General features: G+C 56.0%; 56 protein-coding genes (2 of these 56 running past the window's edge). 37 read left to right on the forward strand and 19 right to left on the reverse strand.

Features of this window, described 5'->3' with window-relative positions:
• The 15 genes from EKM04_RS21415 to EKM04_RS21485 all read left to right on the forward strand — a co-directional run.
• On the forward strand, window positions 1-740 hold the 3' portion of the coding sequence (locus EKM04_RS21415; protein WP_183893383.1) for an NAD-dependent epimerase/dehydratase family protein. 154 nt of this gene lie to the left of the window's left edge; only the last 740 of its 894 coding nucleotides appear in the window; the start codon falls outside the window, past its left edge; its stop codon occupies window positions 738-740.
• A gap of 292 nt (window positions 741-1,032) precedes the next feature.
• A complete protein-coding gene (locus tag EKM04_RS21420) occupies window positions 1,033-1,710 on the forward strand; it encodes an isochorismatase family protein (protein WP_174155392.1) in 678 nt (225 codons plus the stop codon).
• Between the two features lies 1 nt (window position 1,711).
• Window positions 1,712-2,659, forward strand: a complete 948-nt coding sequence (locus EKM04_RS21425; RefSeq protein WP_210290004.1) for a polysaccharide deacetylase family protein — start codon at window positions 1,712-1,714, stop codon at window positions 2,657-2,659.
• Window positions 2,659-3,582, forward strand: a complete 924-nt coding sequence (locus tag EKM04_RS21430; protein ID WP_183893385.1) for a polysaccharide deacetylase family protein — start codon at window positions 2,659-2,661, stop codon at window positions 3,580-3,582. The genes EKM04_RS21425 and EKM04_RS21430 overlap by 1 nt, the downstream gene beginning before the upstream one ends.
• 36 nt (window positions 3,583-3,618) lie before the next feature.
• The gene (gene leuC / locus EKM04_RS21435) at window positions 3,619-5,025 is read left to right on the forward strand and encodes a 3-isopropylmalate dehydratase large subunit (protein ID WP_183893387.1); all 1,407 of its coding nucleotides are present in this window, start codon (window positions 3,619-3,621) and stop codon (window positions 5,023-5,025) included.
• Window positions 5,026-5,035: 10 nt separating this feature from the next.
• Window positions 5,036-5,650 (forward strand): 3-isopropylmalate dehydratase small subunit, encoded by a 615-nt coding sequence (leuD, locus tag EKM04_RS21440; protein ID WP_183893389.1) that lies wholly within the window; start codon window positions 5,036-5,038, stop codon window positions 5,648-5,650.
• A gap of 55 nt (window positions 5,651-5,705) precedes the next feature.
• Complete coding sequence (locus EKM04_RS21445; protein WP_183893391.1) at window positions 5,706-6,923, forward strand: ABC transporter substrate-binding protein; 1,218 nt, start codon at window positions 5,706-5,708, stop codon at window positions 6,921-6,923.
• A 69-nt stretch (window positions 6,924-6,992) separates the two neighbouring features.
• On the forward strand, window positions 6,993-7,862 hold the full coding sequence (locus EKM04_RS21450) for a branched-chain amino acid ABC transporter permease (protein WP_183893393.1): 870 nt from the start codon (window positions 6,993-6,995) through the stop codon (window positions 7,860-7,862).
• On the forward strand, window positions 7,859-8,836 hold the full coding sequence (locus EKM04_RS21455) for a branched-chain amino acid ABC transporter permease (RefSeq protein ID WP_183893395.1): 978 nt from the start codon (window positions 7,859-7,861) through the stop codon (window positions 8,834-8,836). The genes EKM04_RS21450 and EKM04_RS21455 overlap by 4 nt, the downstream gene beginning before the upstream one ends.
• Complete coding sequence (locus tag EKM04_RS21460; RefSeq protein WP_183893397.1) at window positions 8,829-9,569, forward strand: ABC transporter ATP-binding protein; 741 nt, start codon at window positions 8,829-8,831, stop codon at window positions 9,567-9,569. Before EKM04_RS21455 ends, EKM04_RS21460 begins: the two co-directional genes overlap by 8 nt.
• Window positions 9,562-10,263: an ABC transporter ATP-binding protein gene (locus tag EKM04_RS21465; protein ID WP_183893399.1), complete on the forward strand. Its 702-nt coding sequence runs from the start codon at window positions 9,562-9,564 to the stop codon at window positions 10,261-10,263. The genes EKM04_RS21460 and EKM04_RS21465 overlap by 8 nt, the downstream gene beginning before the upstream one ends.
• Before the next feature lie 56 nt (window positions 10,264-10,319).
• Complete coding sequence (locus EKM04_RS21470) at window positions 10,320-11,213, forward strand: isocitrate lyase/PEP mutase family protein (protein WP_210290005.1); 894 nt, start codon at window positions 10,320-10,322, stop codon at window positions 11,211-11,213.
• 16 nt (window positions 11,214-11,229) lie between these two features.
• The gene (locus EKM04_RS21475) at window positions 11,230-12,630 is read left to right on the forward strand and encodes an FAD-dependent oxidoreductase (protein WP_174155001.1); all 1,401 of its coding nucleotides are present in this window, start codon (window positions 11,230-11,232) and stop codon (window positions 12,628-12,630) included.
• A 17-nt stretch (window positions 12,631-12,647) separates the two neighbouring features.
• Complete coding sequence (locus EKM04_RS21480; protein WP_174154999.1) at window positions 12,648-13,421, forward strand: aspartate/glutamate racemase family protein; 774 nt, start codon at window positions 12,648-12,650, stop codon at window positions 13,419-13,421.
• A complete protein-coding gene (locus tag EKM04_RS21485) occupies window positions 13,418-14,188 on the forward strand; it encodes an aspartate/glutamate racemase family protein (protein WP_183893402.1) in 771 nt (256 codons plus the stop codon). The genes EKM04_RS21480 and EKM04_RS21485 overlap by 4 nt, the downstream gene beginning before the upstream one ends.
• A 28-nt stretch (window positions 14,189-14,216) precedes the next feature.
• On the opposite strand, the gene EKM04_RS21490 is transcribed toward EKM04_RS21485, so the two are convergent.
• Window positions 14,217-14,984, reverse strand: coding sequence for a GntR family transcriptional regulator (locus EKM04_RS21490; RefSeq protein WP_183893404.1), 768 nt, complete (start codon window positions 14,982-14,984; stop codon window positions 14,217-14,219).
• Window positions 14,985-15,283: 299 nt separating this feature from the next.
• Between EKM04_RS21490 and EKM04_RS21495 the strand changes: the two genes are divergently transcribed.
• The gene (locus EKM04_RS21495; RefSeq protein ID WP_183893406.1) at window positions 15,284-16,279 is read left to right on the forward strand and encodes a glycosyltransferase family 2 protein; all 996 of its coding nucleotides are present in this window, start codon (window positions 15,284-15,286) and stop codon (window positions 16,277-16,279) included.
• Window positions 16,276-18,456, forward strand: coding sequence for a glycoside hydrolase (locus EKM04_RS21500; protein WP_183893408.1), 2,181 nt, complete (start codon window positions 16,276-16,278; stop codon window positions 18,454-18,456). Before EKM04_RS21495 ends, EKM04_RS21500 begins: the two co-directional genes overlap by 4 nt.
• Here EKM04_RS21500 and EKM04_RS21505 read toward each other — a convergent pair.
• Together EKM04_RS21505 and EKM04_RS21510 are read right to left on the reverse strand one after the other, a co-directional pair.
• A complete protein-coding gene (locus EKM04_RS21505; protein ID WP_183893410.1) occupies window positions 18,450-19,538 on the reverse strand; it encodes a hypothetical protein in 1,089 nt (362 codons plus the stop codon). The genes EKM04_RS21500 and EKM04_RS21505 overlap by 7 nt on opposite strands.
• Window positions 19,535-20,824, reverse strand: a complete 1,290-nt coding sequence (locus EKM04_RS21510; RefSeq protein WP_183893412.1) for a lipopolysaccharide biosynthesis protein — start codon at window positions 20,822-20,824, stop codon at window positions 19,535-19,537. The genes EKM04_RS21505 and EKM04_RS21510 overlap by 4 nt, the downstream gene beginning before the upstream one ends.
• A gap of 126 nt (window positions 20,825-20,950) precedes the next feature.
• On the opposite strand from EKM04_RS21510, the gene EKM04_RS21515 reads away from it, so the two are divergent.
• Genes EKM04_RS21515 through EKM04_RS21530 form a run of 4 tightly spaced genes read left to right on the forward strand, consistent with a single transcriptional unit; the run spans window position 20,951 to window position 25,735 of the window.
• A complete protein-coding gene (locus tag EKM04_RS21515) occupies window positions 20,951-22,417 on the forward strand; it encodes a GumC family protein (protein WP_183893414.1) in 1,467 nt (488 codons plus the stop codon).
• Window positions 22,417-23,748, forward strand: coding sequence for an O-antigen ligase family protein (locus EKM04_RS21520; protein WP_183893416.1), 1,332 nt, complete (start codon window positions 22,417-22,419; stop codon window positions 23,746-23,748). The genes EKM04_RS21515 and EKM04_RS21520 overlap by 1 nt, the downstream gene beginning before the upstream one ends.
• Window positions 23,732-24,502: a polysaccharide deacetylase family protein gene (locus tag EKM04_RS21525; RefSeq protein WP_183893418.1), complete on the forward strand. Its 771-nt coding sequence runs from the start codon at window positions 23,732-23,734 to the stop codon at window positions 24,500-24,502. Before EKM04_RS21520 ends, EKM04_RS21525 begins: the two co-directional genes overlap by 17 nt.
• Window positions 24,503-25,735 carry a glycosyltransferase family 4 protein gene (locus EKM04_RS21530; RefSeq protein ID WP_183893420.1) on the forward strand — a complete coding sequence of 411 codons (1,233 nt, stop codon included), beginning with the start codon at window positions 24,503-24,505 and terminating at the stop codon, window positions 25,733-25,735.
• Window positions 25,736-25,746: 11 nt separating this feature from the next.
• Here the strand turns inward: EKM04_RS21530 and EKM04_RS21535 are convergent, their stop codons facing one another.
• The gene (locus EKM04_RS21535) at window positions 25,747-26,640 is read right to left on the reverse strand and encodes a class I SAM-dependent methyltransferase (protein WP_183893422.1); all 894 of its coding nucleotides are present in this window, start codon (window positions 26,638-26,640) and stop codon (window positions 25,747-25,749) included.
• A 152-nt stretch (window positions 26,641-26,792) separates the two neighbouring features.
• On the opposite strand from EKM04_RS21535, the gene EKM04_RS21540 reads away from it, so the two are divergent.
• Complete coding sequence (locus EKM04_RS21540) at window positions 26,793-27,947, forward strand: acyltransferase family protein (protein WP_183893424.1); 1,155 nt, start codon at window positions 26,793-26,795, stop codon at window positions 27,945-27,947.
• A gap of 131 nt (window positions 27,948-28,078) precedes the next feature.
• Entirely contained in the window at window positions 28,079-29,329 is a 1,251-nt protein-coding gene (locus EKM04_RS21545; protein ID WP_234910840.1) for a glycosyltransferase family 4 protein, read from the forward strand.
• Here EKM04_RS21545 and EKM04_RS21550 read toward each other — a convergent pair.
• Both EKM04_RS21550 and EKM04_RS21555 read right to left on the reverse strand, forming a co-directional pair.
• Complete coding sequence (locus EKM04_RS21550; RefSeq protein WP_183893426.1) at window positions 29,326-30,042, reverse strand: anti-sigma factor; 717 nt, start codon at window positions 30,040-30,042, stop codon at window positions 29,326-29,328. The genes EKM04_RS21545 and EKM04_RS21550 overlap by 4 nt on opposite strands.
• Window positions 30,039-30,584 (reverse strand): sigma-70 family RNA polymerase sigma factor, encoded by a 546-nt coding sequence (locus tag EKM04_RS21555; protein WP_183893428.1) that lies wholly within the window; start codon window positions 30,582-30,584, stop codon window positions 30,039-30,041. The genes EKM04_RS21550 and EKM04_RS21555 overlap by 4 nt, the downstream gene beginning before the upstream one ends.
• Before the next feature lie 202 nt (window positions 30,585-30,786).
• Between EKM04_RS21555 and EKM04_RS21560 the strand changes: the two genes are divergently transcribed.
• On the forward strand, window positions 30,787-31,575 hold the full coding sequence (locus tag EKM04_RS21560; RefSeq protein ID WP_174154971.1) for a DUF4394 domain-containing protein: 789 nt from the start codon (window positions 30,787-30,789) through the stop codon (window positions 31,573-31,575).
• A gap of 208 nt (window positions 31,576-31,783) precedes the next feature.
• Here EKM04_RS21560 and nagA read toward each other — a convergent pair whose 3' ends face one another.
• From nagA to EKM04_RS21575, 3 genes are read right to left on the reverse strand one after another with little or no spacing between them, the layout of a single operon-like run.
• Window positions 31,784-32,941: an N-acetylglucosamine-6-phosphate deacetylase gene (gene nagA / locus EKM04_RS21565; RefSeq protein WP_174154969.1), complete on the reverse strand. Its 1,158-nt coding sequence runs from the start codon at window positions 32,939-32,941 to the stop codon at window positions 31,784-31,786.
• Window positions 32,938-33,960 (reverse strand): SIS domain-containing protein, encoded by a 1,023-nt coding sequence (locus EKM04_RS21570; protein ID WP_183893430.1) that lies wholly within the window; start codon window positions 33,958-33,960, stop codon window positions 32,938-32,940. Before EKM04_RS21570 ends, nagA begins: the two co-directional genes overlap by 4 nt.
• 24 nt (window positions 33,961-33,984) lie before the next feature.
• Window positions 33,985-34,737, reverse strand: coding sequence for a GntR family transcriptional regulator (locus tag EKM04_RS21575; protein WP_174154965.1), 753 nt, complete (start codon window positions 34,735-34,737; stop codon window positions 33,985-33,987).
• 464 nt (window positions 34,738-35,201) lie between these two features.
• On the opposite strand from EKM04_RS21575, the gene EKM04_RS21580 reads away from it, so the two are divergent.
• The 5 genes from EKM04_RS21580 to EKM04_RS21600 all read left to right on the forward strand — a co-directional run bounded on the left by EKM04_RS21580 (window position 35,202) and on the right by EKM04_RS21600 (window position 40,604).
• Complete coding sequence (locus tag EKM04_RS21580; protein ID WP_174154963.1) at window positions 35,202-36,383, forward strand: Gfo/Idh/MocA family protein; 1,182 nt, start codon at window positions 35,202-35,204, stop codon at window positions 36,381-36,383.
• An 11-nt stretch (window positions 36,384-36,394) separates the two neighbouring features.
• Window positions 36,395-37,279 carry a carbohydrate ABC transporter permease gene (locus EKM04_RS21585; RefSeq protein ID WP_183893432.1) on the forward strand — a complete coding sequence of 295 codons (885 nt, stop codon included), beginning with the start codon at window positions 36,395-36,397 and terminating at the stop codon, window positions 37,277-37,279.
• Window positions 37,276-38,136, forward strand: coding sequence for a carbohydrate ABC transporter permease (locus EKM04_RS21590; RefSeq protein ID WP_045229101.1), 861 nt, complete (start codon window positions 37,276-37,278; stop codon window positions 38,134-38,136). Before EKM04_RS21585 ends, EKM04_RS21590 begins: the two co-directional genes overlap by 4 nt.
• Before the next feature lie 70 nt (window positions 38,137-38,206).
• Window positions 38,207-39,400, forward strand: a complete 1,194-nt coding sequence (locus EKM04_RS21595; RefSeq protein WP_183893777.1) for an ABC transporter substrate-binding protein — start codon at window positions 38,207-38,209, stop codon at window positions 39,398-39,400.
• 91 nt (window positions 39,401-39,491) lie between these two features.
• Window positions 39,492-40,604, forward strand: coding sequence for an ABC transporter ATP-binding protein (locus EKM04_RS21600; protein ID WP_183893434.1), 1,113 nt, complete (start codon window positions 39,492-39,494; stop codon window positions 40,602-40,604).
• Window positions 40,605-40,638: 34 nt separating this feature from the next.
• On the opposite strand, the gene EKM04_RS21605 is transcribed toward EKM04_RS21600, so the two are convergent.
• The 3 genes from EKM04_RS21605 to EKM04_RS21615 are packed head-to-tail and all read right to left on the reverse strand — an operon-like array spanning window position 40,639 to window position 43,705.
• Entirely contained in the window at window positions 40,639-41,727 is a 1,089-nt protein-coding gene (locus tag EKM04_RS21605; protein ID WP_234910841.1) for a D-TA family PLP-dependent enzyme, read from the reverse strand.
• 1 nt (window position 41,728) lies between these two features.
• The gene (locus tag EKM04_RS21610) at window positions 41,729-43,198 is read right to left on the reverse strand and encodes a M81 family metallopeptidase (protein WP_183893438.1); all 1,470 of its coding nucleotides are present in this window, start codon (window positions 43,196-43,198) and stop codon (window positions 41,729-41,731) included.
• 12 nt (window positions 43,199-43,210) lie between these two features.
• Window positions 43,211-43,705: a general transcription factor IIF subunit 2 gene (locus EKM04_RS21615; protein ID WP_183893440.1), complete on the reverse strand. Its 495-nt coding sequence runs from the start codon at window positions 43,703-43,705 to the stop codon at window positions 43,211-43,213.
• A 114-nt stretch (window positions 43,706-43,819) separates the two neighbouring features.
• Here EKM04_RS21615 and EKM04_RS21620 point away from each other — a divergent pair, with 114 nt between their 5' ends.
• The 7 genes from EKM04_RS21620 to EKM04_RS21650 all read left to right on the forward strand — a co-directional run bounded on the left by EKM04_RS21620 (window position 43,820) and on the right by EKM04_RS21650 (window position 51,368).
• A complete protein-coding gene (locus tag EKM04_RS21620; RefSeq protein WP_174154949.1) occupies window positions 43,820-44,206 on the forward strand; it encodes a RidA family protein in 387 nt (128 codons plus the stop codon).
• 29 nt (window positions 44,207-44,235) lie between these two features.
• A complete protein-coding gene (locus EKM04_RS21625; protein ID WP_183893442.1) occupies window positions 44,236-45,099 on the forward strand; it encodes a MurR/RpiR family transcriptional regulator in 864 nt (287 codons plus the stop codon).
• A 19-nt stretch (window positions 45,100-45,118) separates the two neighbouring features.
• A complete protein-coding gene (locus EKM04_RS21630) occupies window positions 45,119-45,892 on the forward strand; it encodes an SDR family oxidoreductase (protein WP_183893444.1) in 774 nt (257 codons plus the stop codon).
• 42 nt (window positions 45,893-45,934) lie between these two features.
• Entirely contained in the window at window positions 45,935-47,857 is a 1,923-nt protein-coding gene (locus EKM04_RS21635; RefSeq protein WP_174154942.1) for a beta-N-acetylhexosaminidase, read from the forward strand.
• A gap of 11 nt (window positions 47,858-47,868) precedes the next feature.
• The gene (locus EKM04_RS21640; protein WP_183893446.1) at window positions 47,869-49,302 is read left to right on the forward strand and encodes a M81 family metallopeptidase; all 1,434 of its coding nucleotides are present in this window, start codon (window positions 47,869-47,871) and stop codon (window positions 49,300-49,302) included.
• A gap of 78 nt (window positions 49,303-49,380) precedes the next feature.
• Window positions 49,381-50,586: an MFS transporter gene (locus EKM04_RS21645; protein ID WP_183893448.1), complete on the forward strand. Its 1,206-nt coding sequence runs from the start codon at window positions 49,381-49,383 to the stop codon at window positions 50,584-50,586.
• A 59-nt stretch (window positions 50,587-50,645) separates the two neighbouring features.
• Entirely contained in the window at window positions 50,646-51,368 is a 723-nt protein-coding gene (locus EKM04_RS21650) for a copper homeostasis protein CutC (RefSeq protein ID WP_183893450.1), read from the forward strand.
• Here EKM04_RS21650 and EKM04_RS22970 read toward each other — a convergent pair.
• The 7 genes from EKM04_RS22970 to EKM04_RS21680 all read right to left on the reverse strand — a co-directional run bounded on the left by EKM04_RS22970 (window position 51,359) and on the right by EKM04_RS21680 (window position 55,672).
• Complete coding sequence (locus tag EKM04_RS22970) at window positions 51,359-51,493, reverse strand: hypothetical protein (protein ID WP_268842287.1); 135 nt, start codon at window positions 51,491-51,493, stop codon at window positions 51,359-51,361. The two genes, EKM04_RS21650 and EKM04_RS22970, sit on opposite strands and share 10 nt — an antisense overlap.
• Before the next feature lie 306 nt (window positions 51,494-51,799).
• Window positions 51,800-52,003, reverse strand: a complete 204-nt coding sequence (locus EKM04_RS21655; protein ID WP_045229194.1) for a cold-shock protein — start codon at window positions 52,001-52,003, stop codon at window positions 51,800-51,802.
• Window positions 52,004-52,144: 141 nt separating this feature from the next.
• A complete protein-coding gene (locus EKM04_RS21660; RefSeq protein ID WP_183893452.1) occupies window positions 52,145-52,786 on the reverse strand; it encodes an amino acid ABC transporter permease in 642 nt (213 codons plus the stop codon).
• Window positions 52,787-52,796: 10 nt separating this feature from the next.
• The gene (locus tag EKM04_RS21665; RefSeq protein WP_174154932.1) at window positions 52,797-53,465 is read right to left on the reverse strand and encodes an amino acid ABC transporter permease; all 669 of its coding nucleotides are present in this window, start codon (window positions 53,463-53,465) and stop codon (window positions 52,797-52,799) included.
• The gene (aroQ, locus tag EKM04_RS21670) at window positions 53,462-53,914 is read right to left on the reverse strand and encodes a type II 3-dehydroquinate dehydratase (protein WP_183893453.1); all 453 of its coding nucleotides are present in this window, start codon (window positions 53,912-53,914) and stop codon (window positions 53,462-53,464) included. The genes EKM04_RS21665 and aroQ overlap by 4 nt, the downstream gene beginning before the upstream one ends.
• 105 nt (window positions 53,915-54,019) lie before the next feature.
• Complete coding sequence (locus tag EKM04_RS21675; protein WP_183893454.1) at window positions 54,020-54,850, reverse strand: transporter substrate-binding domain-containing protein; 831 nt, start codon at window positions 54,848-54,850, stop codon at window positions 54,020-54,022.
• Between the two features lie 147 nt (window positions 54,851-54,997).
• Window positions 54,998-55,672 carry a GntR family transcriptional regulator gene (locus EKM04_RS21680; RefSeq protein WP_183893455.1) on the reverse strand — a complete coding sequence of 225 codons (675 nt, stop codon included), beginning with the start codon at window positions 55,670-55,672 and terminating at the stop codon, window positions 54,998-55,000.
• Window positions 55,673-56,058: 386 nt separating this feature from the next.
• On the opposite strand from EKM04_RS21680, the gene rutA reads away from it, so the two are divergent.
• A protein-coding gene (rutA, locus tag EKM04_RS21685) for a pyrimidine utilization protein A (RefSeq protein ID WP_183893456.1) crosses the window boundary here: on the forward strand, window positions 56,059-56,691 show its 5' portion. The gene runs 459 nt beyond the window's last position; 633 of the gene's 1,092 nt are visible here — the first part of the coding sequence; the start codon lies at window positions 56,059-56,061; the stop codon falls past the right edge of the window.

Here is a 56,691-nt window from a genome sequence, read left to right on the forward strand (position 1 = left end):
GCGGCCAGGTTTTTAATGCGCTGACGACACATTTCGGGTTCGATGGTTTTGAAAAAGGTGAACCTCCTTCCGCACCTGATGCTGTCGTGCATTTTGCGGCTATTCCCCGTGTGTTGATCGAGCCTGACAACAAGACCTTCGAAGCGAACGTGGTCGGCACATACAATGTGATCGAAGCAGCGATGAAGCTGGGTGTTCGCAAGGTCATCATCGCCTCGAGCGAGACGACCTACGGCGTCTGCTTTGCGGAAGGTGAAAAGGATTTTCACGCCTTTCCACTGGATGAGAGTTATGATTCCGATCCCATGGACAGTTATGGCTTGTCGAAGCTTGTCAATGAAAAGACGGCACGGGCTTTTGCCATGCGGTACAAGGCAGATATCTATGCGCTGCGCATCGCCAATGTCATCGAGCCGCATGAATACTCCAACTTTCCAGCCTTTCTCGATGATCCCATGTCGCGAAAACGCAACGCCTGGAGCTACATCGATGCGCGGGATCTTGGCACTCTCGTTCATCTCTGCATCGAAAAAGACGGGCTTGGGTATCAGGTTTTCAACGCCGTCAATGATACGATCACGGCCGATCTGCCAACGGCCGAATTTCTTGCCAAATACTGCCCCAACACCCCGATCCTGCGGGAAATGGGGCCGGACGAGGCGCCACTCTCCAACCGGAAGGCGCGTGAAATCCTGGGCTTCAAGGAAGAGCATCCCTGGAAGCGGTATGTTGCGCGGTAAGGCTTGAGCTCCGTCAACAAACTCTACCGATGGAGAAGCGGGGGGTGGGCCATACCGGCCTGCCTCCTTTTCTTTTTTCAGGATCTGCCCATTTCTTAGCGCTCGCCGTGGCGCACAAGAGGCAATTGCACAGACAGAATGCGTCTTTGCAAAAGACATCTTAGGAGTTTCCGAAAGAGGCTTTACAAATGATATAAAGTGATAACAATAGGAAGTATAAAGCGACCCCTTGGTGAGGGAAATGGCGACTGAAATCAGTCGTGCAGGGAGGTCGCATGTCCTGGAGGTCATCATGGAAACTTCATCGCTCACCGCGCGTCAGATTTACGAGCAGGCCAAGGCAAATCCCACACGTAAACGGTTCGGGTTCGGTCGCAAGCCGATGTTGATCAACATCGATCTGCAATGTGCCTATACTTCTCTTGGCGAATTCGTGTCTGCCTACGAGACTGATCCGAGGCAGCTCGATTACGTCAATACACTGTCGAACCTTGCCCGCGACAAGAAGCTTCCCGTGACCTGGACCTATGTCGCCTACATGGAGTCGGGCGAAGATTGCGGTGTCTGGGGGACCCGAACCAACACGCCGGACTCACTTCAGAACATCAAGGTTGGTTCGCGCAGGGCAGAGTTCGATCCGCGTCTGCAGATTGATCACGTCAAGGACATCATCATCAACAAGCGCATGGCGTCTCCGTTTCACGAGACGAATCTTCAGTCCCTGATGGTCTGGCACCAGTGCGATACCGTGGTTCTGACGGGTGGTTCTACATCTGGCTGCGTCCGCGCCTGCGTCGTCGATTCCATTTCGCGCGGTTATCGGGTTATCGTTCCCGAGGAATGTGTCGCGGACAAGCATGAGAGCCCACACTTCGCCAACCTCTACGACATCGCGGTGAAATACGGCGACGTAATCCCCGTGGCGGATGCCATTGCCTGGTACGAGGCCTACCAGCCGGAGGAGCGTTAAAATGGCTGCCGAGGGAACCGCGATGAAGTCGGATCTGGGGCTTTATGATTACCTGCCTTGGCCGAACCGTCCCAAGATCGTCTGGCCCGGCAACAAGAAGATCGCCGTCTGGATCGCGCCCAACATCGAGTTCTACGAATACAATCCGCCGAACAATCCGACCCGCACGCCGTGGGCGCGACCGAACCCGGATGTCCTGCAATATTCCCACCGCGATTACGGCAACCGGGCCGGTTGGCAGCGGATGATGGCGGCGATGGACAAGGCCGGGTTTCGCGGTTCCGTCTCTTTGAACGTTGCGCTGTGCGACCACCACCCTGAAATCATCAAGGCCTGCGCTGATCGTGGCTGGGAGTTCTTTTCCCACGGTATCTACAACACCCGTTATGTCTATAATCTCGATATCGAGCAGGAACGCGCCGTTATTCGCGATGCTTTCGATACGGTCCGCAAACACACCGGTCAGGAATTGGCCGGGTGGCTCTCGCCCGCGCTCTCCAACAATTTCTGGACGATGGATATTCTGTCGGAAGCCGGTATTCAGTATACCTGCGATATGTTCCACGACGACCAGCCGATGCCGGTCAAGGTCAACACAGGCAAGCTGATCTCGATGCCTTACTCGCTCGAGATGAACGACGTCATCGTCTACAACAGCCAGAAGGTCACATCGCGCCATTACGGCGAAATCATCAAACGGCAGTTCGATCAGCTCTACAAGGAAGGCGACGAAAGCGGCACTGTCATGTGCATTCCGCTACACCCATACCTTGTAGGGCAGCCGCACCGCATCGACGCGTTTGCCGAAGCTATTGAATATATCGCCAGCCATGATGGCGTGTGGCAAACGACAGGCCGCGAGATTGCCGCCGCCTACTATTCCACCGGTGCCTATGACGCCATGAGCGCTGCTATGGCTGCCCAAAAAATCGGGAAAGGTGCGCGCTGATGTCAATGCCTGAAGACTATCTCAACTATCCCGCCCGTCGTTATGGCATGGACCATGACCGCTATGCGTGGAGCAATCTTTTCACTCGCAAGCCGATCGCATGGCCGGATGGCGCGCGTGTTGCGCTCTCCATCGTCACCCATGTCCAGCATTTTCCACTGGATATGCCATCCAAGCCATTCAAGGCGCCAGGTGCCTTGTCCATGCCGTACCCGGACTTTCGATATTATACGAACCGTGACTACGGAAATCGGATCGGCATTTTCCGCATTCTCAAGCTTCTGGCGGAAAAGGAGCTGGAAACCAGCTTTGCCATCAATGGTGTGATTGCAGCGCGGTATCCGGCACTGATCGAAGCCGTCGTAAGAGGCGGGCATGAGATTATCGCCCACGGTCTGGATATGGGCAAGGTCCACCATTCCGGGTTGGGTGAAGACGAAGAAAATGCCATCATCGTCGAGGCCTTGAAACTGCTTCGTGAAGCGAGCGGACAGAAGGTCGAGGGCTGGCTGTCGCCGGGTCGGGCGCAGGGTTTCAATACGCCCGATCTTTTGGCGTGCAACGGTGTCGCTTACAGTCTGGATTGGGCAAACGACGACTTGCCTTATGAGATGCAGACGAAAAACGGTGCACTCCTCGCCGTTCCCATGGCCTACGAGACTGACGACCGTGTGGTTGCCGAGGAGTATTTCCACTCCGAAGCGGAATGGGTGCAGCAGGTCAAGGACCGCTTCGACGTTCTCTATCGTGAAAGCGCGGACTATGGCGGCCGCATCATGAGCCTTCCCCTGCATAGCTGGGTCTCCGGCATGCCTTACCGCATCGAATATCTGCGTGAGGCGCTCGATTACATTCTGTCGCATGACGGCGTGTGGAATGCGCCCGCAGGCGACATTTGCGAAGCGTTCCGTGCTGCGCGCTAAAGCCGAACCTCGAACTGATAACAGGAAGACAAGGTCATGGCGCAAGCAGTCGCACCGCGCACAATGTTGGGCAAGATCTGGGATGAGCATGAGATATTGCGACATCCCGCCGGGCCATCGCTGCTTTATATCGACCGCGATATGATCCATGAAGGCAGTTTTCATGCCTTTGCGGATTTGAAACGGCGTGGCCTGAAGCCACGGCGTCCACAGCAAATCTTCGGTGTCGCCGATCACTATGTCCCGACACGGGGGCGAACATCGCGTGATGCGGCAAGTCCCGCCATTGCCCACATGATCGATACGTTCGATGAAAACATGGAATGGGGCGGTATGCGCCATTTCGGAATAACGAGCCGTGAGCAGGGCATCGTCCACGTCGTGGCACCGGAGCAGGGTATTACGCTTCCCGGCCTCACCATCGTCTGTTCCGACAGCCATACCTCGACCCAGGGCGCGCTGGGCGCAATCGCTTTCGGCATCGGTCAATCCGAAAACGCCCATGTTCTGGCCACCCAGACGCTGTGGCAGTCACGTCCCAAAACCATGCGGATCACGATCGATGGAAAGCTTGGACAGGGCGTCACGGCCAAGGACGTGATGCTGGCGCTGATCGCGAAGATCGGCGCAGCAGGCGCTGGGGGGCATGCCATCGAATTCGCCGGGCAGGTTGTTCGAGACCTTTCCATTGAGGGGCGGTTGACGCTGTGTAACATGTCGATCGAGGCTGCTGCCCGTTTCGGTATGGTTGCTGCAGACGAGACGACTTTCGCTTACGTCAGAGGCCGCAATTTCGCGCCATCGGAGCAGGAATGGGAGGGCGCGGTTGCGCATTGGCGCACGCTCTCCAGCGATCCGGAGGCTTTTTTCGACGCGGAAATGTCGTTGGATGGTGCCGATATTGCGCCGATGGTGACATGGGGCACGAGCCCGGAAGATGCCGTTTCGATCGACGGACGCGTTCCTGACCCATCAAGTTTCGACAGTTCTGACAAGCGCAAGGCCGCAACGAAATCACTTGAATATATGGAGCTCACCCCTGGCACGCCTCTGGACGGCTTGAAACTGGACAAGGTCTTTATCGGTTCCTGCACCAACAGCCGGATCGAGGATTTACGGGCTGCCGCCTCCATACTCAAAGGCCGCAGGGCAATGATACCGGCCATAGTCGTGCCAGGTTCGACGCAGGTAAAAGAGCAGGCAGAAGCTGAGGGCATTGCCCGTACCTTCCGCGACGCGGGTTTCGAATGGCGCGACTCCGGCTGTTCCATGTGCGCGGCGATGAATGGCGATGTGGTTGGCCCCGGTGAACGCTGTGCCTCCACCTCAAATCGTAACTTCGTCGGCCGCCAGGGCCCGGGTGCCCGCACCCATCTGGTTAGTCCCGCAATGGCTGCTGCCGCTGCCATCCGCGGCTGTCTGACCGACGTGCGCGGGATGTGAGGACACGATGATGAAAGCCTTTATTCGTGAAACATCTACGGCAATATCTATACCCGGCGTCAACTGCGACACGGACCAGATCATTCCCGGCCGTTTTCTCAAGGAAGATCGCGCGCAGGGCTATGGGCAGTTCCTGTTTCACGATATCCGGCGCAATGAAAAAGGTGACCTCGATCCGGTCTTTCCACTGAACAAGCCGGGTGCCGATGCCGCGACCATCCTTCTGGTCGAAGATAATTTCGGTTGCGGATCGTCCCGTGAGGGCGCCGTTTACGCTTTGGTCGATCATGGCATCCGGGCGCTCATCGCACCGAGCTTCGGCGATATCTTCTTCAACAATGCCCTGAAAAACGGGCTCGTGCCTGTCCGCCTGGCCGCTGAACACTGCGAGGCGCTCGCGGATCATCTCAACCGTTTTCCGGATGCCGAGGTTACGGTCGATCTGGAGGGCGCACAACTGGTGCTGCCGGGTAATCTCGGCACGCACCCCATCACGATCGATCCCTTCGCGCGTGACTGTATTTTACGCGGTCTGGACGAGATCGAGATGACGTTCACATTCATGGAGCAGATCACCGCCTTCGAAACCGATCGAATGGCGTCACATTCCTGGCTGGGCCGTTGACGGGCGGACCAGCGAGTTTCTTTTGCCGTCTCATAAAAAAACTGGGAGCATAACAATGACATTTGAAATTCACAGACGCAGCCTTCTAAAAGCATCCGGCGCCCTGGCCGTCGGTTTCGCCGCACCGTCCATCCTGCGCGCGCAGACACCGACCATAAAGGTTGGTGTCATCGAACCGCTGACGGGTAACCTTGCCTACAACGGCACGCAAAGTGCAGCCGGCGCAAAGTTCGCAGCCGAAGCCATCAATGCCGCAGGCGGCATCAAGTCCATGGGCGGCGCGAAAATTGAGCTCGTCGTGGTCGATGCGCAGAGCCGCCCGGAAGCCGCAGCTGCTGCTGTCGATACTCTCATTCAGGCCGATGCCTGTGCGTTTACTGGCGCGACCGCCTCTGCGCTTGGGCTTGCCTCTTCACAGGCTGCAGCAAAATACAATCTCGCGCAGGTCTTTTCCATCGGTACAGCGGAAACGGTTGTCCAACGTGGCCTGCCGAATGTCTTCCGCTTTACCCCCGGCGTTAACAAGTGCACCAGCGTCGCGCTCGAAAACCTGAAGCTTCTGAATGAGAGCACGGGCAGTACGGTCAAGACTGCGGCAATCGTCCATGAAGACGGGCCTTTCGGCTCCAACATGGCAAAAATTCTGGCCGAGCAATTGCCAAAGCAGGGCATTGAGGTCGTTGAGACCATTTCCCATCCAACGCCCCAGCGTGACTTCTCCAACATCGCGCTGCGCGTCAAGGCGTCCAAGGCCGATATTCTCATTCCTTCGAACTACATCAACGAATATACGCTGATGGCGCGCGCTCTCAGCCAGCAACGCGTAGAACTGAAGGCGATCTATTCGATCCTTGGCGGTGCGGCGTCGAACATCAAGTTCGTCCGCGAAAACAACAAGGTCGCGCAGTACGTCATGGACTGCAATCACTGGTACGATCCGTCCAAGGACTTGTCCAAGGCGCTCGCCGCCAGCGTTGCCGCTGCCAATCTGGATATGACCTATGACGTCATGGTGTCCTACGCGACGATCCAGGTTATTGCCGACGCGCTGGAGCGTAGCGGTTCCGCCGACCGCCAGAAGATGATCGAGGCTTTGGCTGCATCCACCTTCGATCAGTCGATCATGCCTTACGGCCCGATAAAGTTCGTCAATGGCGACAATGTCAATTCTCGGCCGGTGAACACGCAGATTCGTGGTGAAAAGATCGAACTGGTCTTTCCAAAGGAATATGCCACCGCAGAAGCGGTCTTCCCGATCCCTGCTCAAAACTGACGCGGTCTCGCCCCCATGGTCGTGAATGTCTGTGGGGGCACTCTTCAAACGACAGAGAGGCGAGCCCTTATGTCAAGTCTGATCTTACCTGCCGTGTTGAGCGGCCTGATGATGGGAGCCGTCTATGCGCTGGTGGCGCTGGGCTTGACCCTGATTTATGGCGTGCTCCACATCATCAACTTCGCGCATGGCAGCCTGTTGATGCTGGCGCTCTATGCCGTCTACTTTCTGTATTTCCATTTCGGCATCGATCCGTATCTCGCCATTCCGATCGTTCTTCCGGCCTTCTTCGCGTTGGGTTACGTGCTGCAACGGTTCCTGATCGCGCCAATGAGCAGCGGATCGGAACAGAACGTCCTGCTCATCACGCTTGCGGTGTCGATGATCATCGACAATCTGGCGCTCTACTTCTGGACGTCCAATACGCGCACGGCCGATATCGCCTATGCCTATGATACGGTCGAAGTGCTGGGCGCCTATCTGCCGCTCGGGCGCGTGATTGCTTTTGGTGCCGCGCTCGCCGTCGCGCCGCTGCTTTGGTGCTTCATGGCCTATACCCGCACAGGCTCGGCGATCCGCGCCGTGGCGATTGAAAAGCGCGGTGCCGAACTCGTCGGTATCGATGTCAACCACACCTATGCGGTTTGTTTTGGCATCGGCACGGCCTGCGTGGCACTTGCCGCTTGCCTGCTGTTGCCAACCTTCTACATCACCCCACAGGTTGGCTATACCTTCGTGCTCGTTGCCTTCACCACGGTGGTCTTGGGCGGAATGGGCAGTCTGCTGGGTGCCTTGGTCGCCGGTCTGCTTCTGGGTGTCATCGAGTCCCTCTGCGGTCTCTTCCTTGGCGAAAGCCTCGGTCAGATCGGCATCTTTCTAGCCTTCATTCTCATCCTTCTCTTCAAACCGTCAGGGCTACTCGGGAGGGCAAAGACATGAGACCTCAATCCATCGGGCAAATTGCCCTTATTGCGGCGGCTCTCGCCTATCTCTTCGGGGTCTATTTCGCGTCGTCGCCAGTGTGGATGGGCTTTACCATCAATGCGTTGATTGTCGCCGTCGTTGCCCTGTCATGGAATATCACCGGCGGTTTTGGCGGCATGTCCTCCTTCGGTCACGCAGCACTTTATGGCACTGGTGCCTATGCATCGGCCATCCTTCAGGTGCAATATGGTGTCAATGCGTGGGTTGGCTTCGGCGCGGGCATTCTTGCAGGTGCTATCATGGGTGCCTTCATTGGCGCGCTTGCTTTCCGTTACGGTTTGAGAGGCTCCTACTTCGCGCTCGTTACCTTGGCCTTTGCAGAAGTGCTGCGCATCTGCGCGTCTTCCTTCGATTTCACCGGCGGTGGTAGCGGATTGCAATTGAAGCTGGCACCCGGCGTTGGCAATCTGCAATTCAACGACCGTGTCATTGCTTACACCGCTCTGTTGGTCGTGGTCGCGTTGGTCATGGCGCTGACGGCTCTCATCAAATATTCCCGTTTCGGTGCTTATCTGATCGCCGTTAGGGAAAATGAAGATGCAGCGCGTGCACTCGGCATCGACACCTACAAGATCAAGGTGCAGGCGATGGCGATCTCCGGCGCATTCGGCGGTCTGGCCGGTGTGCTGTATCTCCAACTGTGGCTCTTCATCGACAGCAACGTCGTCTATGGCAGCGCGGTCTCTATCGAAGCTCTGATCGGCCCGATTATCGGCGGTGCGGGCACGATTTGGGGTCCACTTCTCGGCACGCTCGGCCTGCACCTGCTCGGAGAAGGTGCCAAACATCTGCTGCCCAATGCGCCGGGTCTGAACTTCGTGCTCTACGCGATTGTGCTGATCTGCGCGCTGCGCTTCCTGCCGAACGGCCTTGTCGGCCTTGCGGGCAAGCTTGGTGCCTTCAAGAAGAAGGAGGACGACAATGCTTGAGGTCCGAAATCTTTCCAAAAGCTTCGGCGGCTTGAAAGCCGTCACGGATGCTTCGCTCGATGTACCCGAGGGTTCCATCGTCGGACTGCTGGGCCCCAACGGTGCTGGCAAGACAACCTGCTTCACCATGATTGCCGGTTTTACCAAGCCGGACGAAGGCACCGTCCGCTTTCAGGGCAAGGACATCACCGGCGTTGCGCCGCACAGCATCTGCGCACTTGGGATGATCCGCACCTTCCAGATCGTCCAGCCCTTCGCAGGCCTGACGGTTCAGGAAAACATCGCTGTTGGTGCCTATCTTCACCACCATGACCGTCGCGAAGCGATGTCGGTGGCGCGGGATGTGGGAAAACGGCTCGGCATGGGAGCGATGCTTGATCGCCCCGCATCGTCGCTGACGATTGCGGGACGCAAGCGGCTGGAGCTTGCACGTGCGCTGGCAACAGGTGCCAAGCTGCTGCTGCTGGATGAGGTCATGGCGGGGCTGATCCCGTCCGAGATCACCGAGATCGTCGGCATTATCAGAACGATCCGCGACGAAGGGCACACCTTCCTGATGATCGAACATGTCATGCAGGCGGTCATGCAGCTTGCCGAAACGGCTTATGTGCTGAACCAGGGCAAGATGATTGCCCACGGAACGCCGCGTGAACTCGTCAAGGACCCATCCGTGGTGGAAGCCTATCTGGGCCATGGTGCGGCCGCACGTCTGCAGGAGGAAAACCATGCTTGATATCAAGGGTATCCGCGCAGGCTATGGCTCGATGAGCGTGCTGCGAGGCATCGATATGAGCGTCGAAAACGGCGAAATCGTTGCCCTGTTGGGGTCCAACGGCGTTGGCAAGACGACGCTCAACAACGTCATATCGGGCTTCATCAAACCAAGCGCCGGATCGATCTCCTTCAAGGGCGTGACGATAACAGGCAAAAACGCGCGTGACATCGTGGCGCTCGGCATCGCCCATGTGCCGGAGGGCCGAAAGGTTTTTCCCAATCTGTCGGTTGGAGAAAATCTGAAGCTTGGTGCGTTTCGCCGTGCCAGCAAAAACACCAAGCAGAATTTCGAGCGCATCTGCGAAATCTTCCCGAGGCTTCGTGAACGAATAACCCAGCTTGCGGGTACTCTTTCTGGCGGTGAGCAGCAAATGCTGGCGATCGGTCGGGGCATGATGTCGGAGCCGGAACTGCTTATTCTGGACGAGCCCTCGCTCGGTCTGTCGCCCATCATGGTCGAGGAGATGTTTGGTCTGATCACGAAGATCAATGCGGATGGCGTGGCTGTATTGCTGGTGGAGCAGAACGTGATGCAGTCGTTGAGTGTCGCAAAGCGCGCCTATGTCATCGAGCAGGGGCGTTTTGTCATGCAGGGAGAGGCCGCCACACTGCTGGCGGATCCGCAGCTGCGCCAAGCCTATCTCGGAATGTGAGATGCTGCCCCGGATGGAGTAAGCCGGGGCCAATTTACGGAGAAATGGAGAATACAATGTCCCTTACACGTACCCAGCGTCTGCGGCAGCTGCTCGCAGGCGAACGAGCCCTCATGGCGCCCGGTGTGGTCGATGCCATGTATGCCCGCCTCGTAACCGAAGCCGGTTTTGACGCCATGTATATGACGGGCGCTGGCACATCCGCCACGCGTCTCGGCTACCCGGATGTCGGCCTGCTGACCATGACCGAGATGGTCGATAATGCCACGCGTATTGCCGACGCCTCCGACATTCCGCTGATTGCCGATGCTGATAATGGTTTCGGCGGTCCGCTGAACGTCCGCCGTGCCATTCAGCTTTATGAGCGTGGCGGCGTCGCTGCGGTACATCTGGAGGACCAGGTTCTGCCAAAGCGCTGCGGCCATCTGGCGGGTAAGCAGATTGTTCCAGTCGAAGATATGGTGGCGAAGGTGAAGGCCGCCGTGGATGCACGGATCGACCAGAACTTTGTCGTCATCGCCCGCACGGATGCTCTGGCGCTGCATGGTCGAAACGCCGCCTTTGACCGAGCCGAGATGTACCGCGAAGCCGGTGCTGACATCATCTTCATCGAAAGCCCCGGCCCGGATGATTTAGCCCACATCGCCCCGCGCTTTCCCGGCATTCCGCTGCTCTACAATATGGCGACCTCGGGCAAGACGCCGTTTCTGACGCGGTCGGAAATCGAAGCGCTAGGTTTCAAGCTCATCATCTACCCCAACTGGCTGCTGCTTTCCGCCTGCGAAGCCGCGCGCAAGACGCTTCAGGTCTTGAAGACCGAGGAGACCATCGCTTCGGTTGCTCCCAACGTCATGAACTTCCAGGAGTTCTTTGACATGGCGCGGATGCCTGAAATTCAGGAACTGGAAGCCCGCTACGGCACACCCGAAGCAAACCGCACCAGCTATTGAGCAGGAGATTTGAGCCATGGCAGTGCTATCTGCGGAAGGCGTGACGTTCGATTTTGAAGTGCCGGTCGTCGTCGTGGGGGCAGGGGCATGCGGTCTCGTCGCAGCCCTTGCGGCACACGATGTGGGGCAAGAGGTGATGGTGCTGGAGCGGGACGAGAACCCGACGGGCTCTACCTCGCTGTCCGCTGGTCTCATTCCGGCACCGTGCACCCGATTGCAGAAGGAAGCCGGTATCGAGGACAGCCCCGAACTTTTTGCGAAAGACCTCGTAGCCAAGACCCATGACCATACGCCGCACGATATGGCGCTGGTTGCGGCGCAAGCCGCAGGTCCTATGATCGACTGGCTGATGGATACGCATAAGGTGGAGTTCGAACTGGTGACGGGGTTCATCTATCCCGGTCATTCGCGCCTTCGCATGCACGGCCCGAAAAGTCGTACCGGTGCGGATCTGGAGCAGGCGCTTCTTGCCGCTGTGTCCAACGCCGATATCGATGTCGTCACAAATGCGTCCGTCGAAGATCTCTATGTGGATACCACTGGTCGCGTCACCGGCGTGCGGTTTCGGCGGCCCGATGGCGCGCTGGAAATGCTGGGCTGCAAGGCGCTCGTTCTGGCCTCCTGCGGCTTTGCTGGCGATGTTGCCTTGGTGCAGAAATACATCCCCGAAATTGCGGACGCAGAATGCTGCGGTCACCTTTCCAATACCGGCGATGCGGTGAAATGGGGACTGGAAATTGGTGCCGCGCTCGCAGATATGGGTGGCTATCAGGGCCATGGTTCTGTCGCTCACCCCCACGGATTACCACTAACCTGGGCCGTTATCACCAAGGGCGGCATTCTTTTGAACGCCGAGGGCCAGCGCTTTTCCAACGAGATGCGCGGCTATTCCGAACATGCCGCAGAAGTCGCAGCGCAGCCCGACCACATCGCCTGGGATATCTATGATTCCAGAGGAGATGAGGCGGGCATGGGCTTTTACGATTACCGGGAAATCCGCAAGCTGGGCGCCATCAAGACAGCAAACAGCCTGGAAGAACTGGCGGCTGTAACAGGCCTGCCGCTTGCAGATATCCGGGAAGAATTCGAGGCCATCGATACATCCGCACGCACCGGCACGCCGGATCGGTTTGGTCGGACGTTCACGCAGGATGATGTGCTCAGCGCGCCCTATCATGCCGTGAAAGTCAACGGCGCGCTGTTCCACACCCAAGGCGGGTTGGTGATCAACGCCGAGGCGCGAGTGCTACGCGAGGATGGCACAGCCTTGCCGAACCTGCTGGCAGGTGGGGGCGCGGCGCGCGGTGTCTCGGGAGATTCCAATTACGGCTACCTGTCCGGCAACGGCCTTTTGACGGCAACCAGCTTCGGTCGGTTGGCGGGCATGACCGCCGCGCGGATTGCTGCCGAAAGCTGAAACAGGAGGAGAGCTTGATGAAGAAGGTTATGGTCATCGTACCGTTTGCCATGGGGCAGGATGACATCACCCGCAGGCAAGCGCAGATGGATGCGGTCGATCTCGGCCCAGGCATCGAGTTTCACTATCGATCCGTTCGGATGGGTCCGAAGAACTATTCGAGCCAGCACGACATGGCCCTTGCTGACGTCTCGATCCTCGATGCAGGTCTAGACGCGGAGAAAGACGGCTTCGATGCCATCTGCATCGACACCATGTCCGATAGCGGCATGTCGATGCTCCGCTCGGTGCTCACCATACCGGTTATCGCTCCGGGCCGTCATTCCATGCTGATGGCGCAGATGCTGGGTGACAAGTTCTCCATCCTCATGATGTGGGATCGCTGGAAAATGCTCTACACCAAAACGCTGGGCGAGCTTGGGATGGAGCATAAATGTGCCTCCATGCGATCCATCGGCGTAACGCCTGATAATAAAAGCCTGCTGGCTGGCAAGGAAGACGAGGTGTTCCCGCTTCTGCTGGCTGCCGCGAAAAAATGCGTCGAAGAGGATGGCGCGCAGGTGCTGATCCTGGGATCCACGACCATGCATGAGGCGCATTCCTGGCTGTCTGCCCGCATCGGCGTTCCCGTCATCAATCCCGGACCGCTGACCTACAAGCTGGCATCCATCGCACTCGACCTGAAGCTCACCCACAGCAAGGCGACATGGCCGACGCCCCTATCGCCAAAGCACGACATGATCCGCGCCATCGGCGCTGCCGGAGCGGCCTATCTGGAGAGCAACCAATGATCCGCATTCTCGTCATCGTTCCCTTCGCACTGGATGCCGAGGGTGTGCGCAATCGTCAGGCGCAGTCGCAATATGTACCGCTACCTGCGGATTGGGAACTGACCTATCGCCCCGTCACCTGCGGCCCGACATCCTTCATGTCTCCGCACGACTGGGGGCTGATGGACCTCGCCATCTTCGAGGCCGGGTGCAAGGCGCAGGATGAAGGGTTTGACGCCGTCTGCATCGACACGATGTCGGATAGCGGCATGGTCATGCTCCGCTCCGTCCTCTCCATTCCCGTCATCGGCGCAGGCAAGGCTTCGATGCTCTATGCGCTGACGCTCGGTGGCAAGTTTTCCGTGCTTGCGCAATGGGAGCCAGCGCTGCCACGTTATCGCAAGGCTATCAGAGAATATGGTTTCGACCGCCAATGCGCCTCTGTGCGCAGTTTCGATCAGCCGCCTGATTTCTCGAACTTGCTGGGCGGCAAGGAGGACAGTGTGTTTCCACGGATGCGCGATGTTGCCATGCGCTGTATCGAAGACGATGGTGCAGAGGTCATTTGCCTGGGATCGACAACCATGCATCAGGCCGGAGAGTATCTGGCTGCGAACCTGCCTGTCCCCGTCGTCAATCCCGGACCCCTGACTTACAAGCTGGTCGAGACCTTTCTGGCGCTTGGCCTCACCCACGGCAGGGACGTTTATCCACCGCCTGTCGAACCGAGGCTCGACATGCTGCACGCCATGATGAAAGCTGGAGCTGAAGCAGAAGCGAAGGCCTAAGGCAAGGGGAGTTCCTTGGGCCGTGTCATCAATTGCCGAGCGAGAAATCCTTACCATCTTCTCGCTTCAGCGACACGCGGTATTCATAGCGGTCGGCCCGGTAGAAGATTTCAGCGGCGTAGAACGGCGTGAGCTCGGCGTCGAAAAACAGTCTGTTGACCAGCATCAGCGGCGCGCCGATTGGAATTTCCAGATGTTTGGCAGCGTAATCATCTGCCAGTGTGGCTGTCAGTGTTTGTTCGACCTTCTCGACCACGGCGCCAGCTTTTTGGACAAGGTCAATCATGTTGGTTGTCGCCAAGTCCTGACGTCTGAGCGTCCCTCCGATCTCCGGCAGCAAATAGGCAATGGAGAGGGAGTAGGGTCGACGATCCAGTGAGCGGACGCGCACCGCGCGAACCAGTTGGGTGGTCGGTGCCACTCCCATCTGCTCGCAGATCCGAGGCGGCGCCTCGCCAAGGTCGAGACTGACCGCCTTCAGTCGCGTGCTTTTACCCACCGCGTTGAGATAGCTGAACAGGCCATTGATATTCGACACCACTGCGCGGTTGAGTTTGTTCTCTTTCGAGCGGTCCGTGACATAAGTGCCCCGCCCGCGCGTTCGGGTCACGAGCCCCTCTGCCGTCAACATTTCCATTGCTTTGCGGATCGTAATGCGGCTGACGGAAAAACTTTCAGACAGTTCAGCTTCGCTGGGAACGGCGACTTCGCTGGGGTAGTAACCTTTCAAGATGCGCTCTCGCATGACCGCATAAACCCGATGATAAAGAGGGGTCGGAGAATGAGTGTCGCGCATCAATGGTGACATCCTGACAATGAATAAAACTGCACAAAATAATTGCATACGAGACTGTATGGTGCAAACTAAAAGATTATAACATTATGTCATTTATACCATTTGTAACGAGGCTGATGCCATGAAATCATCGGGCCGACTGCTCCGTTTTTAAGAGTTGCCAACGGGTTCAGGTTGCAGGATGGTAACGATAATGCGGAAATAACACGTTCGGCGTTAGGCATTTAAGCTTTCGCATATATACGTTTCGATAGGGATGTGTATCCTTGGGGCATTGTTATCAGTTGTCGGATGCGAATTTGAAACTAACGGTCATTCTCAAAACGCTGAACGAGGAAAAGCGTATCGGCGCTGCTATCGAAAGCGTCATGGCTGCATTGGTGGGTATTGAGGGCGAAATCATCGTGGCCGATAGCGGGTCGCGCGATAAAACCGTCGAGATCGCATCACAATATCCGGTCATCATCGCCCAGATTGAAGCGCCTGCCAAAGCCAGTTGCGGCATTGGCCCACAACTGGGTTATCAGTACAGCAAGGGTGAGTTCATTTGCCTGATGGACGGCGATATGCTGCTGGATCCGACATTTTTGCCTGCGGCACTTGACTACATGGATAAGAACCCGCGCGTCGCGGGCGTTAGCGGCCATGTCAACGAGGTCAATCTCGATAATCTGGAGTTTACCCGGCGGGTGCAGAGACATGCACCGGAAAACCTGACCGGTGTTCTTGACCGGCTGAATGGGGGTGGCCTTTATCGCCGAGCGGCTATCGAAGCCGTCGGTTATTTTTCAGACCGGAATCTGCACGGTTACGAAGAGTTCGATCTTGGACAGCGCCTTCGGTTGCGTGGGTGGACGCTTTATCGCCTCGACAGGCGGTTCGTGGACCACTTCGGCCATAGCATCAATTCCTATGTGCTGCTCACACGCCGCTGGTCGTCGAAATATCTTCGTGGCGTGGGCGAGCTGTTGCGTGCCGGGTCCGAACAGTCTCGTTTAGGAGATTTGACCAGCGAGCTTTCCGAAATTCGACTGTGGCTGGGTGTCTATGCATGGTGGGTGATCCTGTTGGTCTGCCTTATCGCAGGCTTCTTCAACGGATATGGCTTTATCGTATTTGGGGTTGCACTCGTCGCGCCGGTCGCCTTGATGAGCATCCGGCAACACAGTCTGTCGTTGGGGTTTTATGCCGTCGTCGCTTGGTGTTTCCACGCCGCTGCACTGCCTCTCGGTTTCCTGAGCGCGCGCCAGCCGCCCGAGAGGTGGGTTGAAAGCAAACTTTTGAAGTCGCAATGAAAACACTCGTTCGCGTCAGTCTGATTGCGTGCCTGTCGGTCGGCCAACCAGCCATCGCGGATGATTGGCTCCCGGTTCGCGAACAGTCACTGGAAATTCAGCCGGGCAGCCCACTGGATTTCTCTCGCATGCTTCCGAATGGCACCATCAATGATGCCTCCAGGATCGTGATCAATTCCGCTGGCAAGCTGGCGAAGGCCAACAATACCGAAACACCACAGCGTTTTCTGTGCGCTTCGCTTGCCTGGAGCCCGGCGTCTGGCGGGTTTCCGGATCACGCGATGGCGGATCGGTATGCCGCACAGTTAAAAGTGCACGGCTACAACATCGCCCGTTTCCATTATGTGGATGCAGCTTTGATGGAGGGACGTACGACCGATTTCGATTTCAATCCGCAGGTTCTTGACCGTGTTCACTACCTGATGGCTGCACTGAAACGAAATGGCATCTCCTGGATTCTAGACGGGCTTACCTCTTCCAGAGGTGCTTACGGTGGTTTTGGCGATCGGTGGGAGGTTAAAGGTGATCTGAAACTTGGTGCGCAGATCGACGAGACTGATTTCGGCCACTGGCTTAAATTCCAGGAATTGTTTCTCGCCAAGGTCAATCCTTACACGAGCATGACGCCGGTTCACGATCCGGCACTGGTCGCAATCGTCCCTTTCAACGAGAACGGTCTGGAATTCGATTCCATGATGCAGGAGGCGACGCGGGGAACTGTATTTTCCGAACGTCTCAAGCCATTGTTCAACGAATGGCTTTTGAAAAAATATGGTTCGATGCAAGCGCTCGCTCAAAAATGGGGCCGGTGGGTGATGGAAGGCGACTTGTCCAATCGCTCCATTGCGTTGCCAACCAACCGTTACGAGCGCAGCGAGCGGATGCGTGACCTGCAATCTTTCTTTATCGATGTAGAGCAGGGCGCAACAGTCAAGATGACGAGCGCCCTGCGTCAACTTGGCTTCAAGGGTATCATCTTGCCCTACAACAACTGGCCGACGGTTCAGACAGGCATGACCCGCGCCAGTCAAGACGCAGTAGCGATGAACACCTATCAGGACTGGGTGGATTCCTATGCGCCCGGCACCAGCATTCAGGGCAAAAGTTCGCTGGAGGACGGGCTGCTTTATCTGCGGACAATCGGGCTTGCGCGCTGGCTGGGTCGCCCGTTCTTCGTCACCGAATATGACCATCTCTTCTGGAGCCCGTTCCGATACGAGGCGGGGCTTGCAGCACCCGCATTTGCCGCCATGCAAGGGTGGGACGTGCTGTGTCGGCATGCCCATGGCCCCATCGTTCTCGCCTATGGCGAAGATTTTCCGCATAAGAAGCAGATGCTGCCCTACGCCATTGCGCTCGACCCGGTGGCGCGCGCGGGTGAGACGCTGAGTGCCCTCGTTTTCCGTCGTGGCGACGTAAAATCCTCCTCGCTTCGCATACCGTTTCTCGTCGAAGGGCAATCTGGTCTGCCCGATGGTGTCAACGATATGGAGCCTGAGGCGCTCACGCGGTTGGGATTGATCGGTGCCGTTGGACTTCAGTCATCATCCACAGGTAGCGCTGTCGCTGTCGCATCGTCGCGCGCGGGCCAGACGGCGATGGGCATTGTTGCGAAGTTGAAAGAGCAAGGACTGCTGGCCGGCGCCCACACGGCCGATCTGGACCAAGGCCATGTCTTCAGCGAGACCGGGGAATTGCAGTTGAATGCGCCGGAAAAAAGTATGGCTGTACGATCGCTTCTGACGGAGGCTCTCGCTTTCGATGTGCTGAACACGCCAGTCGATCTCGGTTTTGTGACAGTGCAATCGGCAGATGGAAGAGGACTGTTTTCACTGTCATCGCTTGACGGCTTGCAGCTTGAGAAAAGCCAGAAACAGCTCCTCATTCTCGCGTCTGACGCGCAGAACACCGATATGAGGTTTCGGGATGCGGAAGAGCGAATCATCGACAATTTCGGGCAATTGCCGGTGAAGATCCGCCGCATGCAGATCGCCCTTCGCTTGCGCAATGACAGTGCCTTAACGATCTCCCCCGTCGGGCTTGATGGGCGTGTGTATCCCCCGGTCCTAAATGCCGGTGCAGGTGAAACGATCACGCTGAGCAACGACACGCCTCAGGGACCAACGACCTATTTTCTGGTCGAAACGACGATCAAACAGCCATCATTACCTCAATAGAAATCGTGGACCAGGCGGCTCCAGCTTTCGCCAGCAACACCGCCGATATAGGCCTGACCGCTTTGCATGGCCTGCTTGAACTCAGGCGATCTGGAGGCGGCGGACACGCCTGTGACATGTCGATACCAGATGCCCTTCTGCTTCGATAATGCCGGTATGATCTCAGGCCGAACCTGTGCCGAGGCGAAGGCAAAGCCTGCTTCTTTCAGGGAAGTAAAAACAGTGTCGACGACGGCTTCCTGCTTGCCGGTCTGCCATAACAAATCGAGAATCTGCGCTTCGCCGCCTCTGGCTCGAACAAAAGAGAAAACGCCGTTCACAACGCCATTGCCGTCCTGCACCTGAGCAAGGACCAGGCGACCTTGGCCCAATGCGTCACTGGATGCCTTGATGGTCCAGTCGAGATCTGGCGCGGAGTAGACCGGCGCGACCGTATAGTTCGCCAGGAACTGGTTGGCGTATTGTGCATACATGTCCACATCGACCGGGCTAGCGCTGAACCCGGAGGCTGTCCTGCTTCCACTCATGGACGCTGGGAGAGGTAAGGAGCCCTGGTGGAGGAGTGCTGGATATTTTTGAGAGACGCGCCGCCTGACATAACCGGTGGCCGCGGGCAGGGGCTTGAAAACCTTGTACCAGCGCAAGCTTTGGACCGGCAGTTCGACGCCGCCGATGGCTTTGAGATGAGACACGCTGACGGGTGCGGCGCTATCGGAGAAGCTGATCTGGTTGACCCGGGGGCGCAGTTGAAAGATCAAAGCGGCGATGCTGCGTGGGTTTGCGTCGTCTGCCGCCATGAAGGCGCACGCCAGCCGTGCCGTGACCGGTTCCTCCCCAATTCGGTACGTCATGGGCAAAATAATCAGAACGCTTTTGACGTTTCCGGTCCCATCGACTGACACGATACTCCCATTGTCCGGTGTGTAATTCGGGTGGGAAAACATCAGTTGGGTGAGATAGGTGTTCAATTCGGTTTTGTTCGGCTTCGACCGACCCCGAAACACGGACGCGAAGAGGTCCGCGATTTGCGCGACGTCAGCAGGTTCGGCAGGTCGCACCCTGGTCGCACGTTCCAATGTCATACTGCGACCTCCCGAGCTTCTTTCAACGACCGCGTGACATGAAGCCTCACCACGATCCACGCTGCCAAAACGATGCTGATTTCGATTGCGTAGCCTGCGATGAAAATGCCGTAGGGCGGCCATGCCCATGCCGCGAGGCCAATCACCAATGCGCCAATGCCATTCGAGAGGTTCAATACCCAAGCCCGCGATGCGTGTTCACCGGCAGCGCCGAGCAGATCGACCGCGATGGACCATATCGCGACGAAAACGATGAGCCAGGCCATGATCCGCAAAAACTGCGGCAGAGACACGTATTCGGGTCCGAAAATCAAAGGCATGAACGAAGCGGCGACAAAGATCACGATGGCTGCGATCAAACCCAGAGCAAAGGCAAGGCCCAGAATACGGATGGTCAACCGAAAGGCATTGTGGATGCCCGACATGCTGGCAACGGCGAGACGGGGGTAAACAAGCCGGTTCAGCGCATCGATGGCCATGTAGCTGCTATCGGTAATGCGTCTGGCGACACCATAACTTCCCACGACCTCCGCTCCGGCCACAAAACCCAACACCAGCAAATCGACGTTTTGGCGAATGGCCCTGAAGATGAAGGGCGTGGCAAAGAGCAGTCCAAGCCGAACTTCATCCCTTTCGATAACGAATTTTGGGCGGCCGATGCGCAGGGCGAAACCGGCATAGAGAACGAGTGTCAAGAGATGGGCGCCGAGCTGCCATGTTGCCCAACTCTGGACGGTCGACACCTGGAAGGCGAAGCACGCCAATGCCGCCGTCACGGTGCGGACGAAGGCAAAGCCGACGACGGATGCATTGGCAGCACCATATCGGGAGTGCGCGAGAAAAATACTTTCACCCAGCATGATCAATCGAACGAGGACGACGTTGGTCAACACCAGTTGAAATGTGGTCAGGACGCTTTGCCCGGACGTTTCGCCGAAGCTGATGAACTGCGGCAAAAGCACGGTGCCGAGGACGACCAGAGTGGCTCCGCTGACACATGTCAGAATAAGGTTGTGGCCGAATATCCGTGGGAAGCATTGGGGGTCTTGGGGCACGCGGCGCACGAGGCACTCAGAGGCGCCCAGTCCACACAGATGGACAGCGATGCTGGTAATGGCCATGAAGGAGACGTAGCGGCCAAATTCCTCCGCACCGAACGAACGGGCCAGGATTGCGAATGTGATGAGCTGCGCGGCGTTGGCAATCAACAGGCTCGCTGACGATGCGCTGTAGGACAGCAGCATACTGATCAACCGTGGCTTGTCTTTTTTGTCGCTGCTTATCATCTCGTTCATATCCATGCCGCAAAAACAGATGCGCTGTAAACGATTTATCAGCGGACTCTATGATTTAGTAAGTCTGTATATAAAGAAAATGTTTCGTTTTGATTGATGTAGAGGTTACGGTGAGGCATGTACGAGTACCCAACCGAAAAGCGCACCAGGCCGGTCTTTGACGATCCCGTGCCTCGTGCGACCGTCCATTCGAAGGGTTCGACGCCTGTCGAGCCCATGGTAACAGTTGCGATTTTACTCGCCTGGCTGCGTCGCGGCCTGTTTTTCATCGTTATTTTTGCACTTTTGGGTGGTGCCTTGGCTGTGGGTTTCGGGCTTGCCGTGAAGCCACGCTACACATCCAGCATGGACATTCTGTTGCCGCCGCCGACCGGTCAGGTCGTGCCAAACGAACTCACAACGCCAAACATCCAGAGTGACGCGCAGATACTCGATATTTCGAGCAAGCTGCTTTTGATCACGTCGGGCAATGTGTTGCGGAGGACGGTCGAGCAGCAGAAGCTTCAGAACGTGCCGGAATTCAATTCCGCCGCCGACACGCAAGAAGGTCTGTTCAGCTGGTTGAAAATGCCAAACGCGACGCCATCGGATGATGGCGTTGTTATCGCGATGCGAAACCTTGCCAAGCGCATCAAAGTCGCACGCCAGGGCGGGACCTATCTCGTCTCGATAAGCCTGTGGACGCGTGACGCCGATCGGTCGGTGGCGGTGCTTTCGACACTGGCGCAATCGTTTCGCGAAGAACTCGAGGCGACCCAGACCGATCTCGCAAAGAACGCCAGTGCCGCACTGTCCAATCGTCTGGAAGAACTGAGACTTGCTGCCACACAGGCTGCCAACGACGTGATGCAGTTTCGTCAGGATAACAATCTCCAAAATCTCGGCGGCGGCTCCGTCAATACGCAAAGCGTGTCGCAGCTGAACACGCTGCTGAATGAAGCATCCTCTCGATTATCGGACGTTCAATCGCGTTACAAACGGCTAAGCCAACCGGCAACCGATGGCATCGTGCCTACGGATACGCTGGATTCTCCGACGCTCATTGCGCTGCGCTCGCAATACAGTGTCCTCAAACAGCAGTACGAAGAACTGGCGCTGACCTATGGTACGCGCTACCCAAAACTTGTGACGGCACGCGCGCAGCTTGGAACGCTTCGTGCAGAGATGGCGCGGGAGACAGAACGCTCGCTACAGACCATTCAGGTTGATATGGATCAGGCGGAAAACTCCGTTGCCACCTTGCGCGCCCAACTGGAAAATGCCCAAAAACGTGTGTCCACCGATGATACGGCTCAAGTCCAGCTCCAGGAGCTGGAGCGTAACAGTCAGGCAAAATCTGCCCTCTATGACACCTTTTTGAAACGGGTTGGTGAAACCAGCGAGCAGCAGCAGATCAGTGTCTCCAACCTGCGGATCGTCACAGAACCGGTGCCGCCGGAAAAACGCAGTTGGCCGCCACCAACCGTACTCCTGGCAATTGGCGGCGTTCTGGCGGGGCTGATACTGGGTGTCATTTCCGTTCTGGCAACCCGTCTATTCGTCCTTCTTCGAGACAACAACTGGCGCTACGAACGGGGAAGCTGATGCAAATAGTCTCGGGCCTGAAAGAATACGCCGGTTTTCAAGGCAAGATCAGGTCTTTGGTCTTTATGGGGCTGTTCCTGTTTTTCTGGATCACGACAAATCCCTTTGTGGATCTCACCAGTGTCGAGGTCAGCGGATCGAACGCCACCGGCGGATCCAATCTCTTAAACCAGCTGGTTTTTCTGGTTTTGACTGTCGTCACACTCTATGCAGCCCTGACCCATCCGCTGCGGTCTCGCATCTGTCAGCCGCAGATTCTTGTTATCGCGCTGTTTTCGTGGTTTCTCATCTCGTCCGTTCTTTCGAACTATCCTGTCGACGCGATCAAACGAACCATTCTGGCGATACTGACCTGCCTCAATGCCGGGATGTTTCTGCTGCTTGCGCGTTCGGAACAACAGTTTGCGCGTCTGATGCTCTATGGGACGGCGATTACGCTGGGTATAGCCTATTTCGGTGTTATCTTTCTGCCGATGCTGGCTATCCATCAGCCAACCGAGCTGATCGAGCCAATGAATGCGGGCTTCTGGAGGGGGCAGTATTCCCACAAGAATCTGGCTGCGGCCGTGATGCTTTTGGCTGCGTTTTTCGGGCTCTATTTTCGCAGCGTGGGTTGGAAGAAAAGCGGGCTGGCTGTTGTCATCCTGTCCGTTGTCTTCCTCATCCAGACCGGCGGAAAATCCTCCACTGCCATGTTGCCGCTGATACTTGTTCTCCAGTGGATATTCGAGAAGTTTCGCTGGAGCCGTTGGCCGATTGCGGTCGGTGGCATCGCTGCGTTCAATCTTCTGGCATTGGGGGCCGCACTTTCGGAAGGTTTTCGCGGCCTCATCGCATCACTGGGTGTTGACCCTACCTTCACCAACAGGACCGATATCTGGAAGATTGCATTCGACGCGATCACCCAGTCACCCATTTTTGGCTACGGCTTTCAAGGTTTCTGGCAGACCGCCGACATCACGCAGAGCTCGGCAGGACTTGAGACCTGGGCCGTGAAGGCCTTTAACGGGCACAATGCCTATGTCGATGCCTTGCTGACGACCGGAATTCCCGGCTTCATCCTCACCATAGCCCTCGTTATCTTTGTGCCTTTGCGGGCCGTCGGGCGTCTGGGCAAAGGTTCCAACAGCCCCGCACTGTCGCGCCTTTTTATGCGGGTATGGCTCTATGTGATCTACGCCGGCTGCCTCGAAGTGATCTTCTTTCAAAGCGGTAGCCCGATCTGTTTTTTCATGTTGGTCTCCATATTCGGACTGGAAATGCAATCTCGCATGACCCTCGTCAGCGACAAGAAACCCGTCTGGGAGGGGAAAAATGCCGTTGCTGTCTAAGGCGAGATATGTCGGTGAGCGTATTGCCGAAAGGGCCGTTCGGGCATTGCCCGTGTCGACGCTGAATGTGACATGCCAGCGTCCAATCGTGTCGTTCACCTTTGATGATGTGCCGGACACCGCATATACGGAAGGTGCGCGGATATTGGAAGAAAACGGTGTCCGCGGCACGTTCTACATTGCGGGAAGTCTGATCGGGACCGCAGAACCCGACCGCAACCTGATCTCCGCAGAAGAATGCCGGTCACTTGCCCAATCCGGTCATGAGATCGGCTGCCACACATTCGCGCACAAGCCCGTCAGCACGTTGAGCGGCTCGGAGCTGGCACGCGATCTCAATGGCAATGCCGAGGTTCTCGACGGCTTCGATCACGCAGGAGGGCTCAGGAATTTTGCCTATCCCTATAATCAGGGTTCGCTCCGGCATCGGCATGCTTTTTCCAAGCGCTACGCAACGGCCCGTGCCGGTGGAGATCGCATCAACCGTGGCAAGGTCAATCGGTCCTATCTCTGGGGAATGGAAATCAGGCAGCCGGACGTGGCTGCACGGGCTTTGACCCGTCAGATCGATGCGGTTGTGGCGGAGCCGGGCTGGCTCATTTTCTTCACCCATGACATCAGCAATGACCCGACGCCCTATGGCTGTACGCCCGAGACCTTCTCATCTCTGGTTCGCCATGCCGTCTCAACCGGATGTCTTGTGCTGCCCGTGCGCGACGCCCTCGGTCACATTGGGGAAGTGGGGCCGGGCTGAATGGGACGCACGTTGCTTGCAATCAACAACTATTTCTATCGGCGCGGCGGCGCGGAGGCGATATTTCTCGATCAGATCGAGATGTTTGAGCGGGCCGGCTGGCGCGCAGTGCCGTTTTCGATGCAGCATCCGAACAATCTCCCATCCCCTTGGTCGTCCCATTTCATTCCAGAGATAGAATTCGGTCGTCAATCCGGCCTTTTGACCAAGATCGAGCACAGTCTGGAGGTCATCTATTCTCGCAAAGCCCGGACCCATCTCAGCCGTCTTATCGATCAGGTTCGTCCCGATATCGCCCACGCCCATAACGTTTATCACCATATGTCACCCTCGATTTTCCCTCTCCTGAAGAAACGGGGAGTTCCGACGGTTCTGACGGCCCACGACCTGAAGCTCGCCTGTCCCGCATACAAGATGCTCTCGCCTCAGGGGATCTGTGAAAAGTGCAAGGGCGGCCGCATCCATAATGTCTTGACGAACAGATGCATGAAGGAATCGGTCGCGCTGAGTGGCCTCGTCATGGTTGAAACCGCCGTTCACCGCACGTTCGGGCTTTACCGAAACTACGTCGATCGCATCATCGTGCCGAGCCTGTTCTATCAGGCCAAGCTCATCGAGTGGGGCTGGCCGAGCGAGCAACTCATTCATATCCCGAATTTTGTCGACCAGTCGATCACTGACAATCCTCTTGTGTCGGAAGAGGGAGATTATTTTCTCTTTGCCGGCCGTTTGGCGCCCGAAAAAGGCATCGCGACGTTGATCAGGGCAACCGGCCTTTCAGGGCTACGGCTGCGCATCGCAGGAACCGGACCCGATGAAGCGTCACTTCGTGCACTTGCGCAGGATGTCGGTGCCAATGTCGAGTTCTTAGGCTATTTGACCGGAGGCGCTCTTCACGCTGCTATCGCCGGTGCCAAAGCGCTCGTGCTGCCATCCGAGTGGTACGAAAACGCACCGGTCAGCCTGCTGGAAGCCTATGCTCTCGGACGTCCGGTGATTGGAACAGACATTGGCGGAATACCCGAACTCATCAAAGACGGGGAGACGGGCTTGATCGCGCGATCGCTGGATGCCGAAAACCTCGCCGAGGTTCTGACTACTATGAACAGCCTGCCTAAGCCGGCTCGCCAAGATATGGGCGAGCGTGGCCGAGGCTGGGTCAACAGCGAGTTTTCGCAAGGGGCATATCTGGAACGCACGACGGCACTCTATAGGGACCTTGGCGTTCGCTGACGGTGCGGCCGTCATGGATATCGGCTGATAATCACCGCATCCAGAATATGCATGTCCATGTCGGGACGTTTGAAGTCTTCAGCGAGACCTGACGCCAGTTTCTCCTTCGAATCTTTTGGTATGGATTTGGCCGCGATGACCCTGATGTCGGCCCAGCCGTTACGCTCGAACGCCCTGACATAATCGATCGGTCGCTTTCTGTTCGGCTGGCCTGGAAAAGCGAAGCGAGAATAGAACCGGTTCGAAAATCGGTAGATATTATTGGGATCACGCTGCCGAAGCGCATTCGTGTGGGTCTGGAGATCGACAATATGAAGGCTGATGCAGCCGCTTTGTGCCACTCGCGTTAGTCCGTCAATGGTGGTTTCCACGGCATCGAAATGCTCGAATGCCGCACAACTGAGGATGAGATCGAACTTTTTGCCTTTGCTGAGGGCGGGTATATCGAATGCGGGGTCCACATCGTATTGGAGGCCTGAAGGGTCTTTCAGGGTCTGGAGCGCGACCTCAACATCCTCTGTCTGCAACTCGCAAGGGTAACGCGCGATGGCTTCGAGACGGAACTCCTGCGTTTCATCGGCTGCCAGTCTGAAGGCATCGACCGCCGTGTAGGATTTAGCCCCATGTGCCAGAAGCAAGGCGCCCGTCGCCAGAGATGATCCCGGTCCTAACTCAAGGACCGAGCGTTCCCTCACGGAAACATCGGGTGGCAAAAACTTCAACCAGGACTGAATGACGTCGTGGACGTAGGCGATCCGCGCGTTTCTGTCGTCTGCCCTGACTGTGTTCGGTTTTCGGTAGCCCATCAATTTGTGCTTGGTCCAGACGCCAATCAAAATGGCTGCGCCAATCAGCTTAAATAGACTATTTCGTAAGACAATCGGCATTTCCGCCTCATCCGCCATTGCGTTCGTTCAGGTTCGACATTGACGCATGAGTTCTGCATGCAACGTCAACTCCGAACAGTCTTAGAGATGAATTAGTTATTTTAGAATTCACTACTTTAAATTAAATTTCATGTCATGGTTGACTTGGTCTGGTCGAGAGGTGTGGTTTGATGCATTCGCCTGATAATTCTGCACTGAGCAAAGCATTGTCGACTGCAGCCGTCGCCCAACTCGGTGGACAACGAAAAACGAGCCGTCGCTACGAGAACATCGATGCTCTCAGAGCAATAGCGGCTCTCTCCGTCGTCATCCAACATTTCTTCGGGGACAGTCTGCGTGAGGCGACGCACCATGATGGCATCGCGTTTCGGATCGCTGCAGCCAGTATTGCTCATTTTGATGCCGGGCGCTTCGGCGTTGTCTTGTTCTTTTTGATCAGCGGCTTTGTCGTGCCCTTCAGCATAAGGGGCAGCCATCCGCTCCACCGATTCGCAGTCTCGCGTTTTTTTCGTCTTTTTCCCGCAATGTGGTTGGCGCTGTTTTTCCTTTGGATTGCCTCGGCGATGCACGGCCAAATTCCTCCCGTGTCGACATTGATCGCGAATATGACGATGATGCCCTCTTTATTTCGACAGCCTTGGATGTCAGGCGCCTATTGGACACTGACGATCGAGATCGTGTTTTACGTTCTGTCGGCCGGTCTGTTCGCACTCGGTATTCTTTACCGTCCTCTTGTCATTGCATCCTTCGCAATTCTGCTCGCCTCGGCCACGGCCGCTCCTATTTTCCTTCGGGCAGGCGGATGGGTGTTGCCCGTGCAGTACATTAGTTTGCACGTCTCTTTTCTTTATCTTGGTCTGTTGTTGCGCATGGCGCTTGTGGACAATCTTGCGGGTGCGTGGATCGGGGCCACCTGCGTCTTGCTCATCCAGACCATCGTGCTTCTCAGCATCGGCGACTTTTCGCTCTCCCGGCAGGATGGCTTTTTTCTTGTTGCGAAATTTCCCATTCTCGCAAGCTATTTCGCAGCACTATGCGCCTTTGTATTTTCGGTGAGAACAGAGCTTCCCCAACATCCGTTTCTCTCGTGGCTGGGTGCGCTCAGTTACTCGATCTACCTTTTTCACGGGATTGTCGCGCTCATGGTTTTTTCACTCCTTCCACTCACAGGCACGGGGGCTGATCTGTTGACTGCGCTCGCCTGGCTAGGTCTCACGCTCGCCCTGTCAGTGTTCGTCTATGAGTATTTGGAGAAGCCAATGATCAACCTTGGGTATAGGTTTCTCAGGCGAGAAAACAACGCGGAATCGAAGATTTCGGTCTAGTGTTCGGATTTGTGCAGCCCCGCCGTTTACTATACCTGCGGGATCAATCTTGTGTTTGTCAGAACCTACTAGCCTATTCCAGATTTTAAGTTATTATATCCTAATGTTCTAATGTGAACTAGGAGCGGGCTATGGATCATGTTGAGACACTGGAGCGACGACCTGCATTTGAGGCGACGAGCCTGGCGTATTCGGAAGACAATGCCAACTTCCTGGATTCCATGCGTATCTGCATGATCGGACTGCGGGGTATTCCCAATGTCCAGGGCGGCGTTGAAACCCACGTCGAGCAACTCGTGTCGAATCTGGTTGATCTGGGTGCGGATGTCCATGTCTTTGCGCGCAAGAACTACGTCGCCGACACGAAGGCCTATGTGTGGCGCGGCATCACCGTGCATCCCTTGTGGGCACCCCGCAGCGCGCGGCTGGAGGCGATCTTCCATACGGCATTTGCTCTTTTTAAAGCACGGCTCCTGAACCCGGATATTGTCCACATCCATGCCGTTGGCCCATCTCTGGTCGCGCCGCTGGCCCGGCTTCTGGGTTTGCGTGTGGTTTTCACGCATCATGGCTATGATTACGACCGTGAGAAGTGGAACCCCATCGAGAAACGAATTCTGCAACTGGGCGAGTGGGCAGGAATGCGCTTTTCTCACGCGCGCATCGCGATTGCAAAGCACATTGCCGAGCGCATGCAACAGAACTTTCATTCGCCGGTCCACTTCATTCCAAATGGCGTGAAGGTGGACACCAAGAACCTGGAAGACGGCATACTGGAAGAGTTCGGGTTGAAAAAAGGTCGATACGTCCTCCTCGTTGCTCGCTTGGTTGCGGAAAAACGCCAGCTCGATCTCATCGATGCTTTCGGCCGGACGAAACTGAAAGACATCAAGCTTGTCTTGGTGGGCGGGGGAGATGCGGACAGTAGCTATGTCACTGAACTGCATGCTCGTGCGAAAACCAATCAGAACGTCGTTCTGACAGGCGTCCAGTCTGGCAAGAAGCTCGCAAGCCTCTTTGCCAATGCTGGCCTCTTCGTTCTTCCATCGAGCCATGAGGGTATGCCAATTGCTCTCTTGGAAGCCATGGCGCATGGCCTGCCGGTGCTGGCGAGCGATATAGAAGCAAACCTTGCTCTCGCTCTCGAAGATAGTTGCTACTTCCCGCTCGGCGATATCTCCGCGTTATCCGCAGCCCTCCAGAGCAAGATCGACAGTGCATCGACGGCCACCGTTCGACAGAACGGCTCCAAGGTTATGGCAAAGTATGATTGGCGGGCCATCGGTATGAGGACCGCAGAAATCTACCGATCGATTTCAAAGACGGCCCCAGCCAGATCATATCGCCAACCGAAGCGAAACATTGCCCCTATAGCGCGCTAACGTGGGAAGCGGGCAAATCCTTTTGCCAGTATAGCGCCTGTCGGTCGGCCGGTCGGAGATCCGCCTGCCTGTTCAAGCGTGATTTCGTAGAGTTGGTCGCCGCGCGGGGCGGGCAAGGCCGGTCCGGTGAGCTTGGTCGAACGAACACCCTCAAGCAACCCAAGCGAAACAGGTCCCATCTCCTGAGAGGGAAGGGTCCAAACCTGGATCGATTTTTCCTTGGGCACGTTGAAGTCCGCCAGGAGTCTAACCGTTGCATTGTCGTTTCCGAAGTCTTCCACGACCGCTTGCACGTCCCCGGCTTCGTTGAGGAGAACTGCGACAACCATGGGGTCTACCGAACGCATCAGGCTGAAGGTCAACCCGACGGCGAGCAGCAAACTCGCCGCAATGGCCGATACTGCGGTCACGCGCCATAGACCCGACCGGTTATCGTTGGCGACAGGGGTCTCCCCGCTTGGTCTTGATGACTGTGGAGAGTGCCGTTGAGGCGGAAGATGAGTTTCGATGCGTTGCCAAAGGCTGTCATCGACGTCGAGCGGTTCCATACCGGTGTCCAATGGAAGAAACCGCTCACGACTGGCGTCGATTGCTGCCCGCAATTGTTCGTTCTCTTCCATCTCGATTTCAATTCTGGCCGCCTCTGCATCATCCATCAGGCCCAAAACATATTCATCGGCGATGTCGGCAATGTTGTCTTGCGCCGCTCTCATGCCATGCACTCCCTCAGCGTCGACAGTCCGCGGCGAATCCAGGATTTGACCGTGCCAAGTGGCATCTGTAATCGACCAGCGATTTCACCATGCGTGTAGCCGTTGATGTAGGCCATCAGGATACCGCGCCGCTTGGTCTCGTCCAGATTGCTCAAACAATCGTAAAGGCGCGAATTCCGATCCAGCTTCTGCCACACGGCAATAATCTCATCAGCCTGATCGCTCTCTTTCATCGATTCGATCTCTGCGACCGTGTGTTCACGCTTGCCGTCGCGAAGAAGGTTGAGGGCTCTGTTGCGAACAATCGCGTAAATCCAACCGCGTGCAGATCCTCGGTCGGCGCTGTACTGGTGCGCGTGGGTCCAGATTCGAATGAAGGCCTCCTGCACGACCTCTTCAGCCAAATCGCGTCGACGCACAATGCGTTGCGCCACGGCAGTCAATTGGCCTGCCTCACGATCAAAAATGCGCCGAAGCGCGCTCTTGTCGCCCTTGGCACATGCTGAAAGAGCAATGTTCAGATCATCATGCGCAACGCCCATCGGCATCCTGTCCTTTTCAACGTCCTAATCGCGACTAGCATCGCATATGATTCCACTACCCGCAGACGGAATATTTGGATGCAGCAAAAAATAATTTAACCGACTGCATCCAAAACAACTGGTTGGCGTGTCTTAGCCTACAGAAGCATCCAAAGCCGAGTGCGGGATGACTTCCAAACGGAAAAACGTACGGGAGAAAGATATGAACACCATTCGCCTCGCTCTGATCGCGTCCACTGTATTCGTAACAGCCGCTGGAACAAGCATCGCTGCTCCTGTCCTGGGGCTGACAGGTGACAAAACGCTCGTCATGTTCGACACACAAAAGCCAAGTGTCAGTAAAACAATGGATGTTACCGGCGTCGATAAACTTGTTGGTATCGATTTCCGACCTTCAAACAAGACCGTCATCGGGGTGACACCGGACTTCCGGATCGTTTCCATCAATCTCGAGACAGGTGCCGCAACCGATATCGCCAAGATGGACAAGACGCTGACAATCACGCAAGCGCCCTTGGTCGTCGATTTCAACCCGATGGCTGACCGCCTCCGCTTCATGAGTGGCACCACGAACCACCGTGTTCATCCTGACACTGGTGCTGTCACTGTCGATGGTACGCTCGCCTTCGAAGGGACTGATATGCACAAGGGTGAGACGCCCAATATCGTCGCTGCCGCCTATACGAACTCAATCGGCAAGCCTGAAAAAACAGCGATGTACAACATCGACGCCACCATTGGCGCTTTGATCCAGCAGACCAAGCCGAACGATGGCACATTGAAGTCTATCGGCAAGCTCGGCTTGAAGGAAATGCCAGCGACCTACGCCTTCGACATTCAAGGTATGGAAGGCGGCAAGAACACCGCATATCTGGCAGCAGGCAAAATGTTGTACACCGTCAATCTCGAAACCGGGGCGGCCACCGAAGTGGGCGCTATCGCCGGTAGTGAGGCCGAAATCCGCGATATCGCCGTTCTGCCCGCTATGTAAGCAGCGGCTGGAATTGGAATAGACGGGTGGCCCCGATGGTGTGCGGGGCCATTTCTATGGCGTGGAGCGCCCGGAAATGCGCTCTTCAGCTAAGACACCTTTGCTTTTCTCAAACGTGCAGGCGATCAAAGACCAACCTGCCGAACCGATGATAAATCGACATGACACCGAAGCGTCAGGCAGACGAACGGCAAAACAGTCGGCATCGTTACGCCGCCGCGTGGAATACAGGGCTCCCAGCGATCCATGTCGACTTCATGGAGAGATCGCGGTTCAAGATTACGAAATCCGCATCATATCCCGCCAGAAGGCTGCCTTTTGTCTCTGCCTTGATGGCCTGTGCGGGGTACATCGACGCCATGCGCAGGGCTTCCTCCAACGGAAGGCCAATGCGTTCGTGAGCAAAACGGATGCAGGAGAGCATGTCGATATCGGCGCCTGCAAGCGTTCCATCCGCAAGGGTCAATCGCCCGTCTTTCCGGTAAACATGTCGTCCGTTCAGTTCCAGCCCAGTGTCATCGGTGCCGATGGTCGACATGGCATCGGTCACGAGAAAAATGCGACCAGGCTGATTTTTTGCTTTCAGCGCTAGAGCCATCGAGACCGGATCGACGTGGAAGCCATCGGCAATCATGCCGCAATGAAACCTGTTGTCATGGAGCCCGGCGCCAACAAGACCAGGTTCACGGTTGCCAAGCTGGCTCATGGCGTTGAAAAGATGGGTCACCATCGAAGCGCCTGCGTCAGCGTAATGTGCGGCCGTCACGTATGTCGCATCGCTATGCCCGAGGCTGACAATGATGCCCGCCTGAGCGAGCGATGTGACCTGCGCTGTGCTTACGCTTTCCGGGGCTATGGTCGTCAGAATATGGGAAAGTCTCTGCTTACAGCTCAGAAGCAGGTGCAGGTCTTTTTCTTCCATCGGTCGGATCAATGCCGGATCATGCGTACCTTTGCGAGCCGAAGACAGATGCGGACCTTCAAGATGGAGACCGAGGAACCCCGGCACGTCGGTTTCCTGCGCCGCTATCCCAGCTTCAACCGCTTTCACGGTGATGTCAGGACTATCCGTGATCAGTGTCACCATCAGGGCAGTCGTGCCGAACCTGGCGTGCGCTGCGCAAATCCGGGTGATGCCATCCACATCTGGCCGGTTGTTGAACATCACGCCGCCGCCGCCATTGACCTGAACATCGACGAAGCCCGGCACGATGAGCAGTCCAGTTGCGTCGATGGTTTCGGCATCGTCATGAGCGGATGCCGAGATGGCGGTGACTTTCCCATGCTGGACAACAAGTGATTTGCCGTCGTGCCACATCTCGCCGTCGAAGATGCGCGCGCCGCTGATGATCTTGGCATCGGTCATCGTGTCTGCGTTACCTTGTTCAGAGCAACGGGCGCATCGGGATTGAAGCCACGCGCGCGCGACAGCGCTTCGATGAAGCCGTAGAAGGGTGCGATCAGCAGAAGCGCGTCGGTGAGCGGGTGGTTGGTTTCGACGAAGGGCAAGGCTGTGGCCGATGTCGCTTTGGCTGACGTGAGGAAAACATTCGCGCCTTTTGCCGCAAGACCGTTGGCTGTTTCAGCAACCGATGCTTCGGCACGATCACGTGCCGCAAAAGCAATGATTGGAAACCGTGGTGCGACCAACGAAACCGGGCCATGCATGACCTCGGCCGACGAGTAGGCCTCAGCGTGAAGTTCACATGTTTCCTTGCATTTCAGGGCTGCTTCGGACGCAATGGCAAGGGCAGGGCCACGGCCAAGCATGTAGAGAGAATCTTCGCCCTTGATAGCCTGGGCGATTTCGCTCCAGTCAAGTTCGATGGCTTTTGCAAAGTTTGCGGGCAGTGCCGCGATGGCTTTGACCAAAAGTTGGTCTTCCGTTGCTGCCGCAAGAATGGATAGGCCCGCGACAATGGAATTCACAAAGGATTTCGTCGCGGCGACAGCTTTTTCTGGCCCGGCCTGAATGTCGATAGCCTGCGTGGAGGCGTCTGCCAACGGTGAGGAGAGTGTATTGACCAGGGCAAAGGTGAGCGCGCCGCCACGCTTTACATTGCGGGCAAGTGCAACAATATCCGGGCTTTTGCCGGATTGGGAAATCGCTAGTGCCGCAGCCCGTTCCAGCTTAAGAGGTGCATCGTAGATGGAGGCAAGCGACGGCCCCAGCGATGCGACGGGCAGGCCAGTCTGGAGTTCAATGGCGTATTTCATAAAATGTGCGGCGTGGTCCGAAGAGCCACGAGCGATGGTCACGATCACCGCCGGATCTTGTGCTTTCAGATTGCGTCCTGCCTCCTCCAGCATTGGCAAAGATGTTTCCAACAGCCGGGCAACGGCATCTGGAATCTCATCAATTTCCTGTCGCATTAAAGTCGTCATGTCACAGTCTTCCTGATTGTATGGTTACTCTGAACCCATGGTCAGTTCGGCAACCAGATCATAGGCATCGCTCCGATACAGTGCCTTGGAAACCTCCATGATGCGTCCGCTTTCCAGATAGGCCATGCGCTGAACAGACAAAGCCGCAGAGCCGGGCGGCACGCCCAAAAGTACGGTCTCGTCATCGGTCAGATTGCGCGCAGAAATGCGCTGGATGGCACGGATGGGCCGTATGCCACTTTTTTTCAATACCATGTAAAGGGAGTTTTCGACCGATTGCGGGTCTTTGAGAATATCGTCCGGGAGGCTCGTGACCTCCAGCGCAATCGGCTGCTCGTTGGCAAGGCGTAACCGGGTCAACCGGGCCACCTGTGACGAGGACGACAGGCCGAGCGCCATTCGTTCGTCAGGAGTTGGATAATACAGACCCCTGTCCAGCCAACGGGTGCTGGCGGTCATGCCTCTGCGGCGCATGTCTTCTGTAAATGACGTCAGCCGTGTCAGCGGTTGCTGCATGCGGGCTAGAGGCTTGACGACGAAGGTGCCGGAACCGTGACGACGGACGAGAAGACCGTCACGCGCCAGATCGTCTATCGCTTTGCGAACAGTGACGCGGCTGACCGCCGCTTCCTCTGCCATGTCCCGTTCCGGTGGTAGGGCATCGCCATGCTTCAGTCGTCCTGCCTGTATGGCATCCTCAATGGCCTGTCGCAGCTTGAGGTAAAGCGGCCCACCTGATGCTGACTGTAACCGGTCAAGCTCCAGAACATCCGCCATAAATACCTCTCCAAGATTTTTTCGCTCGTGCTTTTATCAATTCTGCCTCGCTTTTGGCTATAGCACAGACCGGTCGATGAGCAATACCAAAATCAAACCACATGCGCGTCTAACGAGAAATTCCAGTTCGGCCCCCTTCGTTAAGAGCCTGATTTTATCAGCGTTCTCGTGGATTGACTCGCATTTCCTAATTAATTCTAAATTGCTGGGACGATTGGTATAGACGGGTGGCATTTTTTTGGTATTGTTTTGGTGCTGGTTCGAAATATGCTCTTTTTCGAAGTCTGGGCATCGGATCAATATTTTTTTAGAAGGGGCTTTCATAACGCGACGAAGTTTGCCAATTTCTGAAAATAAATTTCAGAAATGAAAGCGCTCAACGCAAATAACGTAGCCTTCAGAAGAAATGGCGCGTAATTTGCGAAAAAGAATTACGGGAACAAAAAACAGGGAACGATAAGATCATGAAAGTGGGAATCGTCGGGCTTGGATTTCGTCTGGGATATCTCGGTTACGTTTTCAGTGAAATCGACAAGGATTTCGAGATCGTTGGATATGTCGACCCTGCGCCGGCCGGATTGCCCGGCTTGCAGGAGAAAGGCATTTCCGTCGGCACGGCGTACGAAACGCCGCAGGCGCTTTTCGACAATGAAGAGTTCGATCTTTTGATGATCGGTTCACCCAACCACATGCATCTCGATCACATCCGGCAGGGACTTGAGGCGGGATATACGATATTCACCGAAAAGCCGATTGTGGTCAGCATCGAAGAAAGCTTTGAGCTGGCCCGGCTGCTCAACATCCATGGCCACGAGCGACTGATGGTCGGTCTCGTCCTGCGGTACTCGCCACTCTACCGCGATCTGCGGCAGGCGCAGGCAGACGGCAAGCTGGGCGAGGTGGTTTCCATCGAGGCATCGGAACATATTCCGCCCTATCATGGTGCGTTTTTCATGCGCGACTGGCGGCGTTATGAGCATTATTCCGGCTCCTTCATGCTGGAAAAATGCTGCCACGATCTGGACTTGTACAATGGGGTCGTCGGCGCACGTCCGCGCTACGTCTCCAGCTTTGGTGGACGCAAAAGCTTCACGCTGGCTAATGCCCCGCAAAATGACGGCATCAACGATATGGAAGTCTACCATCGCAAGCCGAGCGGCTGGATGGGGTCCGACAAGGTTTTCGACAGCGATGGCGACATTATCGATTATCAGACGGCTATCGTGGAATATGAGAACGGCGCGTCGTTGGCGTTCCATACCAATCTGAACGTGCCAGACGACTTTCGTCGCTTCTGCGTGATGGGTGCCAAGGGTATGGCCGAGGGCGATTTTGTTCGCGGTTTCCTCAATGTGCACAATGCCCGCACCAATGAGAAGACCGTCTCAAACACTTACTCGGCCTCCAATTTGTCGCAGCACTACGGCGCGGATGAGCAAATGGCAGCCGATGTCATCGCTCACGTGGTGTCGGGAGTACCGCTGCCGGTTTCGGCTCTGGATGCCATTGAGGCCGGTATTTTGGCGCTGGCCATGGACGAGGCACGGCGCGGCCGCAAGGTCATTGACCTGCAATCTGTTTGGGAAACGTATGACGCCGCCCTGCACGGGTCCGTGTCTGCCGCTCCAGATGCAAAAACAGCGTGAGGGAGGCGACGGTGGACGCAAAACGCAGCACAGTCATCTTCGCCTGGCTCCTTCTTCTCCCCGCCATTCTCTATATCACGGTCATCGTCGCCTATCCCTTGGTTGATACGTTCATTCTGTCCTTCACCGATGCTTCGTTGAAGCGGACAACGGAATGGGTGGGATGGGCCAATTATACCAAGATTTTCAACGCGACTTTCGCAGAAGTTATTCTACGCACCTTCATTTGGACCTTCTTCTCCGTTTCGTTCAAAATGATCATCGGAATTTTCGGTGCCTGCATGCTGAATGCAGCCGTTCCCGGAAGAACGATTTTCCGTATGCTGACCATGCCTCCATGGATCGTGCCGATGGCGATTGGCATCTTCATGTGGGGCTGGATGTATAATGGCCAGTTCGGCATGATCTCCGGAATGCTGCAGCGTTTTGGTCTCGTGGATGGGCCGATTGCTTTCCTCGCAAACGGCTCCACAGCTTTCTGGGCAACCATCATCACCGATGTGTGGATCGGTGTGCCATTGGTAACGCTCTATATGCTGGCCGCGATGCAATCCATTCCGCAGGATCTGTATGAGGCTGCATGGACCGACGGCGCAGGGCGTTTTTACCGCTTCCGTCGCATCACGCTGCCGCTTCTGGTCCCTTCGGTGATCACCATGTCGATGCTGTCGTTGATTGCCACATTCAATTCCTTCGACATCATCTGGATTCTGACCCGTGGTGGACCGAGCGGCGAGACGACGACGATGATCATCGACACTTATCGCACTGCCATCGGCTCTAATAAATATGGTGAGGGTGCTGCCCGAGCGGTCCTGATCTGCATATTCCTGTCGATCTTCTGCGTCTGCTACTTCCGCGTAACCAGCCGCCTATCTGCCGGAGACAAGCGATGAGACAACCACCTGCTTTGATCAATCGCTACAGCTGGTACGAACTGATCGGCATCTATGCCGGGATCGCCGTGTTCCTGATTTTCATTCTATCGCCTTTCGTGGAAGGCTTTCTGGTATCATTGAAGCCGCTTAGCCAGCTGTTTTCCTCACCTTACCGTTTCATTCCAGAAAACGGTTCGTTCGAGGCCTACCGCACCATGTGGATCAGAATTCCCGGTTTCGCGCGCTATATCTTCAACTCTTTCCTGATTTCGATCGTGGTCACAACCGTTGTGCTGATCCTGGTCGTCCCGGCGTCCTATGCGCTGGCACGGTTCGAGTTCAAAGGCTCAGGAACGCTTTTAGGGGCATTTCTCGCGGTCAACATGTTCTCAGGCGCCGTTCTTTTGATTCCGCTGTTTCGCTTGATGCGCTCGCTGGGCGTTTTGAACACCTACTTTGCCATGATCGTGCCGGGTGTCGCATTTCTCATTCCGTCGGCTATCTGGCTGCTGCGAACCTACATGATGCGCATTCCAAGGGAACTGGATGAGGCGGCGTTCGTGGACGGTGCAAGCCATCTCTATACCTTGCGACGCGTCATCGTGCCGATCGCGATGCCGGGTATCATGGTCGTTGCAATCACCACCTTCATCGGGTCTTACGCGCAGCAGTTCATCTTCGCGCTGACCTTCAATTCGAAAACGGAATATGCGCCTCTGCCGGTCGGTCTGTTTGCATATTTCGGCAAACAGGAAGTGATCTGGAACGAATTGATGGCGGCAAGCTTCGTCGGCATTGCGCCAGCAACCATCGTGATCTTCTTTCTTCAACGCTATCTCGTCAGCGGCCTGACCGCGGGCGCGGTGAAACAATAAGCCAACCACCAGAGAAAACGGGAGCTAAAACGTGACAGTTCATCTCAAAACCGGGCTTTTCGCCCTGGCCATGCTCGGCTCCACCGCGCTTGGCGCCATGACTGCAAATGCTGCGGATCAAGAAATCAGCTGGATCTATTGCGGCGACAAGATTGACCCGGTGCATGAAAAATACATCAAGGAATGGGAAGGCAAGAACCTCGGATGGAAGGTCGCTCCGGAAGTGGTCGGCTGGGAACAGTGCCAGGATAAAGCAACAACGCTTGCCGCCGCCGGCACCCCTGTCGCCATGGCTTATGTCGGTTCGCGCACACTGAAGGAATTTGCCGAGAACGACCTCATCGTTCCCGTGCCGATGACGGCTGACGAAAAGAAGGGCTACTATCCATTCATTCCCGATACGGTCACCTTCGATGACCAGCAGTGGGGCGTGCCCGTCGCCTTCTCGACGAAGGCCCTTTACTGGAACAAGGACCTGTTCAAGCAGGCCGGTCTCGATCCTGAGAAGCCACCGACAACCTGGGCTGAAGAGATTGAATACGCCAAGATCATCAAGGAAAAGACAGGGATTGCCGGGTACGGCATGCCTGCCAAGACCTTCGATAACACCATGCACCAGTTCCTGCATTGGGTTTATACCAACAATGGCAAGGTGACCGATGCCGAAGGCAATGTGACGCTTGACAGCCCGGAAATTCTGGCAGCCTTGCAGGCCTACAAGGACATCACGCCTTACTCTGTCGAAGGGGCAACGGCCTACGAACAGAACGAAATCCGTGCCATCTTCCTCGATGGCAAGGCCGGCATGATCCAGAACAGCACCGGTGCCGCTTACCGCCTGCTCAATACCAAGATCAACTGGGGTGTGACGACGCTCCCGCTTGGTCCATCGGCAAAGGGTCCGGGCACGCTGCTCATCACCGATAGCCTTGCTATCTTCAAGGGCTCGGGCGTTGAGGAGAAGGCCATCGAATTTGCAAAGTTCATCACGTCTCCCGGTCCGCAGGAAGAATATGAACTGACAACGGATTCCGGCCTCACGCCACTGCGTCCATCTGCCAAGGTCGATCAGCTGGTCAAGGACAAGCCGTACTGGAAGCCATTCATCGACGGCATCGCGTTCGGTGGTCCTGAGCCCCTGTTCAAGGATTACAAGGGTTTCCAGAATGCCATGATCGAAATGGTGCAGTCTGTCGTGACATCCAAGGCAACGCCTGAGGAAGCCTTGAAAAAGGCTGCAGCCGAAGTCGAACAGTACAAATAAGCAGATATCTCGACAGCCGCGAGCCTTGTGCCCGCGGCTGTCTCCACCACAATTACAACAGCAGCTTCGGCTGGTGCGGGGAAGACAGGTTTTGGGTCAGCTCTCTCTCAACAACGTCCGCAAATCTTACGGGCACTTCGAAGTCATCAAGGGTGTGCAACTTGAAATCGAGGATGGCGAATTTGTCGTCTTCGTCGGACCGTCCGGCTGTGGCAAATCCACGCTTCTGCGCATGATTGCAGGCCTTGAGGATATTACTGCTGGCGAGGTGGTGATCGATGGAGTGAAGGTCAACGATCTCGCACCCGTCAAGCGCGGCATTGCCATGGTGTTCCAGTCCTATGCGCTCTATCCGCACATGACCGTGTTCGAAAATATCGCTTTTCCGTTGCGAGTCGAGAAGATGGAGGAGGCGAAGCTCAAGGAGAAGGTCGAAAGCGTTGCAAAGATCCTGCAACTGGATCAGCGTCTTCAGCAACGTCCGGGCATGTTGTCGGGCGGCCAGCGCCAGCGCGTCGCCATCGGTCGTGCCATTGTGCGGGAGCCGGAAATCTTTCTGTTCGATGAGCCGCTTTCGAACCTCGACGCGGCCCTGCGCTCCGATATGCGGATCGAGTTGACCAACCTTCACCGGACGTTGCAAGCAACAATGATCTATGTGACGCACGACCAAGTGGAGGCCATGACCATGGCTGACCGCATCGTGGTGCTCAATGCCGGTGAGATTGCGCAAGTGGGCGCGCCGCTGGAGCTCTATCACAAGCCGGCCAATCTGTTTGTTGCCGGCTTTATCGGCAATCCCAAAATGAATTTCCTGCCGGTCATCTGCAAGGCCGTTGGCGCGGAGGGTATCAAGGTCGAGTATGATGGTCAGACGATCACTGTTCCGGTCGAACCGCGTGCCGGTCTCGAGGGCGCAAGCTTGACGCTCGGGATCCGGCCTGAACACACAGCCATCGGCGCTGGCGACCTCAACATTCGCGTTGTGCCGAACGTCATTGAACGGCTTGGGATCAACACGATCGCCTATGGTATGGCGCCAACGGGTGAGAACTACTGCGCTTTATTGTCGGGTGCAGCGCCTGTTGCAATCGAAGAACCGATCATGACCGGCATCAAGGCATCCGACTGCCATCTGTTTGATGAAAGTGGCGCCGCATTCGAGCGACGGGTGGATATGTCTGCAATTGCGCTCGGACAATAAAGGCGGGATCATCCCCGCCACCATCTTCCTGCGATTACCAAACCAGCCCGCGCGCCGCGACCGGTTCGACGCGGGTGACAACGCCGTTGCGGTGAAAGGTCATCACATCCTGAAGGTTGGAGACGACGCAGGTGTGGTTGGGGATGATGCGGATCTTTTCGCCGATCTCAGGTCGCTTGCCGGTAGATCTCGACAGATCCACGGTGCCGTGTTCTTCGGACAGGCCGGTTATGACGGCTTCGGGATATTCGAGGATCAGCCCGTAATCGGAAAAGCCCAGAAGATCTGACGTCAGCGCCTTTGAGCCTGCGTCCAGAATGGCGCGGTCTGGCGTCGGTCGGGAGACAACCGTCGCCAGAATGGTCATGGCGCAATCGTCAACCGAGCAATGACCTGCACGCACCATGGATCGATCATTATAAACATATGTTCCGGCCCGGTGCTCCGTTGCGGATGGCACGAGGTGCGCATCGAACAGGCTCGGCGAGCCGCCATTGGTGACGATCGCGCATTCGACACCGTCTGCCTTCAGTCGTGCAACTGTCGATGCTAGGAATGCTTCGACGGCTTCGGCGCTGTCCGGTTTGGGGTATGTCATCAGGCCCCCGAAATCGAGCCCATCAGATGCGGCGATATGCAATGCCAGCGCCGCCGCCTCCTGCGGGGTCTGAACACCACAACGGCCACCGCCGGTGTCACATTCGACGAGAACCATCAGCGGGCGATCTGGAGAAAACCGACGCGCAAGGCCTTCAACGGTCGCTGCGCTATCCGCCACAACCTTCAGGCCGCTTATGCGTGTGTTGAGCGCGTAGAGACGATCCAGCTTCTCCGGCCCGATAATATTAAAGGTGATCAGGATATCTTCAAAACCGGCATCGGCGAAAACCTCCGCTTCCGTCACCTTTTGGCAGTTGATTCCCTTGGCACCGGCCTTGACCTGCAAAGCTGCGATCGCTGGGATCTTGTGCGTTTTGATGTGTGGACGAAAAGCCAAGCCATGACGGTCCATATAGGACTGAACCCGGTGGATATTGGTCTCCATCCTATCCTCATCGACCAGCGCCAGCGGGGTCGAGAGAGCTTGAATGAGATCACCGGGATTTGCGAATGGAAGGGTCATATCAAAAAGCCTCGTCGCCATGGGGATTATTGACCATCGGCCATATATCACGCGGCGCATGTTGATAGGGCGTCGTTGCGGGATTGTTGGGGTAGGGCGTGCCTGCCGAGCAGTAAATGATATCCGACGCGATCTTCGAAAAGGCCGCATAAAAATGGTTGGTTGATTTGATGACCAGAATTTTCTTCGACGTCGGGTCGATGCCCATGGCCGAAAAGAGCGATGGATCGTAGCTCTGGGCGCGAATCGAGTTCAGGATGATATCGATACCGTTCAGACGAATATGCGCTGAATCACCAAAGGGTGCGATGCTTTCCCCGAAACGCATTTCCGCACCGCGCACCAGACGGATGATCGTCACGCGACCATCAATGGGATTGCCGGTGCCAGGGGCGGATTTTGCGCCGAAGCGCAATGGAATTTCCGCACCTTCGCCAGCAGCCATGCAGATTTGAACGGCAATCGGGTCCCAGATGGTGCCGATGGCAGCATCGGTTACAGCTTGAGCAAAGAGCTCAGCGAGTACGACCGTCGCGTCACCGGCCGTGCCGCCACCCGGATTGTCCCACATATCGGCAATCACCACCGGGCCTCTAGCTGCTGCGATAGCGCTGGTGACGGCATTTTTCTCGTCGGTCCACGGCATCATGTGTTTGCCGCGATTGGCAAACAGTTCCAGACCAAGATCGCGCGCCAGGCGCTCACCCTTGTCTTTTTTGCCGTTTGTGACAGCGATCGTCTTTGTCCCCATTTCCGGGACATCACCGGCCATGAAACCATGGATGACCGACAGTGACAGCACATCGTCGTCCTCGCGTTCGATCTGTATCAACCTGTCGACGAATGAGCGCATTGGCTCGCGAGAGGTCGGAAAGACGTCGATCATGCGACAATCAAAGGTGGACATGACGGGTTTGATCCGGCCCTCAAGCGTATCGATAACGATCTTCCAGAGGTCATGCGCACGGTCAACAAAATCCGTATGCGGAAACTCCTTGAAGGCAACGAAGAAATCCGCAGCCGTGACACGTTTTTGGGTGAGGTGGCTGTGCGGATCAAGTTCGGCGCAAACCAGACAATTCGTCCCGACAATCTCACGAATGCGTGTGAGAAAGTCGCCTTCGGGATCGATATAGCCGTCCGCGACCATGGCGCCGTGGAGGCCGAGAATGACGGCATTTACCGGCATGGCTGCGCGCAACTGCTCCAGAATTTCGTCGCGTAAACCTTCATAGGTCTGGCGGTTAACCAGTCCGGCCGGGTCTGCCCATGCCGCACTCCCCTCTATCAAGGTCCAGCCCTTCTGTGCCATCAAACGGCGGCCGACAGGAACCGGGGCGGTGCACAGCGTTGCCGTTTCTGGATGCTGACCAGGGCCTGCGTAGAAGGAATCTTCGAAGGCCTTCCGGTCGATGCATATAGGTGAAAACGTATTCGTCTCGGTCGCCAGTGCAGCGGTGAAAATGCGCAATGTCTTGCCTTCTTATAGAGCGCTGCCCATCGGATTTGGCAGATATCCGATAAAGCCGCTGATCTTCCAGCGACCGCCATGGAGCCTGCAATAATACAGCGTCTGCCATTTCATGACATCGAGCGAGCCATCCGTCTTGCGAATACCGCCATCAAATTTCTTGCGCACCAGCGCGGTGTCATTTTCGATCTCGATTTCATCAAGCGTGGTCGTGGTGAAGATCGCCTTGCGGGTATCTTCCGCGAAACTTTGGCCTTGAAAATCCCGTGCCTGGCGCAGCCACTCGTCGCGGTATGCGATGAGATTCGGAAATCCAAGACGCCATTTGTCGGGGTTGTCAGCGCGGTTCGCGTTGATCGCCAAAAAGCCGGCTTCGATGAAGTCACCTTCCACTTTGGACCAGTCTGCCGCCAGAAATGCATCAATATCGCGCGGCACCAGCATCTCCCAGATGGCGTGGCGCGCAGCATCGGTTTCAGGGAAGGGGTTTTTGAAAGGGTCGCGCATGCAAATGATCCAATGTTGAAATTATTTTCATAATCACTGTTTTTCACTGGCAAAGATCCCTTTTCTATGGTGTCCTGTCAACGAATAAAGAAAATAATTTGCATGGGTATGGTGATGACGATCAAGCGGTACGGAGCTGAAAAGGCGGGTGCAGGCGGGCAGAGACTGCCGTTTGCACGAGCAGTCGAGGCAGACGGCTGGCTCCATGTTTCCGGTCAGGTCGCAATGGTTGACGGCGAGATCATTGCTGGCGGTATTGTGGAGCAGACCCATAAGACGATCGAAAATCTCATCGCTATTCTTCACGAGGCCGGTTACGGCGTCGAGCATGTGGTGCGGTGCGGCGTTTGGCTGGATGACCCGCGCGATTTCTGGAGTTTCAACAAGATCTATGAGAGTTATTTCGGAGAACATCCTCCCGCCCGTGCCTGTGTGCAGGCGTCGATGATGGTTGACTGCAAGGTGGAAATAGACTGCATCGCCTATAAAGCCAAAGTCTGATCTTTGGCATCAATCGGAGCGGCGTGCGGATGGATATTTTTGCGAAATTGCAGGACAATGAAGAGCAGTTTTCGCAATCGGAACGGCGAATTGCGGATATTCTGCTGGCCGATTTCGAATTCGCCGTCAATGCTTCGATCATCGAGCTGGCTGGACGAGCGCAGGTTTCTCCGCCAACGGTGACCCGTTTTTGCCGCCGGCTCGGTCTTCAAAGTTTTGCCGATTTCAAGGTCAATCTGGCAAAGACTGCCTATGTGGGTGCGCGCTACCTCAACCCGGAGATACCCCGTACGGGGCCTTCGGATGTCGCTGAGGACATACTTACAAAGGCGCAGGATGCGCTTTTTCTGCTCCACCGCACACTTGACCCTGCTGTTTTGGCTCGGGCCGCGGCGGCCATTTCTTGCAGTGGCAATGTCTATGCATTCGGGTCAGGCGGGAATTCCTCGATGATTGCTGGCGAAATCCAGAACCGTCTTTTCCGGCTGGGCCTGCGTGTGACCACCAGCAGCGATCACAGCATGCAACTGATGATGACGGCCGCCGCCCGGCCGAATGACGTGATTGTCGGTTCGTCCTTTTCGGGAAGAAACATGGAGCTGGTGAAGTGCTTCACGCTGGCGCGTGAAATGGGCGTTTCCTCGATCGCTCTCACCCAGAGTGACAGCCCGGTGGCGCTTGCGGCAGACATCGTTGTTCCGGTCGATGTGCCGGAGGGCAGCAACATCTTCAGGCCAACATCATCGCGCTACGCTTATCTGGCTGTTGTCGACATGATCGCCAGCCTCGTTGCTTACGAGAACAAGCAGCAGTCCATGATGACGCTGCGGCATATCAAGCAGCAATTGATTGAACACCGGGACGGCGATGACCGCCAGTTGCTCGGCGACTGACCGACGGAGAGACATGAGGATGGCGGAAACGATAGCAATTGTAACCGGCGGTGCAGGCGACATCGGTCGTGCCATTGCTGTCAGGCTGGCCGATACCCATGACCGTGTGGTCCTCGTGGATATTGATGGTCCCGCAGTTAATCGGGCTGTCGCATCGCTGGCTGGTTCGTCGTTCATGGCGATCGAATGCGATGTAACGGATGCTGCAAGCCTCACTGAGCTTTCCAAAGACATCCGCGCTTTGGGCATCGTGCGCACTCTGGTCAACAATGCCGGTGCTGCAAGAGCCGTCAGTCTGCACGATACGACCCCCGAAATCTGGCGGCTAGATAATGCGCTCAATCTGGAGGCACCGTTTTTGTGTTTCAGAGCCTTCGAGGACGCACTGAAACAGTCCCAAGGGTCGCTCATCAACATCGCTTCGGTCAACGGAATGTCCGTCTTTGGCCACCCGGCTTATAGCGCAGCCAAGGCCGGGCTCATTCATCTGACCAAACTGATTGCCGTCGAATACGGGAAATTCGGCATCCGCGCCAATGCCGTGGCACCCGGGACGGTGCGCACGCAGGCGTGGGAAGCCCGCGCGAAAGCCAATCCGCAGGTCTTTGAAGAGGCAAAGCACTGGTATCCACTCCGGCGCATTGTTCTGCCGGATGATGTGGCCAATGCCGTCGGTTTTCTGGCCAGCGATCAGGCCGCCGCCATCAGCGGTGTCTGTTTGGCCGTGGACTGTGGTCTGACCGCAGGACAGGCTCCGCTTGCGCATACATTTTCGCAATCCGAGCACTATTGAAGGACGGCCCGCCCCGTCGCAGAACTACAAAAGGGAACGATCATGACGCTTGCACAGTACCGTCTTGAAAATGCGTGGCACCCCAATGAGGATGACCCGAGCGGCGGTTTCGTCTTCACGCTGTTCAACCTTTCCCACCAACCCCTGAAAGACTTCCGCATTGTCTATACGTCGCTGACGCGAACGATCGACAAGCCTGTCTGCGGCAATGCCGTGTATCTGCGCCGTAACGCCAATTTCCATGAGTTTGCTCCTCCTGCTGGTTTTGAACTGAAGCCGGGTCAGGCATGGCGTTTTACGGTCGATGGATTGTTACGCCCCGCGCGCCATCGCACGGATGGTGCAAAATCCGCCTATGTCAGCCTTTCCGATGGTACGCATCACACGGTTGCCGTTGGAGATCTCATGCTGGAAGGTCGCCACAGCGAACCGCCGCCGGTGCTTTTGCCGCAAGGAGAACTCGACTTGCCGTTCGCCATCCAGCCGTGGCCGGCGGATGTCTCGGCTGAAGCTGGAGAGACGTTTCCCGTCGCACTGTTCCCGTCTGAGGATGCAAAACCGGATGATGTTCTGGCAGTCGATACGGCTATTTCGCTGTTCCGCAGGCTTTATACCAGCGCCCATGTGCCATTCTGCCTTGCGCCTGTCCATGAGGGGCGGACGTTGACGTTTGAGCAAAACAGCGGGCTGGAGACGGAGGCCTATTGCCTTTCTTTTTCCGAAACTGATGTGGTTCTGGAATACTCGGCACCTGCAGGACGGCAATATGGCCTGACAGTGCTCGCGCAACTGCTGCATGGCGCACGGACAGAGCCAGCAAAATTTCGCTTCCCCATCTCGGGTACGATCAAAGACGCGCCGCGTTACAGCTGGCGCGGATGCCACCTGGATGTGTCGCGCCAATTCTATCCGACGGATGATGTTGCGCGGCTGATCGACATCATGGCCTGGTATCGCATGAACCGTTTCCACTGGCACTTGTCCGATGACGAGGCATGGCGACTGGAGATCAAGGCCTACCCGCTTTTGACGACTGTGGGGGTGAAGCGCGGTCCCGACGAGCCTCTGTTGCCACAACTAGGCAACAGTGCAGAGCCGGTTGAGGGACATTATACGCAGGATGACGTCAGGGCCATCGTTGCCCACGCCGCTCTGCTGAATGTCGAGGTTGTGCCTGAGATCGATATTCCCGGCCACAGCACGGCGGCGCTCGTTGCCTATCCTGAACTGACCGATGGGCAGGAGGCACCGGATAGCTACCGTTCCGTTCAGGGGTTTCCGAACAACGCGCTCAATCCGGCAATCGAGTTCACTTATGAGTTCATCGGCAAGATCTTCGACGAAATGGTCGACCTGTTCCCATCCCGGCTTATCCATATCGGTGGTGACGAAGTCGCCAATGGCTCATGGCTTGCCTCACCGCTTGCCAAGCAACTGATGGACAGGGAAGGGCTGGATGGCACTTTCGGCATCCAGTCCTATTTCATGAAGCGCATTCAGGGCATGTTGCATGAGCGTGGTCGCGATATTGCCGGCTGGGACGAGGTATCTCATGGTGGTGGCGTCAACCCGCACGGCACCTTGCTGATGGCATGGCAGAAGCCTGACGTCGGCATCGAGCTGGCGAAGCAGGGTTACGATGTGGTGATGACGCCGGGGCAGGCCTATTATCTGGACATGGTTCAGGATGAAGCATGGCAGGAGCCGGGCGCCAGCTGGGCCGGAACCGTGCCGCCTTATCACACCTACCATTACGAAGCGGAGGGTGATTTTCCTGATGATCTGAAGGACAGGATGAAGGGCGTTCAGGCGTGCATCTGGACCGAGCATTTCCTGACACGGGACTATTTCAATCATCTGGTCTTCCCACGCCTGCCCGCCATTGCGGAAGCGGCATGGACACCGAAAGCAAAGAAAGACTGGCTACGTTTTGCCGCCATTGTTCCTTCGCACCCGGTCTTTTAAGAGAGGTTTTCATGCGCATTGCGTTCGGTGGAATTCATACGGAATGCAGCACCTATTCGACGGTGCTGATGCAGGTCGAAGATTTTCGCGTTTTCAGGGGCGGTGAACTTGTCGGCATGGACTATTTCAATTTCCTCGATGCAGACGGTGTCGAGCACCTGCCGCTCCTGCATGCGCGCGCGGTTCCGGGGGGGCCGCTTTCGCGTGAGACCTACGATATCTTCAAACAGGATTTTCTGGAGCGGCTAAGCGCCGCTCTACCGGTGGACGGGCTTTATCTTGCCATGCATGGGGCAATGAATGTCGATGGTATGGATGATGCCGAGGGGGACTGGATCTCTGCGGCGCGTGCCATCGTCGGACCCGACGTCATTGTAGCGGCAAGTTACGATCTGCATGGCAATGTCAGCCAGAGGATCGTAGACCAGCTCGATATTTTCGCGGCCTATCGCACAGCCCCGCACATTGACGTGCGAGAAACCATGGTGCGTGCGTGGTCCATGCTGGTGAATGCGCTGAAGACGGGCGTGAGGCCGGGCGTCGCATGGGCCAAGGTGCCCGTTCTGCTGCCGGGCGAAAAAACCTCCACCGAGGATGAGCCGGCAAAAAGTCTTTATTCTGCGTTGCCAGCCTTCGATGCGAGGCCCGGAATATTAGATGCGAATTTGATGATCGGTTATGTCTGGGCAGACGAACCGCGCGCGACGGCCTGCGCTGTGGTGACTGGAACGGAAGTGGCTGCTGCGGAACAGGTGGTAACGGAAATTGCGCAATCCTACTGGGATGCGCGCAAGTCGTTCCGTTTCGGGCCTGTGACGGAGGCGCTGGACGACATTCTTGATATTGCCGAGACGACCGGGACGCGACCGACCATTCTGGCTGATTCCGGCGACAACCCGACGGGCGGTGGCGTTGGTGACCGTGCCGATGTGTTGCAGGCATTGATCAAACGAAACTGGCAGGGCGCACTTTTGGGCGGCATCACCGACCGACCGGCAGTTGATGCCTGTTTTGCAGCAGGAGAAGGCGCCGTCATCGACCTGAAGATCGGTGGTAGTCTCGATCCCTCTAGCCCTTCTGTCGAGGTCGCTGCAAGGGTTTTGAAGCTGGACGATCATGAGGCTGCGAACGAGCGGCAGGCCGTTGTCGAAATCGGTGGCGTCATCGTCATCCTCGCGTCCAGGCGTCGGCCCTATCACATGATCTCGGATTTCACGCGCCTTGGCTTTGATCCCTCCAAGGTCAGGCTTCTGGTTGTCAAATCCGGCTATCTTTCACCGGAACTCGCTCCCATTGCCAATCCCAATCTGATGGCTTTAACCAACGGTGTCATCAATCAGAACATTGAAAGCCTGCGGAACGAACGCAGGGATGGAAATATCTATCCTTTCCAGGCGGATTTCCAGTATGTGCCGCAGGCACGCCGATCTTCGCGCTGGAGTTGACTGTAGACATCAGCCGACGGAAACGCCTGCTTTAGAAGATTTTTGGGTTGCCAGCCTTTTACAGCAGGACATAAGACCATGCGCGCCGCCTTTTCCATCGTCATTCGAAACCCATCGATAAGGGTGGCTGCGCTTGCCATTCTGTTTTTCGGGTTCTCCAATGCAGCGACAGCACCCTATCAGGCGGTCATCGGCATCCGGGAACTGGGGCTGAGCGACGGCGTATACTCACTCTTGATGCTGGTCGCTGCCGTCATCAATGTCAGCGCCAGCGTGTTGATGGGCATCCTCGCGGATCGGCTGGGTGAATATCGCAGACCGATACTGTGTATCGCCCTGTTTGGTATCTCTGGCTATTTCCTGGTCTATTTCGCGGCAAACGCGCCTGCCTTCATCGCCGCCAAGTTGCTGTTGTTGCCGATTTTTGGCGCCATGAATTCGCTGATCTTCGCGCATGTGCGCGCTGATGCCAAAGACCTGCCGCCAAAAGAGATGATATCGGTAAACTCCGTCATGCGGGCAACGATCTCGCTCTCATGGGTGTTGGTCCCGGGCCTTGTCGGCATTTTTCTCGCCGCCTCGAGCAACATGCTCTCTGCGTTTCTCCTATCGGGCATTTTTGCGACTGTTTGTTTCCTGTTAGTCGCTTTCTATCTCCCAAAGACTGCTGCACCGGTCGTGAGAAACGGAGAGGGGCGGTTCGGCCTTTTTGCGTCACTGGGCGAAATCTGTTCGCGCCATGTGTTGCTGCGCGTTATCAGTATTGCGCTGATCTCCTCCATGCTGCACCTCAACGACTTCGTACGTGCGCTCATCATTACAGGGTCCGCAAAGGGCACGGTGACAGATGTTGGCATCGTCGTCGGCATTGTCGCTGGACTGGAGATTGTTTTCATCATCATGTGGGGCATGGTCGAGCGGCGCTTTGCGCAAACGACAACCCTTGCCGCGGGGGCCATCCTCTATTCGGTCTATCTTGTGTTACAAGGGTTCGCCACGCAGCCTTGGCACATTTACGCGCAAACACTGATCAGCGGATTGGGAGCCGCAGCCCTCATCAGCATACCCATAACCTATCTTCAGGAGTTGATTGCCGACCGCCCAGGGCTCGGCAGTTCGCTGATTGCCGTCAACATCTTTCTGAGTGCGGGCATCGGCTCTCTGGTGTTTGCAATCGGCACCTATGTCTCCGACTATTCGGGAGCATCGATCCTTGGTGCTGTCTTTGGTTTGGCAGGCATCGTCATGCTCTTTACCCTAGATGGACCAGGAAAACGGCGATAGCCCGTATTTTTGCAAATCATGCCAGTTCAGCTTATGGATGCAGACGAAAAGGAATTCCCATGATTCTTGAGATTTGCGTCGATGATGTAGCCGGGCTGGATGCAGCGATTAGGGGCGGGGCAGATCGTATCGAGCTTTGCGCGGCCCTTTCGGGTGGCGGTGTGACGCCATCCAAAGGGTTCATGCATCTTGCCGGCGCCAAGAATATCCCCGTCAGTGTCATGATACGCCCGCGTTCGGGTGATTTCGTCTTCGAACGTGCTGAAGTGGATATGATGAAGCACGATATCGATGCGGCGCGAAGCGCGGGTGTTTCAGGTGTCGTATTGGGTGCTTCTCTTGCGAATGGGGCGCTTGATACCAACACGCTGGAGGAGCTCTGTGCTCATGCGCAGGGTCTCGACACGACGCTCCATCGTGCCGTAGACGTCGTTCCTGATTTCCCTGAGGCGGTGGAGGCGGCGGTTTCGCTGGGGTTCTCCAGAATTCTGACATCCGGTGGCGCAAGATCAGCGCTTGAAGGCGTAGACCAGCTGGCGAAGATGATCGAGGTCGCGCACGGTCGCATCTCTATCATGCCAGGAGCAGGCATTCGGCCACATATGGTTACCGAGATCCTGTGCCGTCTCGTCATCAATGAAATCCACGCATCCTGTTCCGCCAATGCACCATCCGGTACAAATAGGAGGCTTTCGATGCTCGGGTTCACCGGCCCTGAGCGCAAGCAAACCGATGAGGCAACCGTGCGTGAATTGAAGCAGCTTTTGGAAACTCAGGGGTAGTCGGGAGCGGCGCGCTTTACAATGCGAGATGGTCGAAGGACCGTCTGATCATCATTGGGTTCGGGCGACGCGGACCGTGCAGCCTTCAAGGCCACATCGACGATGACGGCAAATTTCAACGCCATCCAGACCTCCGGCATGGGTTGATGCAGCCGACAATCAACGCCCGAGCTGGCTGAACTGCGGACTTCACCGCAGGGTTACATCCGTTGAGACAGAATTCGTTTATCAGAGGGATGATTTAGGAGTTTGCACGCGCGATGCGCATGTCCGTGTCGACGGGCCGGTTCTTCCGACGCAATCCTGAAAAACGGAAGGTTCGTTGATCGGTAGCGGGCTTATTGACTTTACGATCGGCGCATAAATCAAACGCAACCAAAAGAGATCGGTCTAGCCTGCCGGTATGAGCGGCAGGCTAGCGCAGATAAGCGTTAGAGAACGCTGACGTTTTCTGCCTTCGACTTGCCCGTCTTACGGTCCTGGCCGATTTCGAAGCTGACCTTGTCACCTTCTCTAAGCGAACCACCCTGCTGCAGGGAAGACACGTGAACGAACACGTCTGTTCCGCCGTTTTCAGGTGTAATGAAGCCGAAGCCTTTGTCGTCGTTAAAAAATTTCACAGTACCGGTAGGCATGACAGTTCCTTTTTATTTCCGTAGCCGTTTGACTCCGCGACAAACTCTTTATAGCGCGTTTGCGCCTCCATCAACTCCCAAGGTTAGAACAGAAAGCCAATGAGTCAAATTAAACGCGATTAGAGACCAAAAAATCTCTTGTCAGCGGGTCGCCACGGCAAATTTCCGCTCAAGATGGGCTCCCAAAATCGTCAGAGGGCAGCACATCACGAAGTAGAGGGCGCCGACGATGCTGAAAACGGTCAGCGGTTCGAATATCTGGTTCGAGATAATGTTGCCGGCGCGCGTCAGTTCTGTGAAGCCGACGATGGAAGCCAGCGACGTTCCTTTGATCAGCTGGACAAGGAAACCCACCGTTGCCGGAAGCGAGATTCGAATCGCCTGCGGCAGAACGACGTCTTTCGTACGGGAAACATAGCGAAGGCTAAGAGCCTTTGCCGCTTCGATCTGCCCCTTGGGAACAGCGTCGATGGAGCCGCGCCAGATTTCCCCCAGATAGGCGCTGGCATGAAGGGTAAGGCCGATCGCGACTGCAATCCAAGCATCGAGCCGAAATCCGAGGAGCGCCAGCCCGTAATAAACCACGAAGAGCTGCATCAGAAGCGGCGTGCCCTGGAACACCGCGATATAGGCAGACGTCACCCGCTCCAGAAGGACGATGCCGGATGTTCGCGCCAGAGCGACCAGAAGCCCTGCCATGCAGCCAAAGACAAACCCGACAGCGGACAACGCGACTGTCCACTTGAGACCGATCAACAGGAAGACAAATTCATCATAACCCATATCGCAGCTCCTACTTGACGGGGTAAGCGAAGTAGCGCGCCGAAAACAGGGAGAAGAGGCGCATCATGATCCAGGACATCACGAGATAGAGAAGCGTGATGGTGAAATAGATTTCGAAACTGCGGAAACTTTCGGATTCGATCTGTTGGGAGACCGACGTCAATTCATAGGCCGAGATCGCGGACGCAATGCTCGTGGACAGCGTCAGAAGGACGAACTGACTTGTCAGTGAGGGGTAAATGGCACGCAGAGCAGGCTTGAGAACAATCAGCCGGAAAACTTGTGCCTTATGAAGGCCAAGGGCGAGACCTGCCTCCCTTTGTCCTTTGGAGATGGACTGGACACCGCCACGAATAATCTCGATTGCATAGGCACCCCCATTGATTCCCAGCGCGATGATCGCCGTTGGAGTTGGATCGAGCCGAACACCTGCAAGAGGCAGGGCAAAATAGATAAAGAATATCTGCACCAGGAACGGCGTGTTGCGGATGATTTCCACAAAGCCGATGACGAGCCATCTCACCGCCTTGAAACGGGAATCGCGCAGGGCGACGCCACCAATTCCGATGATGATCGCAAGAACCATGCCGCACAAGGCGAGCGTGAATGTTCCAAGGCAAGCAGACAGCAGACTTGGAAGACCGTCTATCACGGGTGTGAAATCGAGCTGGTAATTCATGATGCCTCCACGGGTGTCACCATGCCGACCATCGCCTGAATGGCCAGTTCATAGCCTGCGGCACCAAAGCCGATCAGAATGGCGGTCGCAACACGGGAAATCAGCGAATGGTGGTAGATGCTTTCGCGGGCATGAACATTCGAAATGTGAAGTTCGATCTTGGGCGGATCGAATGTTTTCAGGGCATCCATAAGTGCGATGGACGTGAAGGTGTATGCGGCGGGGTTGATGATAATTCCGCAAGCTTCTTCGCGGGCTTGATGCACGCTCTCGACCAACTCACCCTCAAAATTCGTCTGTCGGAACTCGATATCGAAACCCAAGCTGTTCGACTTTGCGATACATCGATCCTTGATGTCCTGAAGCGTAGTGGTGCCGTAGATCGAAGGTTCTCTCTGCCCCAGAAGATTGAGGTTCGGTCCATTCAAGATGAATATTTTTTTGCTCATGATCGGGCTCTTCGGACTATCGTCAGATGTAGGCGCGCGGGAAAGGGGCCGGCGGGCGTCGCTGCGCGCCCACCGTTTTTTAAGACAGAAAGGCCGGACTGACGGCTATTTCGCGACGAAGGAAATGCCTTCGAGACTCTCCGGAAATTCCGGTACCGGCACTTTCATCCACTTGTCGTAGATTGCCTTGAGTTCGCCATTCGTCTTGATCTTGTCGATAAAGGTATTGAGCGAAGCGTTGATTTCTTTTTCGCCTAAACGTGTGCACGCGCCGTTATAGAGCTTCTGGAACTCCAGCTTGTTTTCAAACTCGCCGGGGCGTGCTTTCTCGACGCGGTCCATGTAGAAAATATTGCCGCCCAATGCCTGCACCTGACCGGAAGCCAGAGCCTGGACGCTTGCTGCGTCTCCGTCATACCGGCGGATCGTGGCGGTCGAAGGTGCATTTTTCGTGACCTGGGTGTCCTGCGCTGCACCCTTTGCAACGGAGATTGTCAGGTTTGCCATATCGTCGTTGGTCTTGATCGACATGGATTTTGGCCCGATCAAAACGATGGTGTTGGCCACATAGGGCTTGCTGAACTGCACGGCTTTGGCCCGGTCTGGCAGCATGGCCATGGTTGCAAACAGAAGGTCAACACGCCCACTGGTCAAAGCGGGGATCCGATTATTCACCTCAAGCGGGACGAATTCGACGGGCACGCCGAGTTCCTTGCCAAACAGTGTGGCAATATCCGCATCAAGCCCATCCTGTTTTCCTGCGCTGGTTACAAAGCCCCAGGGCGGGTTGTCTCCCTGAATACCAACGATGAGCTTGCCTCGAGCCTTGATCTCATCGGGTGTAATCGCAGCAGCCGGTTGCGCAAGTCCCAGACCTGCGGTCATCATTGCTGTCGCCAGCAAGATATGGCGACGTGTCCATGATGATTTGAACATTGAATTCCTCCTCCTGTTATGAAACGGCATATGCTTCGCAGCTATTCCTCACCCTTCACTGCACGACGCATAGTTGCAGTAACGGATATTCAAATCAACAGGTATTTTAGAAAACATATTCTCATTTTAAGAGGGTGTTTCTGGTTGTCAGGAAAGAAAGCCGCTTTTCAAAACATGTTCGACGCCGCTCAAGACATGGCCTCTAACGATTGCTTTAGCGCCTTCGATATCTCTTTTAAGAGCGGCTTCGAACAGGAGTTTGTGATCGCTCACGACCGCGACGCCGCGAAACGTTTTGGCAAGCAGGTGGTATCTTAAAAAGCGATCAAACACCGACGATAGTGTTGCCATCAACGTCGATGAGTTGCACGCCGACACGATTGCATGGTGAAATTCCCAGTCGTAGCGCACCCAGTCGATCGTGCGCGACGCGTCGCCATTCAACAGCGTTCGCTCAGCCGCAGCGAGCTTGTAATGGGCGGCAACGATATGTCCTTCCCAGTCGATATCACCTTCGACAAAGGCCAACTCCAGCGCGTGTGTTTCTAATACGATCCGTAGATCGGCAAGTTCGTAAAGCTCTTGCCGTGATACCGGGCTGACTTCAAAGCCGCGCTGTCCCTCTGCCACGACGAGATTTTCCATGGCCAAGCGGCTGAGGATCTCCCGCAACGACGGAATGCTGATCTCGTAGCGCTCTTTGGTCTGCTCCAGCTTTATCTTGGATCCGGGTAACAGGTGGCCCGAAATGATATCCTGGCGGATTCGCCGGAACACGACGTCTCCTATGGTTTCAGTGGGCGTCTGGTTTTTCTTCAGCATGATTTTGCGTCCAGCAGGATGAAAAGCGCGAGGGGTGGACTTGATCCAGTTTCAGTAGTCCGTCGCCAAAGCGAACACCACAAAATATATGACGTTTTTCTGATTGCCAGATATATTTGGAAAGTCTTTGCAGCGCCGCCAACCGACCCTCGCTAGGGTCCGCGAGCAATTTGAAGGCTGAAAACATCACGCGCCCGCATCTGCAGTTTCTGCTGCCAAATAAATAGGCAATAAATTTATCAAAAGGTAAAAAATTTATCATTTGATAAAGATCGGAAATCCGCTACCTTGTAAATCACTGTTTTTCCTGTGCCTCCAAGTCTGGCACGGAACCTGCGTTCAATCTTTCAAACGTTCAACACGGGAACAAGAACTGGAGGATGCATATGGAAATCGGTGTTTTCATTCCGATTGGGAACAATGGCTGGCTGCTTTCGGAGAATGCTCCGCAGTACAAGCCGAGTTTCGAACTCAACAAGCAGATCACGCTGGCTGCGGAGAAGTACGGGTTTGATTTCGCACTTTCGATGATCAAGCTGCGTGGCTTTGGTGGCAAGACGGAGTTCTGGGACTACAATCTGGAATCCTTCACGCTCATGGCGGGGCTCGCAGCCGTAACGTCTAAAATCAAGCTTTTCGGAACGACTGCCACTCTGGTCATGCCGCCAGCGATCGTCGCGCGCATGGCGACGACCATTGATTCGATTTCCGGCGGTCGCTTCGGTATCAATCTGGTCACGGGCTGGCAGCGACCGGAATATAGCCAGATGGGCATGTGGCCGGGCGATGACTATTTCGGTGATCGCTACGAATATCTTGGCGAATACACGACGGTGCTTCAGGAGCTTCTGACGACGGGCCAGTCGGACCTCAAGGGCAAATATTTCACGATGGACGATTGCCGGATGAAGCCGGTCCCGGAGGGTAAGGTCAAGCTGATCTGCGCCGGTTCGTCCGATAAGGGCATGGCGTTCTCAGCCCAGTATGCAGATTACAGCTTCTGCTTCGGTGTGGGGGTT

It is taken from the genome of Rhizobium skierniewicense Ch11 (assembly GCF_023757665.1).
GTDB classification, from domain to species: Bacteria; Pseudomonadota; Alphaproteobacteria; order Rhizobiales; family Rhizobiaceae; genus Agrobacterium; species Agrobacterium skierniewicense.

Excerpts from the sequence above, each read along its gene's own strand:
- EKM04_RS21630 (WP_183893444.1), top strand. The coding sequence starts at position 45,119 with ATGGCGGAAACGATAGCAATTGTAACCGGCGGTGCAGGCGACATCGGT.
- EKM04_RS21675 (WP_183893454.1), bottom strand. The coding sequence starts at position 54,850 with ATGTTCAAATCATCATGGACACGTCGCCATATCTTGCTGGCGACAGCA.
- EKM04_RS21525 (WP_183893418.1), top strand. The coding sequence starts at position 23,732 with ATGCCGTTGCTGTCTAAGGCGAGATATGTCGGTGAGCGTATTGCCGAA.
- EKM04_RS21605 (WP_234910841.1), bottom strand. The coding sequence starts at position 41,727 with ATGACCCTTCCATTCGCAAATCCCGGTGATCTCATTCAAGCTCTCTCG.
- EKM04_RS21540 (WP_183893424.1), top strand. The coding sequence starts at position 26,793 with ATGCATTCGCCTGATAATTCTGCACTGAGCAAAGCATTGTCGACTGCA.
- EKM04_RS21555 (WP_183893428.1), bottom strand. The coding sequence starts at position 30,584 with ATGGGCGTTGCGCATGATGATCTGAACATTGCTCTTTCAGCATGTGCC.
- EKM04_RS21660 (WP_183893452.1), bottom strand. The coding sequence starts at position 52,786 with ATGGGTTATGATGAATTTGTCTTCCTGTTGATCGGTCTCAAGTGGACA.
- EKM04_RS21535 (WP_183893422.1), bottom strand. The coding sequence starts at position 26,640 with ATGGCGGATGAGGCGGAAATGCCGATTGTCTTACGAAATAGTCTATTT.
- EKM04_RS21465 (WP_183893399.1), top strand. The coding sequence starts at position 9,562 with ATGCTTGATATCAAGGGTATCCGCGCAGGCTATGGCTCGATGAGCGTG.
- EKM04_RS21450 (WP_183893393.1), top strand. The coding sequence starts at position 6,993 with ATGTCAAGTCTGATCTTACCTGCCGTGTTGAGCGGCCTGATGATGGGA.
- EKM04_RS21485 (WP_183893402.1), top strand. The coding sequence starts at position 13,418 with ATGATCCGCATTCTCGTCATCGTTCCCTTCGCACTGGATGCCGAGGGT.
- EKM04_RS21510 (WP_183893412.1), bottom strand. The coding sequence starts at position 20,824 with ATGATAAGCAGCGACAAAAAAGACAAGCCACGGTTGATCAGTATGCTG.
- leuC (WP_183893387.1), top strand. The coding sequence starts at position 3,619 with ATGGCGCAAGCAGTCGCACCGCGCACAATGTTGGGCAAGATCTGGGAT.
- EKM04_RS21575 (WP_174154965.1), bottom strand. The coding sequence starts at position 34,737 with ATGGCGGATGTTCTGGAGCTTGACCGGTTACAGTCAGCATCAGGTGGG.
- EKM04_RS21430 (WP_183893385.1), top strand. The coding sequence starts at position 2,659 with ATGTCAATGCCTGAAGACTATCTCAACTATCCCGCCCGTCGTTATGGC.
- EKM04_RS21460 (WP_183893397.1), top strand. The coding sequence starts at position 8,829 with ATGCTTGAGGTCCGAAATCTTTCCAAAAGCTTCGGCGGCTTGAAAGCC.
- nagA (WP_174154969.1), bottom strand. The coding sequence starts at position 32,941 with ATGACCGATGCCAAGATCATCAGCGGCGCGCGCATCTTCGACGGCGAG.
- EKM04_RS21490 (WP_183893404.1), bottom strand. The coding sequence starts at position 14,984 with ATGCGCGACACTCATTCTCCGACCCCTCTTTATCATCGGGTTTATGCG.
- EKM04_RS21650 (WP_183893450.1), top strand. The coding sequence starts at position 50,646 with ATGATTCTTGAGATTTGCGTCGATGATGTAGCCGGGCTGGATGCAGCG.
- EKM04_RS21475 (WP_174155001.1), top strand. The coding sequence starts at position 11,230 with ATGGCAGTGCTATCTGCGGAAGGCGTGACGTTCGATTTTGAAGTGCCG.
- EKM04_RS21470 (WP_210290005.1), top strand. The coding sequence starts at position 10,320 with ATGTCCCTTACACGTACCCAGCGTCTGCGGCAGCTGCTCGCAGGCGAA.
- EKM04_RS21590 (WP_045229101.1), top strand. The coding sequence starts at position 37,276 with ATGAGACAACCACCTGCTTTGATCAATCGCTACAGCTGGTACGAACTG.
- EKM04_RS21550 (WP_183893426.1), bottom strand. The coding sequence starts at position 30,042 with ATGAGAGCGGCGCAAGACAACATTGCCGACATCGCCGATGAATATGTT.
- EKM04_RS21545 (WP_234910840.1), top strand. The coding sequence starts at position 28,079 with ATGGATCATGTTGAGACACTGGAGCGACGACCTGCATTTGAGGCGACG.
- EKM04_RS21580 (WP_174154963.1), top strand. The coding sequence starts at position 35,202 with ATGAAAGTGGGAATCGTCGGGCTTGGATTTCGTCTGGGATATCTCGGT.
- EKM04_RS21520 (WP_183893416.1), top strand. The coding sequence starts at position 22,417 with ATGCAAATAGTCTCGGGCCTGAAAGAATACGCCGGTTTTCAAGGCAAG.
- EKM04_RS21595 (WP_183893777.1), top strand. The coding sequence starts at position 38,207 with ATGCTCGGCTCCACCGCGCTTGGCGCCATGACTGCAAATGCTGCGGAT.
- EKM04_RS21455 (WP_183893395.1), top strand. The coding sequence starts at position 7,859 with ATGAGACCTCAATCCATCGGGCAAATTGCCCTTATTGCGGCGGCTCTC.
- EKM04_RS21640 (WP_183893446.1), top strand. The coding sequence starts at position 47,869 with ATGCGCATTGCGTTCGGTGGAATTCATACGGAATGCAGCACCTATTCG.
- aroQ (WP_183893453.1), bottom strand. The coding sequence starts at position 53,914 with ATGAGCAAAAAAATATTCATCTTGAATGGACCGAACCTCAATCTTCTG.
- EKM04_RS21445 (WP_183893391.1), top strand. The coding sequence starts at position 5,706 with ATGACATTTGAAATTCACAGACGCAGCCTTCTAAAAGCATCCGGCGCC.
- EKM04_RS21500 (WP_183893408.1), top strand. The coding sequence starts at position 16,276 with ATGAAAACACTCGTTCGCGTCAGTCTGATTGCGTGCCTGTCGGTCGGC.
- EKM04_RS21530 (WP_183893420.1), top strand. The coding sequence starts at position 24,503 with ATGGGACGCACGTTGCTTGCAATCAACAACTATTTCTATCGGCGCGGC.
- EKM04_RS21680 (WP_183893455.1), bottom strand. The coding sequence starts at position 55,672 with ATGCTGAAGAAAAACCAGACGCCCACTGAAACCATAGGAGACGTCGTG.
- EKM04_RS21635 (WP_174154942.1), top strand. The coding sequence starts at position 45,935 with ATGACGCTTGCACAGTACCGTCTTGAAAATGCGTGGCACCCCAATGAG.
- EKM04_RS21515 (WP_183893414.1), top strand. The coding sequence starts at position 20,951 with ATGTACGAGTACCCAACCGAAAAGCGCACCAGGCCGGTCTTTGACGAT.
- EKM04_RS21505 (WP_183893410.1), bottom strand. The coding sequence starts at position 19,538 with ATGACATTGGAACGTGCGACCAGGGTGCGACCTGCCGAACCTGCTGAC.
- EKM04_RS21425 (WP_210290004.1), top strand. The coding sequence starts at position 1,712 with ATGGCTGCCGAGGGAACCGCGATGAAGTCGGATCTGGGGCTTTATGAT.
- EKM04_RS21625 (WP_183893442.1), top strand. The coding sequence starts at position 44,236 with ATGGATATTTTTGCGAAATTGCAGGACAATGAAGAGCAGTTTTCGCAA.
- leuD (WP_183893389.1), top strand. The coding sequence starts at position 5,036 with ATGAAAGCCTTTATTCGTGAAACATCTACGGCAATATCTATACCCGGC.
- EKM04_RS21560 (WP_174154971.1), top strand. The coding sequence starts at position 30,787 with ATGAACACCATTCGCCTCGCTCTGATCGCGTCCACTGTATTCGTAACA.
- EKM04_RS21615 (WP_183893440.1), bottom strand. The coding sequence starts at position 43,705 with ATGCGCGACCCTTTCAAAAACCCCTTCCCTGAAACCGATGCTGCGCGC.
- EKM04_RS21620 (WP_174154949.1), top strand. The coding sequence starts at position 43,820 with ATGACGATCAAGCGGTACGGAGCTGAAAAGGCGGGTGCAGGCGGGCAG.
- EKM04_RS21570 (WP_183893430.1), bottom strand. The coding sequence starts at position 33,960 with ATGACGACTTTAATGCGACAGGAAATTGATGAGATTCCAGATGCCGTT.
- EKM04_RS21420 (WP_174155392.1), top strand. The coding sequence starts at position 1,033 with ATGGAAACTTCATCGCTCACCGCGCGTCAGATTTACGAGCAGGCCAAG.
- EKM04_RS21480 (WP_174154999.1), top strand. The coding sequence starts at position 12,648 with ATGAAGAAGGTTATGGTCATCGTACCGTTTGCCATGGGGCAGGATGAC.
- EKM04_RS22970 (WP_268842287.1), bottom strand. The coding sequence starts at position 51,493 with ATGGCGTTGAAATTTGCCGTCATCGTCGATGTGGCCTTGAAGGCTGCA.
- EKM04_RS21655 (WP_045229194.1), bottom strand. The coding sequence starts at position 52,003 with ATGCCTACCGGTACTGTGAAATTTTTTAACGACGACAAAGGCTTCGGC.
- EKM04_RS21645 (WP_183893448.1), top strand. The coding sequence starts at position 49,381 with ATGCGCGCCGCCTTTTCCATCGTCATTCGAAACCCATCGATAAGGGTG.
- EKM04_RS21665 (WP_174154932.1), bottom strand. The coding sequence starts at position 53,465 with ATGAATTACCAGCTCGATTTCACACCCGTGATAGACGGTCTTCCAAGT.